This window comes from Curtobacterium luteum, assembly GCF_001475545.1.
GTDB classification, from domain to species: Bacteria; Actinomycetota; Actinomycetes; order Actinomycetales; family Microbacteriaceae; genus Curtobacterium; species Curtobacterium luteum_A.
Genome location: NZ_LDQC01000083.1, coordinates 1 through 50,336, shown reverse-complemented (window position 1 = coordinate 50,336; position 50,336 = coordinate 1). Strand labels below are relative to the sequence as shown.

Below are 50,336 nucleotides of genomic sequence, written 5' to 3'. Positions count from 1 at the left end.
GGCAGCGCGCGGCGGAGTCGGCGGGCGGCACGACGGACGAGATCACGCGGCATGCGTCCATGATCCCGCACACGGGGGCGGCAGCAGCGCCGACCGCACCGTCACGCCCGGCAGCCGCACCGTCACGCCCGGCAGCCGCACCGTCACGCCCGGCAGCCGCACCGTCACGCCCGGCAGCCGCACCGTCACGCCCGGCAGCCGCACCGTCACGCCCGGCGCCCGCACCGTCACGCCCGGCAGCTCCCTAGCGCACCGTCACGACACGGCAGCCGAGCGATCGGTCCCCTCCCGACCCGATCCCGACCGCCACGACGCAGACCTTCCGCTTCCCCGAGGCGACGACCACGGTGCTGGACACACCGTGGGACGGTCCGACGCCGTGCACCCGGTCGACGTCGGCTCGACGGCTCCCCGCCGTCGACGTCCCGATCTGTCGGCCGTCGGCGGTGATCCGGACCCGGACCGCGCGCCCGGTGTCGTCCCGGTCGAACGCCCAGCCCCGCACGGACACGCGACGATGGCTCGGCGACGAGACCGCGTCGATGCGACCGGTCGGTGCCACCGCCGCTACGCTCACGGTGCGGCACGGGTCCGACCGCCGGTCCGCACCGCTGCCGGTGTTGCGGGCGACCGCGCACACGGTGTGCTTCCCGGGTGTGGTCGGCACCACCCCCGTGAAGCCGTGCGCGCCGCCGACGCCCCACTGCGCCGCGACGTCCGCACGACGGGCGTCGGCCGTGACGGTCCGCACGGAGCGACCGTCGAGCGTCAGGGCGACGCTGAGCGCGGTGTCGGGCGCGTCACCGTCGAAGGCCCAGCCGGTCACGGCGACGCCCCCGGTGGCCGACACGGCGCGCTCGAGCGCCACGTAGGGATCGGATCGGTACGCGCGGGCCGGCTGGACCGCGGGCGCCCCGAGCTGCGCCTTCGCCACGAGCGTCCGCGCGAACGACGGGTACCACTTCCCCGCCGCAGGGCCGCCGTCACAGGTGCCGTCGCTCGCTCCCGGGGTCTTCACCCAGAGCAGGGCGTCGAGGGCGGTGCCGCCGCCGACCACCCGGGGTGCGGTGCCGAGTCCGGCTCCGGGGCCGTTGCACCACGTGCCGCGCCAGCCCTGCCCGTTGCGCGAGGTGTCGATCACGTAGTGCGAGCCGTCCGTCGCCGCGGAGAGCTTCTCCGCGTAGGCCTGCTCCTGCGCCGTCGGGTAGTAGTTCGCGACGTTCGTGGAGAAGCCGCGTGCGGAGGTCACCCCCGCCTGCCGCAGCCGGTCGGCCATCGTCGCGACCGGCACCCAGTTCGAGTTGCCGCCGTCGAGGTACGACGGCACACCGGCCGCCGTGAACGCCCCGACCGTGCGCTTGAGGATCCGGTAGCGCTGCGCGTCGAGCGAGGCGTCGCACGCCGTGTTGCTGAGCATCGCCAACGAGTCCGGTTCGACGACGACCGCGGCACGGTGTCCCCGCAGTCGTCCCGCGATCTGGTCGATCCACGCGTCGTAGGAGGCCTCGTCGAGGCCACCGGCGGAGTACCCGCCGCAGTCGCGGTCCGGGATCGCGTAGGTCACGAAGACGGGGGTCGTGCCGGCCTGCTCGGCCGCGGCGACCGCGCGGTCGACGGTGGTCGTCAGGGTCGTCCCGCGCGTCCAGTCGCCGAGCCAGATCGCGACCGGGTACCGCGCGATGGTGGCCGCCGCGGCGGCGCCGTCCGGGTCGGTCGTGCGGAGGGCGTCGGCGGCCTTCGCGGCCTCGCTGGTCGCCGAGCGGTAGGGCCCACCGGCGAAGAGAGCCGTGGCAGCCGCCGTCCGCACGGTGGGCGTCGCCGCGTCGGCGGTCGGGGCGACACCGGCGGTGGTGACGACGGTGGTGAGGACTGCGGCGGCGCCGAGGACGGCGAGGCTGCGCATACGGGCTCCCTGGGCTGCTCGGACCGGCCCCCTGGCCGGTCGGACCGGCCCCCTGGCCGGTCGGAGCGTCCATGACAACACGTGCTGCGCACATGCCGACACACGCCAGATCGGGTGCCACCCGAGCGGGTGTCCGCACTTCTGCGGACCTGCCCGGAGACGGCCTGGAGGCTCGGACGGGCCCGCCCCGAGCCTCCAGGCCGTCGGCTGGTCGCTCCGGGCGCGCGTCAGTCGTCGAAGTGCGCCGCTGCGGCGCGCGCCCGGTACACGACGTCGTCGAGGTCGTCGCCGACGACCGTGACGTGCCCGATCTTCCGGCCCGGCCGCGGTGCCTTGCCGTAGAAGTGGTACTTCGCCTCCGGGAAGGCGGCGAGCGCCCCCGGGTACCGGGCGGCGAGGTCGCCGTCGGCCGGACCACCGAGCACGTTGATCATGACCGCGGCGGGCGCGTGCATCCCCGTGGCACCGAGGGGCAGGTCGAGCACGGCACGGAGGTGCTGCTCGAACTGGCTCGTCGTCGCACCGTCGATCGTCCAGTGCCCGGTGTTGTGCGGCCGCATCGCGAGCTCGTTGATGAGGATCCGCTCATCGGCCGTCTGGAACAGCTCGACCGCGAGGACGCCGGTCACACCGAGCTCCTCGGCGATGCGCACCGCGATCTCCTCGGTCAGGTCGGCGATGCGTCCGGCGCTGTCCGACGCCGGCGCGAACACCTCGGCGCAGACACCGTCCTGCTGCACGGTCTCGACGAGCGGCCACGCGACGACCTCGCCGGAGGGGCGGCGCGCCACGGACTGGGCGAGCTCGCGGGTGAACGGGACGAGCTCCTCCACCAGGAGCGCCTGCCCGTCACCGGCCTCTGCGACGGCGATGAACCAGTCCTCGACGTCGGCCGGGTCCGCGACGACGCGGACGCCCTTGCCGTCGTAGCCGCCGCGGGCGGTCTTCACGACCGCGCGCCCGCCGTGGTCGTCGAGGAAGACGCGGAGCTCGTCCGGGTCGTGCACCGCGGCCCAGTCCGGCACCGGCAGACCGAGTTCGGAGAGGCGGCTGCGCATCGTGATCTTGTCCTGGGCGACGGCGAGCGGCTCCGGCCCCGGCTGCACCGCCACACCCGCGTCGACGAGCGCCCGGAGGACGTCCTGCGGGACGTGCTCGTGGTCGAAGGTGACGACGTCGACCTCGCGCGCGAACGCCAGGACCGTGTCGACGTCGTGGTAGTCGCCCTCGGCCGTCGCGGCGATGCCGGCCGACATGCCCGGCCCCTCGGCCAGCACCCGGATGTCGATGCCGAGCTCCAGTGCCGCGGGCACCATCATCCGTGCCAGCTGTCCCCCACCGATGACCCCGACGCGCAACGCCATGCTGTGTGTTCCTTCCGTCGCTCACACCGAACGGTCTGAGCGCCCTGTCTAGAATCGACCTCCTGGTCACCCGCTGGGTGGCCCGTGACAACTCTACGGACCCTGGAGACCCCGTGCGCCGACTCATCGCCCAGCTCGCCCGCTTCGGGGTGGTCGGCGCCGTGGGCTTCGTGGTCGACACCGCAGTGTTCAACCTCCTCCGGTTCACCGTGCTCGACCCCGCGGACGTGCACTCGGGGCCGTTCTGGGCGAAGGTCATCTCGACCACCGTCGCGATCTTCGTGAACTGGATGGGCAACCGCTACTGGACCTTCCGCGACCAACGGCGTGCCGTGGCGACGCGCGAGGGTGTCGAGTTCGTCGTCGTGTCGCTCGGCGGCATGGTGATCGCGCTCGCGACCCTCGGCGTCTCCCACTACGTCTTGGGGTACACCTCGGCGTTCGCGGACAACGTGGCGAACATCGTCGGCCTCGGGCTCGGCACGATCTTCCGCTTCTGGCTCTACAAGGTGTGGGTGTACCACCCCGAGCGGACCGCCGCGCCGGTCGCGGAGCCCGTCGCCTCCGAGGTCGCGCAATAGCATCTCGGGTGTGAACGACACCGACGCTCCCCCGGCCGTCGCACGCTGGGAGCGGGTCGCGATCGCGGTCGTCACCGCGACGTTCGGGCTCTGGCTCGTGGCGTGGGCGCTGCTCGTCCCGGTGTTCCAGGCGCCCGACGAGACCGCACACATCGACGCCTCGGTGCACCTCGCACTCGGCGACCCGTGGGTGGCGCCCGGTGACCTCCGCGTCGAACGCGCGGTGAACGCAGCAGCCGTGCAGCAGGCGACGCTGCCGTCCGACCAGTGGTCCACCGTCACCGAACTGTTGCAGGCCTACCCGGGCCCCTCGACCACGGTCAACCAGATGACCCAGCACCCGCCGACGGCCTACGCGGTCGGCGCCGCGGTCCTCCGCGCCGTGCACTACGGCGACCTGCGCTGGGACCACGCGTTCCTCGCGCTCCGGCTGACCGACGTGGCGTTCGTGACGGCGCTGCCGCTCGTCGCGTGGGCGGCGGTGCGACGGGTGACCCGGTCGCCGCGGGCCGCACTGATCGGCGCCCTCGCGGTGTTCGCATCCCCCGAGCTGGCGTCCATCGGGTCGTCGGTCTCGAACGACGCGCCCGTGCTGCTCCTGGCCGGCGTCACCGTGCTGCTCGCCACGAGGATGCTCACGGGCGATCTCCGCTGGCGGACCGCGATCGGACTCGCCGTGGCGCTCGGGGCGCTCGTCTGGGTCAAGGGCACGGGGCTCCCCGCCGTGCCGTTCGTCGCCGTCGTCGTGCTGGCCTCGGGAGCGGGCGTCCTCGGGTGGGGCGTGCGGGCGCTCCGCACCGTCGTGGTCCTGGCGGTCGCGGGCGGCATCGGTGCGTGGTGGTGGCTCCACAACGTGCTCGCGTACGGACGGGTGCAGCCGGACGGCTACGCCGCGCTGCGTCCACCGAAGGACTTCCCACCGGGCGAGCACCCCACCGTCGCGCACTTCCTCGACGTCAGCTGGGGCACCATCACCAGGACGTTCTGGGGCAGCTTCGGCAAGGGTGCACAGGTCAGCATCGGCGACCTGCTCACGGCCGTGGTCACGATCGTGGTCCTCGCCGTGGTCGTCGGGTGGGCCTACCGGCACGGGCCGCAGCTCCGGACGGCCGTGTGCCTGTCCGTCTTCCCGCTGCTCCTCGTCCTCATCCAGAACGAGACGAGCATCCACGCGTACCTCACGAAGGCGGAGGTCGCTGCCACCCAGGGGCGGTACTACTTCCCGGCGGTCGTGTGCCTGATCGTGCTGAGCGCGATCGCGTGGCGGCGGCTGGTGCCGGCAGGACGTCCCCGCACCGTCGTGGCCACCGCGCTGGCGGTCCTGCTGCCCGCCCTGGGCGTGTACGGCTTCGCGGTCGCGGCATCGTGGTTCTGGAACGCCGCGGGGTTCCCGGTCACCGGTCGGGGGGTGTTGCGGTACACGGAGGTGGGGCCCGTGCCACCCGTGGTCCTCGCGGTGGTGGTGCTGCTCGCGGGAGCCGGGCTCGTCGTGTCCGTCGTGCTGGTCACCCGGTCCGGCCGCAGCCGTCTCGTCTCCGTCCGCTGACCGACGGCGCGAGGCGCCTCAGGCCGCGGGCGCCCCGTCGTGCACGACCGCCGCGTCGTCGCCCGCTCCACCGCGGCGGAACCACGTCGGCACCGCGGCGCAGAGCAGGAACAGCCCGTCGACACCGAGGCTCCAGACCCGGGTGACGACGACGACGACGAGCGCGATCGGCACCGGCATCACGATGCTGAGCAGGAGGGCCTGCACGCCCTCGCGGACGCCCAGCCCGCCCGGAGCGAAGACCGCGAGCATGCTGATCGCCGACGCCATGCTCGCCGCGCCGATCACGAACGCCGCATCGGTGCCCTTGAGCGACGGGTACACGGCGAGGGTGATGAAGTAGTAGGCGCTGCCGGACAGGATCGCCCCGGCGACGTACAGGCCGGCGCCGCCGAGCACCGTGCCGAGCCCCGGACGGACGTCGTCGTCGAGGGGCTTCCGGCGGAGGATCCGCAGCGCGAGCCCGATGAGCCACACGAACACCTGCGGGATCAGGCAGACGACGCAGCCGACGAACGCGGCGACCATGAGCGCGATGAGCCACGGGTCGAGCTGGTGGGTGCGGGGGTCGACCAGCAGCAGGACGAGCGCGAGCGCGAGCGTCGCGGCGATCTGCAGCGCACCCTCGAGCAGGCCGCTCACCCCGAGCCGCGCCTTCGAGACGCCGTGCTTCGAGGCGAAGTAGACCTTGCCGATGATCCAGGTGGCGGCGCCGGGGATGTACCGGCCCATCCACGACTTGGCGTACACGTAGGTGAGGGTGACGCCGCTGCCCTTCAGGCCCGTGGCACCGAGCCGACGCAGCAGGTAGAACCAGATGCCGACGCCCCAGTACCGGAAGCCCAGGCTGATGAGCGTGGCGACGGCGACCCAGCCCCAGTTCCAGTCGGCCTCCGCCAGCTGCGCCCAGTCGACGCTGCGCAGGTACAGGACGAGGAAGACCGCGAGCAGCACGTAGAAGACGATCGGCACCGCCTTGCCGAGGAACCGGCGCAGGCCTGGCCGACGCTTCCCCTCGGGGGCTGCGAGGTCGGTGCTGCTGGTCTCGGACAAACGGGTCTCCTGCGGTCGGGGCTCAGGACATCGTAGTCGCCGCGCCTGTCAGCCCCCGTGCCCCTGCCTGTCCGCGGAGGTCGGTCGCCCCCGATCCGCCGCACATGTCGGGTAGCATCGCTCGGACCCGGCGCGGGGAGACAGGGCCTCGCGCCAACTCGACGAGGAGGGTGGGCGGCATGCGCGCCACCAGGAACAGGTCGATCGGCGTCGGAGCGGCCGTGGTCGTGCTCGGGGCGCTCGTCGCCGGACCGGCTCAGGCGTGGGGTGCGACCCCGGCCGGCAGCGGTCCGTCGGCCACGAGCGCGGGCTCGACGACGACCAGCAGCACCACGACGACCGCGGCGACGACGACCACGACGTCCGTCGCCGAGATGGACCGCACCGGCAACCACCAGATGGGTGCCGGGATCGCACGCCACGAGGGGCGGAGCACCGTGCAGACGGCGGTGCCCGGGGCCGCGAGCACCGACGCGACCGCGCGGGCGGCGGCGACGGGCGGACCGCCGCCCGGCAAGATCCGGGGCTTCGACATCAGCGCGTGGCAGCCGAACGTGAACTTCCGGAACGCCTACGACGCCGGCGCCCGGTTCGCGTACATCAAGGCCACCGAGGGCGTCTCGTACGTCAGTCCCGTCTACAAGCAGCACTACGAGACCGCTCGGACGCGGAAGATCATCCGCGGCGGCTACGTGTACGCGCAGCCGAGCCAGGCCAGTGGCGCGGCGACCGCCAACTTCTTCTTCAAGAACGGTGGCGGCTGGAGTCCGGACGGGTTGACGCTGCCGCCGCTGCTCGACATCGAGTACGGCAGCGCGTCGCAGGGCACCTGCTACGGCAAGAGCCTCGAGGGCATGCGCAACTGGATCAAGGACTTCTCGAACACCGTCTACGCGAAGACGGGCCGGTACCCGGCGATCTACACGACGACGGACTGGTGGAAGCGCTGCACGAACAACAGCATCCAGTTCTCGAAGAACCCGCTGTTCGTCGCGATCTACCCGGTGCACGACTTCACGAGCCCGGGTGAGCTCGGTCGGAGCTGGAGCAACTGGTCGTTCTGGCAGTGGGCGTCGAGCGGGCCGCTCCCGGGCGACCAGGACGTCTACCGCAGCACCGGGGACTGGCTGAAGAAGATGGCGACCCGGCGCGACTGACGCGCGCCGGCGTGCTGACGCACGCAGCTGACGGCCGGGAGCGCGCCCCGCTCAGCGGTGACGCGCCAGCGTCACGCGGGGCGCGCCGACCGAGCTTGCGAGGGAGGTGTGCCAGCTGGCACCGCGCCTCCAGGCCGTCGGTCGGTCGCGTCGCGACCCGGTGGTCACCGCGTGGCGGCGGTCACCTCGGCGAAGTCGGCGTCGAGCCGCGTCGCCATCCGGGACACGCCGTCGGCGAGCTGCCGGCGGACGGCGTCGCGTCGCTCGTCGAGGTCCTCGAGGAGCGCTGTGACGTCCCCGACGAAGGTCGGTTCGAGGGCCGACTCGATCGGCTTCGAGTAGGCCTGCTGGCCCATCTGCTCGAAGAACAGGCGCCCCTTGTCGACGTAGTAGAGGCACGTCGACGGCACACCGGCGATCGTCGCGACGATGGCGGAGTGCAGGCGGCTCGCGAGGAACAGGCGGCTCCGCGACATCAGGCCGGCGTACTCGGCCGGCGAGAACACGTCGGCCTCGACGACGTGCGTGCGGTCACCGTGCTGCATGAGCGCGATGACCTCGCGGGCGAAGGCGGCGTCCCCCTCGGACGCCTCCATGTGCATCGGGTAGAAGACGACGTCGGCGTCCCAGCGCTCGACCTGGCGGTCCGCGAGGTCCGCGAGCGCCTGCCGGTACGCGACGAGCCGGTCGCTGTCGACCCCCGTGCCGCGGAAGCGCTTCGGCAGGAAGCGGAACGGGATCCAGCCGCTGCGCTTGTAGTGGAACCAGCGGCGGACGCCGAAGCCGATCGAGCCCTCGAGCCGGTCGGCGGTGAGCCCGGTGGACCGTTCGAGCCGGTCGAGGACGTCGGCGTCCGGCTGCGCGACCGTGCCGACGACGGCGGGGTCGAAGGAGGAGACGACCGGGGTGCGCACGCCCCAGGCGCGGAGCTTCTCGCGGGACTCGTCGTCGCGGACGGCGAACGAACGGCAGAGGTCGACCGTCGCGCGGATGAGGCGTTTGCTGATCCCCGCGGACGTCGGGCCGATGCCCTGGAAGGCCCCGACGAGGTTCCGGTTGGCGGCGCGGACGAGCAGCATCTTGCCGAACCAGTACACGAGGCCGAGCTTGTTCGTGTAGTCCTTGAGGATCTCGCCGCCGCCCCAGAGGACGACGTCGGCACCGCGTGCGGCACGGAGCAACGCGAACAGGTCGCCGATGCCCGTGCTGTACGGCGACACCGGGAGGAACCGGATCCCGAACCAGCGCGCGTCGCGCTCGGGGTACTGCGACAGGGAGACGATCTCCGCGTCGGGCCAGCGGCGACGGACCAGTTCGACGTTCCCCGCGAGGATCGCCCGGTCGCCTCGGTTGTGGGGCGAATCGCTATTGTGGATCAGTACGCGCACGGGTCCAGAGCCTAGCGGTCCCGTCCGCCACGACCCCGAGAGGCCTCCTTGTCCCGCAGCACCCGTCCCCGCCTGCTCGTCCTCGGATCGACCTTCCCGGCCCGGCCCGACGACGGGGTGCCCGCGTTCGTGCTCGACCTCGCCCACCAGGAGGCGACCGAGTTCGACACCCTCGTGCTCACGCCCCGTGTACCGGACGGTGCTGCACGGGAGGAGATCGGCGCCGTGCACGTCCGCCGGTTCCCCTACTTCCCGAAGGCCTTCGAGGACCTCGCCGACGGCGCCATCCTCGACAACCTCAAGGAGCAGCGGACGCGGTTGGTACAGGTACCCGCCCTCGTGTTCGCGCAGTACCGCGCCGTCCGTGCCGCAGTGCGCTCCGGCCGACCGGACGTCATCCACGCGCACTGGGCGATCCCCCAGGGACTCGTCGCCACGCTCGCCGCCCCCGGGGTCCCGCTCGTCGTCACGACCCACGGCGGCGACGTCTACGCGCTGCGCGCCGCTCCCCTCGTCCGACTGAAGCGCTGGATCTTCGGTCGCGCAGCCCACGTCACGACCGTGAACTCCGAGATGCGCGACCGGCTCACCGCGTGGGGAGTGCCCGAGGACCGTTCGAGCGTGATCCCGATGGGCGTCGACCTCGGACCCGCGCGAGCCGCTCGCGAACGCACGGCGCCGCAGGAGCACCACGTGGTGGCCGTCGGTCGGCTCGTCGAGAAGAAGGGCTTCGGCAACCTGCTCGAGGCCCTCCGCGGACTCGGCGAGGACGTCCCCTGGCGGCTCACCGTCGTCGGTGACGGCCCGTACCGCGAGCAGCTCGAACAGCAGGCTGCCGGCCTCCCCGTGACCTTCACGGGTCAGCGCGGCCGCACCCAGGTGCTCGAGACGCTCGCGTCCGCCACGGTCGTCGCCGTACCGTCGATCCCGGCCGCGAACGGCGACCAGGAGGGCCTGCCCGTGACGCTCCTCGAGGCCGCGGCCGTCGGCTCCGCGATCGTCGCGAGCGACCTCCCCGGCATCCGTGACGTCGTCTCGGACGACGAGTCCGGCCTGCTGGTGCCGCCGGGTGACGTGCCCGCGCTCCGTGCGGCGCTGCACCGGGTCCTCACGGACGACGCTGCCAGCGCGCGCTACCGCGAGCGCGCCGTCGCCGCGGCCGCGGAGTTCTCCACCGAGCGGATCGGCGAGCGCTACCGCGCGGTCCTCCGCGCGGCGATGCGCTGACCGACGCTCCCGACACGACACCGGAGGCGCTGACTCGACGCTCCCGACACGACACCGGAGGCGCTGACTCGACGCTCCCGACACGACACCGACGGCCGGTGCGCACCGCGCACCGGCCGTCGGCGTTCGTGGTCGGAGCGGGCCTCGTCAGCGCCCCATGCCGCGGACCGTGAACCCGGCTGCCGTCCAGGCGTCGCGGTCGAGGCAGTTGCGGCCGTCGACCACGACCCGCTCGGCGACGAGCGAGGCGACCTCGGTCGGGTCGAGCTCGCGGAACTCGTTCCACTCGGTGAGGACGAGGACGAGCTCGGCACCGCGGAGGGCGTCCGCAGCCGTCTCGACGTAGTCGAGCTCGGGCCGGACCCGTCGTGCCGTGACGACCGCCTCGGGGTCGTACGCGGCGAGCTGCGCGCCGAGTGCCTGCAGTCGACCCGCGATGTCGAGCGACGGGGAGTCGCGGACGTCGTCGGAGTTCGGCTTGAACGCGAGCCCGAGCACGGCGACACGCTTGCCGACGACGTCACCGCCGAGGAGTTCCTGGGACAGGGACACGACGTGGTCGCGGCGACGGAGGTTGATGGCGTCGACGTCCGCGAGGAAGGCGAGCGACTCGGGCACGCCCAGTTCGGCGGCGCGGGCCTGGAACGCGCGGATGTCCTTCGGCAGGCACCCGCCACCGAAGCCGAGCCCGGCGTTCAGGAACTTGCGGCCGATGCGCGCGTCGTGGCCGATCGCGTCGGCGAGCGCGGTGACGTCGGCGCCGACGACCTCGGCGATCTCCGCCATCGCGTTGATGAAGGAGATCTTGGTGGCGAGGAACGCGTTCGCACTGACCTTGACGAGCTCCGCCGTCGGCAGGTCGACGACGAGCCGAGGGGTCCCCTCGGCGAGCGCCGTGGCGTAGACCTCGTCGAGGACGGCCGTCGCACGCTCTCCCACTTCGCCTGCAGGGACGCCGTAGACGAGCCGGTCCGGCGAGATGGTGTCCTGCACGGCGAAGCCCTCGCGCAGGAACTCGGGGTTCCAGACGAGCGTCGCGCCGGGGGCGGCCTGCTCGACCTCGGCGGCGAGCCGTGCCGCGGTGCCGACCGGGACGGTGGACTTGCCGACGACGTACTCGCCGGCGGAGAGGTACGGCGTGAGTGACGCCACCGCCGCGTCGACGTAGGTGAGGTCGGCGGCGCCGGTCGGACCCTGCGGCGTGCCGACGGCGAGGAAGTGCACGGTGGCCCCGGCGACCTCGGCCATGTCGGTGGTGAACCGGATCCGGCCGGAGGCGAGCGCCTCGGTCAGGATCTCCGGCAGTCCGGGCTCGAAGAAGGGAGCCTCGCCCGCTGCGAGTCGCTCGATCTTCGCCGGGTCGACGTCCACCGCGACGACGTCGTGCCCGAGCTTGGCCATGGAGGCGGCGTGCACGGCACCGAGGTAACCGCAGCCGATGACAGAGATACGCACGGGAAGACGGTACAGGTTCCTGCGTGTCCGTACACCGGACGCCGAGCGGACGGCACGGGCGACCGCACCGGTCAGCCGCGGACGTCCCCCCACGGCGGGCGCTCGGTGCCCCCGACGATCTCGTCCCAGTCCGGCTCGCGGTGCCGCCGCCGTGCCTCGTACGCCTCGACGAGGTCGTGCAGCACCGCGACGACGAGGTCCGCGTGCGGCACGTCCGCGAGCACCACGACCGGGTCGTCGCCGGGGAAGACCAGGACGTCCCCGGAACGGAACACCCCCTGGAGCCCGCGGCGCCGCACCGTCACGTCGTACCCCCGCGCGTGCAGCAGTTCCCGACGCGTCCGGGTGCCGAGCCCGTGCACCACCACGAGCCGACGGGTGGTGAGCACGTACCGCTGCGACATCCACCGGACGAGCGGCACGACCCCGCCGAGCACGACGAGCAGCAGCGTGACGAGTGCGACGACGACGTTGAGCCACGCGAGCTGTGCGCGGAAGACGCCGAAGCCGAAGCCCCCGGCGGCCGTCACGAGCACGACGAACACCGAGGGACGGACGAGTCGTCGCGCGTGCGGCCGGAGCCGGGCGACGACCCGTTCCGGCGGCGGCTCGGCGGTCATGCCCTCATGCATAGCGCAGGTGCGTGACGTCGCCGACCGCGACGCCCCTGGTCGCACCGTCCCGGTGCCGGATCGTGATGCGGCCGTCGTCGTCGATGCCGACGGCGTCCGCCTCCTCGGCGGTGCCGTCGGGCAGCTCCAGCCGGATGCGTCGACCGATCGTGCCGCACGCGGCGCGGACGTCGGCCCGGACCGCCTCGGCTGCCGCACCGCCCGTCGCCAGGGCGACCACCGCCTCCAGGACGGCCGCCCGGAAGTCCGCGAGGACCGCGTCGGCGAGTTCCGGTGCGGTGCCGCGGGCTCCCGCCACCGCCAGCGAGGTCGCGGTGGGCGTCGGCAGCGCGTCGGCCGGGATCGTGAGGTTCACGCCGGCACCGACGACGACGCTGCCGTCGGCCGCGACCTGGCAGAGGATGCCGCACACCTTGCGCTCGTCGACGTGCACGTCGTTCGGCCACTTCACCTCGACGACCGGCCTGGAGGCACGGCCCGGCCCCGCCCCGCCGCCCAGGCGGGCGGACACCGCGTCCCGCATCGCACGTCCCGCGACGAGCGGCAACCAGCCGCGCGAGCGGTCGTCGAGGTCGGCGCGGACGAGCAGGCTCGCCGCGAGCGTCTGCCCGGCGGGCGCCGACCAGGAGCGGTCGAGTCGGCCGCGCCCGGCGGTCTGGTCGAGGGTGGCCACCACGCTGCCGTGCGGCAGGTCAGCGGCGGCGGCGAGGAGGTCCGCGTTCGTCGAGCCGGTCGTCGCCGGCACGACGAGGGTGGCCCCGCCGGCCTCGACCTGGGAGCGGGTGACCGGGAACGACGACGCGGGTGTGGACATGCACGCAATCTACGGCCAGGAACCGTGGACGACCTCCAACCGTGGGCGTGGGGCCCGCCGGTATGGTGAGCGGGTGACTCAAGGTGACACCCCCGATCTCTCGACGACCGCCGGCCGGCTCGCCGACCTCCGCGACCGGTACCACGAAGCCGTGACCGCCGCGGGCGAGGCCGCCATCGCGAAGCAGCACGCGAAGGGCAAGGGCACCGCCCGGGAGCGCATCGAGCAGCTCCTCGACGACAACTCCTTCGTGGAGTTCGACGAGTTCGTCCGGCACCGCACCACCGCGTTCGGCATGGACGCCAAGCGGCCGTACGGCGACGCCGTCGTCACGGGTGTCGGCACGATCCACGGCCGGAGCGTCGCGGTCTACGCGCAGGACTTCACCGTCTTCGGCGGTTCGCTCGGCGAGGTCGCCGGCGAGAAGATCATCAAGGTCATGGAGCACGCGCTGAAGACCGGCGTGCCGATCATCGGCATCCTCGACTCCGGCGGCGCCCGCATCCAGGAGGGCGTGGTCGCGCTCGGCAAGTACGGCGAGATCTTCCGCCTGAACACCCAGGCGTCCGGGGTCATCCCGCAGATCTCGATCGTGATGGGTCCGGCGGCGGGCGGTGCGGTGTACTCCCCCGCCCTGACCGACTTCGTGATCATGGTCGACAAGACCAGCCACATGTTCGTCACCGGGCCGGACGTCATCAAGACCGTCACGGGCGAGGACGTCGGCTTCGAGGAGCTCGGTGGCGCGCAGACGCACAACGCGGTCTCGGGCGTCGCGCACTACCTCGCCGAGGACGAGTCCGACGCGCTCGACTACGCGCGTTCGCTCGTCGGCTTCCTCCCGGACAACAACCTCTCCGACCCGCCCGCGTACGACGTGGCGCCGGAGCTCGAGACGACCGACGCCGACCACGAGCTCGACGTCGTCATCCCCGACTCGACGAACCAGCCGTACGACGTCACGACGATCATCGAGCACGTCGTCGACGACGGCGAGTTCCTCGAGGTGCAGCCACTGTTCGCGCCCAACATCCTCATCGGCTTCGGCCGGGTCGAGGGTCGCACGGTCGGCATCATCGCGAACCAGCCGCAGGCGATGGCCGGCACGCTGAACATCGACGCCGGCGAGAAGGCTGCGCGCTTCGTCCGGTTCTGCGACGCGTTCGGGATCCCGATCCTGACGCTCGTCGACGTGCCCGGCTACCTGCCCGGCACCGACCAGGAGTGGACCGGCGTCATCCGCCGCGGCGCGAAGCTGCTGTACGCGTACGCCGAGGCCACCGTGCCGCTCGTGACCGTCATCACGCGCAAAGCGTACGGGGGCGCCTACATCGTCATGGGGTCGAAGCAGCTCGGCGCGGACATCAACCTGGCGTGGCCGACCGCCGAGATCGCGGTGATGGGCGGCCAGGGCGCCGTCAACATCCTCTACCGCTCGGAGATCAAGCGTGCGGAGGAGGCCGGCGAGGACGTCGCCGCGGTGCGCACGAAGCTCGCGAACGAGTACACCTACAACGTCGCGTCCCCGTACCTGGCGGCCGAGCGCGGGGAGCTCGACGGCATCATCCAGCCGCACGCCACGCGCGTCTCGGTGGTGAAGGCGCTGCGGGCCCTCCGCGGCAAGCGCGCCTCGCTCCCGCCCAAGAAGCACGGGAACATCCCACTGTGAACCATCCGGTCGACCCGTCCGGCACGGGAACATCACAGCCGCGCCGGGTGACGCCGGGCAAGCACGCAGCCGCCGTCCCGACCGACGCCCCCGCGGCGGTCGCGGACGTGCGGGTGGTGTCGGGCGAGCCGACCCCCGAGGAGCTCGCGGCGGTCGTCGCCGTGCTGCAACGTCAGGCCGACGAGGTCGCCGCAGCCGGTCGGGCCGAGGTCACCGCTTCGCCGCGCGCCGGCTGGGACGCCTCCACCCGCGGACTCCGCCGGCCGCTCGAGCACGGCCCCGGCGCCTGGGGTCGTTCGCTCCGCTGACCACTCCGCGCGGCGGGTCTTGTGCTGCGGGGGGAAGCGAGCGAGCATGTACCCCGGACACGGGGGCTGCGGGGCCCGTTGCAGGCTGCACTTCCCGAACGGTCTCCCCTCGTCCGGGGGACATGTTTTCTGGCAGTCGGCAGAATTGGTCGAATTTGTCCCCCATAATGACGACTGACATCCATTGTCGGAGTCGGCATCATGGTCTGTGTTCGGTGTCCTTCACAGAAGAACATCGCTGGACGGTGGCCGACTAGGGTACGACGCCACCGCCCGCTGCGAGTCAGGGCGATATTCGGGTTGTCGCTCAGACTCGGGTCGTGAACGGGCCGGTCGGACACCGACCGGCCCGTTCCCCGTTCCCGGGTGCCCGTCCGCCGCGAGCCGCCCGCGCGCCGCTGCTCCGACCCTGTTCGCGCGGCCGTGCCCCTTCCGCGCCTCCCTGCCTCCGCCGCACGTACCTGGCATTTCCGCACGTACCTGGCACTTCCGGGCGAGCCTGGCTGTCCGTTCCCGCCTGGTATGCGCGTTCCCGCTTCGCATTGCAGACGCAATGGGAAGGAACGGACGACGTCGAGCTCGATTCCGTCACTTCGCGCCGGTGACGTCGCCCACCCGCCCACGAGCGGCGCGACGCAAGACCAACCCAGCCCTCTGGGCGTCCGATGCTGACCCGGCACGGCCCTGTGGGCACAGGGCCCGCGGCCGGGACCGGCGCGCCGCGTTCGTTCCGCCTGACCTCCCTCAGACGACCACGTGCCGCGGGATCTCCATCCAGAGCGCCACCGAGTCGTCCTCGTCGCCGTCCTCGTCGTCGAGGTCCGCTCCGAGCGCGGCGGACTCGCTCGCGGCGGAGTCGAGTCGGAGACCGACGACCGTGACCGCGGTGTCCGCACCCTCGGCGACGGTCCGCACGATGACGTTGTCGGCGCCGCGCGCCTGTCGCAACGCGTCCGCGACCTGCGCGTGGATGCGTCGGATGTCGTCGGCCTCGAGGTCGTCGAGCCCGCCGTCGTCGTGCAGCTGCACGGTCGCTCCGGACCGGCGCAGGCGCATGACCTCCGCGCGCACGTCGTCGGAGAGCAGCGACCGACCGCGGATCTCGTCGCGGATCGCCTGTTCCAGGTGCAGGCACTCGTCGCGCTCGGCCTCGGACAACTCGCCGTGCGCATCGACGATCCGCTGCAGCACCGGGAGCGCCATGCGCGTCGTCTGGCTGAGTCGGAACTGGCGCTCGAACACGTGGGCGTCCTGAGCGGCCTGCCAGTCCTCGGTCTCCTGCTCGGCCCGCGTGAACTCCCGGCGGACCCGGGTCGCCCGGTTCATCGCGCTCGAGAAGACCGCGGCGATCGCGACCCAGCCGAGGCTGGCCGCCACTCCGAGCTGACCGAGCGAACCCAGCCCCGCCCACGCGACGGTGTGCACGGTCAGGAACCCGACGCCGACCCAGGCGAACGGGCCGCGACCACGGACGACGAGGACGACCATGAGCGTGCCGACGGCCGCGACCCACCACGTCGAGGCGCCCGGGCCGGAGGGGACCGCCACGACCGGCGCGGCGACGACCGGCACGACCACGGCGGTCGCGAGCGAGAAGCACGCCGCCCAGACCGGCAGGACGCGGCCGGGCGCGAACAGCGCGACCCCGGTCGCCGCCGCGTAGAGGAGCATGCAGGCGATCATCGGCGCGACGTCGTGCACGCGCGGCAAGGTCGTCGCTGCGAGGACGAGGTGGTAGAGCGAGAAGAGCGCGGCGAGGCCGATCGCGACGCCGGTGGGCAGCGAGACCTTCACGACGACTCCCCCGTCCCCGGCGCCCACGCCAGGCGGACGATGGTGCCGCCGCCCGGTTCGGAGACGACCTCGGCGGTGCCGTCGACCGCTTCGACGCGTTCGATGATCGACCGACGCACACCGAGCCGCTCGGCAGGGATCCCGGCCGGGTCGAACCCGGCCCCGTCGTCCGCGACCTCGATGTGCACACCCGCACCGCGCTGTTCGACGACGATCCAACGGTCCACGCCAGCACCGCCGGCGTGCTGCACGGAGTTCACCGCGGCCTGCAGCGCGGCGGACGCCAGCGCGTCGGCCACGACGGCGGGCAGCGGGACCGGGTCGACCCGTCGCTCCACGAGCCGGACCGGCGCGGCGAGGGCGGACACGGCGCTGCAGATGCGTGCGCGGAGGTCGACGAGGGACACCGGAGCGGCGGCGCCCGGGGTGTCGGCGGCCGCGGCCGCGAGGTGGTCGATGGCGTTCCGCGCCATCCGTGCCGCCAGGGCCTTCGCGTCGACGGTCTCCGCCCGCGCGGCCGAGAGCAGTGTGGTGAGCACGCTGTCGTGCACGATCGCGTCGACCTGCACCCGCTCGACCTCGGTCGCGTGCTCGCGGATCGCGGCCGAGTACCGCCGGACCGCCGTGGCCTGCGCCGCGTCGACCGCGGTGGCCGCCCGGCGCAGCACGACCGCGATGACGAGCACAGCGCCGCTGAGGATGGCCGTGTAGACGCCGTCGAGCAGGGCGTTCGTGACCCCGACGCCGCCGCCGGTCGGGAGCAGCCGGATGACCACGAAGACCGCCGGCGCGAGCGCCGTGTACACGGTCGCGCGCCACGGGGCGAAGCCCATCGCGGCTGCGGTCGACCCGATCGTGATGAACCACCACGGCCACGGGTGCTGGGTCGGCGGGATCGTCTCCTGGACGGTGAGCGGCCACGTGACGAGCGCCACCAGGAAGACCAGCGCACAGGCGATCTGCGCGGGCTGGGCGAGCCGTGGCAGGAACGCGGCGATCCCGACGAACGCGAACGACGCCGCGAGCGCGACGATCGTCAGCAGTCCCCACACCGGGTGCAAGTAGGGCAGCTGCGCGAGCACCAGCGGTGCGTCGACCACGCCGAGGCCCACCGCGCCCATCGCGAGGAGGATGGTGAACGCACGCTCCACCGACGCCTGTGTGATGGTCGCGCGGACGTTCCGCGACGGGTCGGCCCCGAACGGCGTCCCCCCGGCAGCGGCCGGCGCCGACGCTCCGGGCGTCATCGGCGAGCCACCGCCGGACACCCCGGCCGCACCGGACGCCCGGACGCCGCGGTCGGACCGGACGGCCCGGACGCGCCCGACGCGCCGGCGCCGGACGCCGAGCCGGACCTGAGCGTCGACCCCGCCCCGGACGCGACCGTCATCGGGGTCAGCGGCCGTCGGCGTCGGGGTCGATCCCCGAGTCGAGGCCGGGCAGGATGCCGTCCTCGACCGCGCGGCGGAGGAGGTCGACCTTGGTCGGTGCGGGTCGGCCCACCTCGACGTACTTCACGCGGATGCGGTCGAGGTACTCGCGCGCTGTCGAGTAGCCGATGCCGAGCTGCTGCGCGGCGAGCTTGAGCGGGAGGCCGGACGCGTAGAGGTGCAGGATCTCGCGTTCGCGTCGCCCGAGCTGCGCCTTCGCGAAGTCTCGGTCGGCGTCGATCGCGCTCGCCCACTCGAGGTTGTTCAGCACGTCCCCGCGGGCCACGGTCGCCACGGCGGCCATGACGGTCTTCGTCGCGGACGACTTCGGGATCACGCCGGCGGCGCCGGCGGCGAGCGCCTCACGCACGTTCGCGACGCGGTCCGCGATCGAGTGCACGAGCACGGCCGAACCGGTCCCCTGCACCCCCTTGACGTTCTCGGTCACGGTCGATCCGTCGCCGAGCGACAGGTCGAGCACGACGACGTCGACCTCGCGGTCACCGAGCTCCCGGATGTACTCGGGCACGCTCGCTGCCGTGAGGACGACCTCGAAGCCCTCGTTCTGGCACGCGGCCTGGATGCCGAGCCGCACGGACTCGTGGTCGTCGACGATCGCGACGCGGACCGGCCCGGTCTGCACGCCGCCGGTCGTCCCGGTGGTTGGTGTCGTTGCTGCTGCCACGGTGGCCTCTCGTTCCGATGCGCGGCCCGGCCCCTGAAACCGGGTCGTCATCACCGGGCAAGGATACCCAGGTCCGACCCAGGTTCGGCGCGCTGACCGCGGGACGCGCCGGTGTCAGGCGACGGGCACCAGGCGGGCGACGGCCTCCAGGTGGTGGGTGTGGGGGAAGAGGTCGAACGCACGGAGCGCCTCGAGCCGGTAGCCGAGGTCCGCGAACGTCGCGACGTCGCGGGCCAGCGCCACGGGGTCGCAGGCGACGTACACGACCTGCGCGGGCTGCAGCGCCGCGATCTGCACCGCGACCTCGCGGCCGGCGCCGGACCGCGGCGGGTCGAGGACCACGGTGCCGGCGCGGAGACGGGCGCGTTCCGGCTGCGAGGCACCGGCGGCGGTCCGGGCGAGCCAGCGGTCGACGCGGCCGGTCTCCGCGCGGGCGCCGATCCACTCGGCGAGGTTCTCCTGCGCGTGCTCGGTCGCACGCTCGGACCCCTCCACGCTGGTGAGCTTGGCGCGCGGCCCGACGAGGTCCCCGAGCGCCGCTGCGAGCAGCCCGACCCCGCCGTAGAGGTCGAGGTGCTGCCCCTCGGGGTCGAGGCGGTCCCGGTCGACGAGGTCCTGCACGGCCGCGGTCAGGACCGCCGGGGCCTGCCGGTGCACCTGCCAGAAGCCGTTGTCGTCCACGGCGAACGTGCGCTCCCCGACGGTCTCGGTGACGACCGTCGGTGACTGCGTGTCGATCACGAGCCGCGCGCCCTCGGAGTCGGAGGGCGCGAGGACGTCGATCACGGACGCGCCCGGCATCGACCCGCGGCCGAGCGGGGCACTCTCCTGCACCGCCGCGGTCGCGAGCGGCAGCGACGTCACCGGGACGACGGTGTGCGAGCGTGCGGCGAAGGGCCCAGGGGTGCCGTCCGCGTCGACGTGCAGGCGGACGCGGGTGCGCCAACCGGTGCCGTTCACCGCGTCGTCGCCGGGGACCGCCTCGACCGCGACGTCGTGCCCGAGCACCTCGGCGAGGTCGGTCCGGGCGAACCGCGCGAACGCGTCGACGAGGACGTCCTGCTTGAGCCGGCGCTGGTGCGCGAGGGCGATGTGGCCGAACTCCGCACCACCGGCACGGGCAGCGGGGTCGCGATCGAGCGCGGCCTCGGGCCAGACGTGCTCGACGCGGTGCTCGCTCGGCTGCTCCACCGAGACGGTGTCGGCGCGCCAGAAGGACTTCTTGCGGTCCTCGGTCACGCGTGCGGTGACACGTTCGCCCGGGATCGCGTCCGAGACGAACACCACGCGTCCCTCGTGCCGTGCCACCGAGATGCCGCCGTGGGCGATCCCGGTGACGTCGAGTTCGAGCAGCGTTCCGACGGATTCACCCATGGTTCGATGTTCCCATGCGTCTGTACCTCGCGAGTACCTCCCCCGCCCGCCGCGCCCTGCTCGCCCAGACCGGCATCGAGCCCGTGCTCGTGGCGCCGGGGGTCGACGAGGACGCCGCGGTCGCCGCGCACGAGGCCACCCTCGGACGGCAGCTGTCCGGGCCGGAGCTCGTCTCGCTGCTCGCGGTCGCGAAGGCCTCGGCCGTCGCGGACGCGGAGGTCGCCGGGCGCCCGGTCGACGGGTTCGTGTTCGGCGGCGACTCCGCCTTCGAGGTCGACGGCACGCTCTACGGCAAGCCCCACGACCCGGCGGTCGCGCGGGAGCGGTGGCGGCAGATGCTCGCGGTGGGCGGTGGGACGCTGTGGAGCGGGCACTGCGTGCTGGACCGCCGTGCGGACCGCACCACGGCCCTGGGGGCGACCGCGTCCGGGCCGGGAGGCGCGGGGCGGGACCGCACCGTGCCTCCCGTCCGACCGCTGCCCACCTCCCCGGCCGGTGACGGCCTGATCGGTGACGCCGCGCCCGGCGGGTCCGCGATGGTCGCCGACGGCGACCGCGTCGTCGCGGTCGACAGCGCGGTGCTGACCTTCGCCGACGACGTGTCGGACGACGAGATCGACGCGTACGTCGCGAGCGGGGAACCGCTCGAGGTCGCCGGGGCCTTCACGATCGACGGTCGGGCGGCCGCGTACATCACCCGGATCGACGGTGCGCCGTCGGCGGTCGTCGGCCTGTCGCTGCCGGTGCTGCGCTCGATGCTGCTGCGCGGGTTCGGCGCGACGTGGCACGACCTGTGGTCGATGTAGACATCCACACTTCTTCCCGCCGGTTCTTTGTGGACGCCGGTCAATTCGGGCTGCGGCAGCACGAATACGCTGACTTACCATGCCCCGTATCAGCAAGGTCCTCATCGCGAACCGCGGCGAGATCGCCGTCCGCATCATCCGCGCGGCCCGCGACGCAGGCAAGGCATCGGTCGCTGTCTACGCCGACCAGGACCGTGACGCCCTCCACGCCCGTCTCGCCGACGAGGCGTACGCGCTGAACGGCACCACGAGCGCCGAGACCTACCTCGTCATCGACAAGATCATCTCCGTCGCTCGCCGGTCCGGCGCGGACGCGGTCCACCCGGGGTACGGGTTCCTCGCGGAGAACGCCGACTTCGCCCGTGCCGTGATCGACGCCGGGCTGACCTGGATCGGACCGTCGCCGGAGTCGATCGAGCGCCTCGGTGACAAGGTCTCCGCCCGCCACGTGGCCGAGAAGGTCGGCGCACCGCTCGCACCCGGCACCATCGAGCCCGTGCAGGACGTGTCCGAGGTCTTCGACTTCGTCGACCAGGTCGGACTGCCCGTCGCGATCAAGGCGGCCTTCGGCGGCGGCGGCCGCGGGCTCAAGGTCGTGCGAGACCGTTCGTCGGTCGAGGAACTCTTCGAATCGGCCACGCGTGAGGCCATCGCAGCGTTCGGTCGCGGCGAGTGCTTCGTGGAGAAGTACCTCGACAAGCCGCGCCACGTCGAGACCCAGTGCCTCGCGGACCAGCACGGCAACGTCGTCATCGTCTCCACGCGCGACTGCTCGCTGCAGCGCCGCCACCAGAAGCTCGTGGAGGAGGCCCCCGCGCCGTACCTGACGGACGACCAGCAGGAGCGCCTCTACGAGTCGTCCAAGGCGATCCTGCGCGAGGTCGGCTACGTCGGCGCCGGCACCTGCGAGTTCCTCATCGGGGCCGACGGCACCGTGTCGTTCCTCGAGGTCAACACGCGCCTGCAGGTCGAGCACTGCGTCTCCGAGGAGGTCACGGGCATCGACCTCGTGCGCGAGCAGTTCCGCATCGCCGAGGGCGGCGTGCTCGACTACGAGGACCCTGCGCCGAAGGGCCACTCGTTCGAGTTCCGCATCAACGGCGAGGACGCCGGCCGGAACTTCTTCCCCGCGCCCGGCCCGGTGCACGCCTTCAACGCGCCGTCCGGCCCCGGCGTCCGCGTCGACTCCGGCGTCGTGTCCGGCGACGTCGTGTCCGGCTCGTTCGACTCGATGCTCGCGAAGCTGATCGTGACCGGCGCCACGCGTGCCGAGGCGCTCGAGCGGTCCCGTCGTGCCCTCGCGGAGTTCGAGGTCACCGGCCTGCCGACCGTGCTCCCGTTCCACCGCGCCGTCGTGTCGGACCCGGCCTTCGCCACGGACGACGAGACGCCCTTCAGCATCTACACGCAGTGGATCGAGTCCGACTTCGTCAACGACATCCCGGCGTGGAGCGGTGCGACCGAGGAGCTGCCCGCTCCGACGCCGCGCGACACCGTCGTGGTCGAGGTGCAGGGCAAGCGCATCGAGGTCACCATGCCGTCGATCGTCGGCGGTGGCGCTGCCGGTGCCGCCGGTCGTCGCCCCGCGGGGCCGTCCGCTCCCCCGAAGCGTCGGTCGTCCGGCGTCCGCGGCGGGCTCGCTTCGTCGGGCTCGGTGACGTCGCCCATGCAGGCGACCGTGGTGAAGGTCGCGGTCGCCGAGGGTGACACCGTGGTGAAGGGCGACCTGCTCGTCGTGCTCGAGGCCATGAAGATGGAGCAGCCCGTGCAGGCGAGCCGCGACGGAGTCGTGAAGTCGCTCAACGCCCCCGTCGGCCAGACGATCTCGTCCGGCCACGTGCTGCTCGAGCTCGCGTAGGGCGGGCGCGCTCGCGGCGCGTGCCGCGAGCCGCGAGCCGCGTTGAACCACGAAAACGACGTCGAACCAGCTCCCCGAGTCGGTTCGACGTCGTTTTCGTAGTTCGTCAGTGGTCACCACGGCAGCGTCGCCGTGATGCCCCGAGCAACAGGCAAGCCTGTTGCCGAAAGCATCGTCGGGAGTCGACCGCCGGGCATGACGTCGCGCCAGACGGGCCGCACGACGTGGCGGACGTCGGGCACCGCGCGGAGGCGGTCCTCGCGCAGCTTCTCGTCGATGACGACTTCTTCCGCCGAACGGCCGGAGCGGTGGGATGCGTCGCGGTACTTCACCAGACCGTCGAACTCCACGACGACGCCGTGGTCCGGGAACCAGAAGTCGACGCGACCGATCAATCCGGCCTGGTCGCGGAAGGCCTGTTGCTGCACGGGAGCAGGCAAGCCGAGGTCGTGCATGGCCAGGTGGGTGATGCTCTCCCCCGCGGACTCGGACAACGGTGATGCGAGCTTGAGCACGTCGCGGAGCCGACGACTCGCCCGCACGTTCGGCCGGGCGGCAGCTCGCCCGGCGAGCAGTTCCTCCGGCCAGCCGCGGCGGAGGACCGCGTCGGCCACCATGAGAGCGCGTCCACGGTCGTACCGCAGTGCGACGTCGACTGCCGTCGTGGCGGGGTCGGTGACGTCCACGCCGTCCACGGAGACGGTGTCGAGCTCGCGACCTGTCGTTGCGACCTTGTCAGCGAACCGGGTGCGCTGCGCCGTGGCCCGGCCGGGAACGAGCAGAGTGACACGGTCGGGTACCGGCCGGATCCAAGGGAGCCGATGAACGATGACCGCTGATGCATGCGACACGATGCTGCCAGGCGACCGGAGCTGGACGGCCGCGGCGCGCGCGATGTGCTGTTCCCACGTCGTCGCAGTCTCCCACTCCGCCCGGGTCACGAAGACGCCGTGGGCCACGCGGAGCAGCGCACCGCTCCGCACGTCACGCTGCTGCTTCCTCGCCGCGGCGGGATCGGGATGAGCAACGATGAGGTGCGGGACGGACATCTGGTCATCGTGCGCGCGGGTTCGCTCTGGAGCGCCGTCAGCTTCGGCCGTGTGGACGACACGCGGCTGCGATCGCATGTGCAGGAGTCGCGTCGAACCACGAGTGCGACATCGAACCAGCACCTCCTGCTGGTTCGATGTCGTTTCCGCGGATCGATGCGGTAACTGCACCATCTCCCCGCGCGCGAGGCGCGCCGGCGCTACGACACGAGGGGGCGGACGGCGGTGGCGAGGGCGTCGACGAGGCCCTGAGCCTCGGCGGACGTCCCCGCGACCGTGTCGATGTAGACCTTGACCTTCGGCTCGGTCCCGCTCGGCCGGACGATCACGCGGGCGTCGCCCTCGAGGTCGTACCGCAGGATGTCCGACGGCGGGAACCCGTCGGCCCCGTCTGCGTAGTCCGTCACCGACCGCACGGCCACCGGACCGAGCGACGACGGCGGGTCGGCCCGGAGCGCGGCCATGATCTCGCCGATGCGCGCGAGGTCGTCCACCCGTGTCGCCACCTGCCCGGACGCGAACGCGCCGAACTCGGCGGCGAAGGCCTCGAGGCGGTCGGCGATGGTCTGACCGTCGGCCGCGAGCGTCGTTGCGAGGTCCAGCAGCGCCAGGGCCGCGGAGATGCCGTCCTTGTCACGGACGACATCGGGGTCGACGAGGTACCCGAGCGCCTCCTCGTAGCCGAACACCAGGTCCGGCACGCGCGACACCCACTTGAAGCCGGTCAGCGTGTCGCGGTACCCCAGACCGTGCCGTTCCGCGACACGAGCCAGTGCGGGCGAGGACACGATGGAGGCAGCGAGCGTGCCACCCCGTCGGTCGGAGGCCGCGCGGGCAGCGGCCTGCCACCCGAGGAGCCATCCCACCTCGTTGCCGGAGAGCCGTCGGAAGGAGCCCGCACCGTCCGGGATCGCGAGCGCGAGGCGGTCGGCATCGGGGTCGTTCGCGATCACCAGGTCGGCACCAGCCGCAAGGCCGCGTGCGATCGCGAGGTCCATCGCGCCCGGTTCCTCCGGGTTCGGGAACGACACCGTCGGGAAGGCGCCGTCCGGCTGGATCTGCTCCGGGACGGTGTCCGGGACCGCGTACCCGGCCCGCTCGAACACGGCACGTGCGGTCTCCCACCCGACGCCGTGCATCGCCGTGTACACGACGGTCGGCTGGTCCGGCGCGGGGAGCGCCGGCGCAGGTACGGTGGCGGCCGTCGCGGCGACGTAGGCCTCGAGGAGGTCCGGGCCCGCCACGGTGTAGTCCGTCGCCCGGGGGAGGTCGACGATCGACCCGGCCGCGACGGCGTCGATGGCTGCGGCGATGGTCGCGTCGACCGGGGGGACGATCTGCGAGCCCTCGTCGCCCTCGCCGAGGTACACCTTGTAGCCGTTGTCACGCGGAGGGTTGTGGCTCGCGGTGACCATCACACCCGCACCGACCCCGAGGTGCCGGACGGCGAACGCCAGCACCGGGGTGGGCAGCGCGGACGGCAGCAGGGTGACGTCGAGCCCGAGCCCGCGCATGACCTCGGCGGAGTCGCGGGCGAAGACGTCGGAGTTGACGCGCCCGTCGTACCCGATGACGACGCTCCGGGACCGACCGGAGTCGATGAGGAAGCGGGCCAGTCCCGCGGCGGCCTGCGTCACCACGACACGGTTCATCCGCAACGGGCCGTACCCGAGCTCGGCGCGCAGTCCTGCGGTGCCGAACGCCAGACGACCGGCGAAACGCGCGGCGAGCTCCTGCACGGCAGGCCCGTCCCCGCTCGCCGCTGCCGCGACGGCGGCGTCGAGCTCGGCACGGGTCTCGTCGTCGGGGTCCTGCGCGGACCAGGCACGCCCGGCGGCGACGACCGCGTCGACGTCGAGCTTCACAGTGCGGATCCCTCGGCGGCCTCCGGCGACGACCCGATCGCCGCCACCACGCGGGCGAGCAGGTCGGCGATGCGCGGTTCGGCCTCGCGGCCGGCCTCGAGCACCTCGGCGTGCGACAGCGGCGTCTTCTGGATGCCCGCCGCGAGGTTCGTGATGAGCGAGAACCCGAGGACCTCCATGCCCGCCTGCCGTGCGGCGATGGCCTCGAGCGCGGTGGACATGCCCACGATGTGCCCGCCGATGGTCTTCGCCATCTGCACCTCGGCCGGGGTCTCGTAGTGCGGGCCGCGGAACTGCGTGTAGACGCCTTCGTCCAGCGAGGGGTCCACGCCGCGTGCGACGGCGCGGAGTCGTGCCGAGTAGAGATCGGTGAGGTCGACGAAGGTCGCGCCCTCGAGCGGGCTGTCGGCGGTCAGGTTGATGTGGTCGCTGATGAGGACCGGCGTGCCCGGCGTCCAGTGCTCCTTGATGCCACCGGCCCCGTTCGTGAGGATCATCACCGCGGCGCCCGTCGCCGCGGCGGTGCGGACGCTGTGCACGACGCGGCGGACGCCGTGGCCCTCGTAGTAGTGCGTCCGGGCACCGATCACGAGGGCGTGGCGACCGTCCGGCAGGGCGATGGAGCGCACCGTGCCGGAGTGTCCGGGGACGGCCGAGGCGCTGAAGCCGGGGACCTCCGACGCGGGGATCTCGGAGACCGTCTCGCCGATGATGTCGGCGGCCTTGCCCCATCCGGATCCGAGGGTCAGGGCGATGTCGTGCCGCTCGATCCCCGACTTCGACGCGATGACGTCGGCGGCGGCGCGTGCGACCTCGAACGGGTCGGCGGCGGGGTCGTTCAGCGGGTTGTCCGTGCTCATGCACCGATCCTAGGGCGCGCCGACGGCACCCCCGCAGCGCACACGCGCGACCGCACGCCCGCACGCCCGCACCACACACGCGCGACCGCACGCCCGCAGCGCACACGCGCGACCGCACCACACACGCGCGACCGCACGCCCGCACCACACACGCGCGACCGCACGCCCGCACCGCACAGCACCGCACACACGCGACCGCACCGCACGCGCGACCGCACCACCCACGCGCGGCTCAGTGCTCGCCGAGCGCCCGGTCCACCGCCGCCGTGATCTCGCCCTGGTCGAAGTGGTTCCGGATCACGATGACCTCTGCGTAGGTGTCCCCGATCGCCTCGACGAACTCCTGGCTCGTCAGGATGACGTTCGCATCCTCCGCGACGTCACGGACCGAGGCGACGTCCGCGGCCACCACGGCGGCGCTCAGCCCGAGCGACGCCAGCGCCTTCTCGGCGTTGACCTTGAGGATCCCGCTCGATCCGATGCCGGCGCCGCAGATCGTCACGATCTTCACGACGCGCCCCCCGCAGCACCGGAGGACGCGACCCCGAGGATCGCCCGGATCTCGTCCGCCGTTCCCGCAGCCTCCAACCGCGACGTCACGGTGTCGTCGTTGAAGGTGTTCGCGATCTCACCGATCGACTCCAGGTGCGTCCCGACCTCGGCGACGGCGAGCCCGAGCACGACCCGTACGGGGTCGTTGTGCGGGTGCCCGAACGCCACCGGCGACGCGAGCGTGACGAGCGCGAGGCCGTCCCGGACCACCGACGAGCCCGGTCGGGCGTGCGCGAACGCGAGCCCCGGTGAGATGACGATGTACGGGCCGTGCTCCTCGACCATCTCGATCATGGCGTCGGTGTACGGCTCGGTGGTGGCGCCGGAGGCGACGAGGGCGTCCCCGGTCAGCCGGAGTGCTTCGCGCCACGACGACGCGGTGGCGCCGAGCACGACGGCGGCGTCCGGCAGCGGTGGGAGCGGCACGTCCTAGGCCTCCTGGTGTCCTGCGGTGATGGTGGCGATGATCTCCTCGCGGTCCTCGAGCGGGAGGAACGAGCCCAGGGCGGCGTTGATCTGGAACGCGGCGAGGTCGTCGAGGTCGTAGCCGAACGTCCCGGCGAGGAGCGCGAGCTCCTTCGAGAGCGAGGTGTCGCTCATGAGGCGGTTGTCGGTGTTCACCGTCACGCGGAACCCGAGCTGGTACAGCACGTCGAACGGGTGGTCGGCGAGGCCGTCGCCCCACGCTGCGATCGCACCGGTCTGCAGGTTCGACGAGGGCGCGACCTCGAGCGGGATCTCGCGGTCGCGCACCCACGACGCGATCTCACCGAGGGACGCGAGGGTCGACCCGTCGCCGGCGTCGGACAGGGAGATGTCCTCGAAGATCCGGACGCCGTGTCCGAGGCGGAGCGCACGACCGTCGACGAGGGCCGACCGGATCGAGGCGAGCCCGTCGGCCTCGCCCGCGTGGACCGTGACCGGGAAGAGCTGCGCGGCCAGCCAGTCGAACGCGGCCCGGTGGTTCGCGGGCGGGAACCCGGCCTCGGCGCCGGCGATGTCGAAGCCGACGACGCCGCGGTCGCGGTGGCGGACGGCGAGTTCGGCGATCTCCTGCGCGCGGTCGGCGTGCCGCATCGCGGTGACGAGCTGGCCGACGCGGATCGAGCCGCCGGCGGCGTCGACGGCCTCTTCGATGCCGGCCTGCACGGCCTCCACCGTCTGGTCGAGCGTCAGCCCACCCTGCAGGTGCTGCTCGGGTGCCCAGCGGACCTCACCGTAGACGACGCCGTCGGCGACGAGGTCCTCGACGAACTCCTTGGCGACCCGGTGCAGCTGCGGAGCGGTCTGCATCACCGAGGTGGTGACGTCGAACGTCTTGAGGTACTCCACGAGCGAGCCCGAGTTGGACTGGTCGGCGAACCACTGCCCGAGCGCCGCGGGATCGGTGGTCGGCAGGTCGACACCGGCCGACGACGCGAGGTCGACGATCGTCGCCGGCCGCAGCCCCCCGTCGAGGTGGTCGTGCAGCGACACCTTGGGCAGGTCGTTGATGACCGCTCCGGCGTCGGGCAGGCGGTAGGTCGTGGCGTCGGCGCTCATGCACTCCAGGCTATCGGTGGTCACCGACCGCGCGCCGTCACCTGTGCACAACAGACGGACGGCCGGACTGGAGGCTCCCCACACGGAGCGCAGGAACGCGCGAGCAGCGACACGGGCAGGATCACCCCGCGATGCGCTCCCGCACGATCGGCCCGCGGACCGCCGCAGCGGCGTCGGACGAACCGATCGACCACGCGCCCTCGAGCGACTCGAGCGCCCGGTCGAACCGCTCCGGCTCGTCGGTGTGCAGCGTCCAGAGCGGCTGCCCGGCGGTCACGGTGTCGCCCGGCTTGACGTGCAGCTCGATGCCGGCGCCCGCCTGCACCGGGTCCTGCGCGCGCGCACGACCGGCGCCCAGACGCCACGCCGCGACGCCGAACGGCAGCGCCTCCTGCGAGTCGAGCACGCCCGAGGACGGCGCGGTGACGACGTGCTGCTCGCGAGCGACGGGGAGCGCCGCGGACGGATCGCCGCCCTGCGCCTCCACCATGCGGCGCCAGGTGTCCATCGCGCGGCCGTCGGCGAGGGCCGCGGTCGGGTCGGCGTCCGGCAGCCCGGCCAGCGTGAGCATCTCGGTCGCCAGCGCGACGGTGAGCTCGACGACGTCGGCCGGGCCGCCGCCCGCCAGCACCTCGACGGATTCTCGGACCTCGAGCGCGTTGCCGATGGTCAGCCCGAGCGGGACCTCCATGTCGGTCAGGAGCGCCGAGGTCTTCACCCCGGCGTCGTTCCCGAGGTCGACCATCGTCCGCGCGAGCTCGCGCGAGGCCTCGTACGAGGGCATGAACGCGCCGGACCCGAACTTCACGTCGAGCACGAGCGCGCCGGTGCCCTCGGCGATCTTCTTCGACATGATGCTCGACGCGATGAGCGGGATGCACTCGACGGTGCCGGTGATGTCCCGGAGTGCGTAGAGCTTCTTGTCCGCGGGGGCGAGCCCGGACCCGGCTGCGCAGATCACCGCGCCGACGTCGGACAGGATCGACAGCATGCGGTCGTTCGACAACGACGCTTGCCAGCCGGGGATCGACTCGAGCTTGTCGAGCGTCCCCCCGGTGTGGCCGAGCCCACGGCCGGACAGCTGCGGCACCGCGACGCCGAACGAGGCGACGAGCGGCGCGAGCGGGAGCGTGATCTTGTCGCCGACCCCGCCGGTGGAGTGCTTGTCGACGGTGGTCTTGCCGAGGGCGTCGAACGACATCCGCTCCCCCGAGGCGATCATCGCGAGCGTGAGGTCCTTGATCTCCCGCCGCTCCATGCCGTTCAGGAAGATCGCCATCGCGAGTGCCGCCATCTGCGGGTCCTCGACGTAGCCGCGCGTGTACGCGTCGACCAGCCAGTCGATCTCGGCGGTGGCGAGGGCACCGCCGGAGCGCTTCGTGCGGATGAGGTCGACGGTGTCGAAGGGCTCGACGGCCATGTGGATCAGTGCTCCTGCTGGTAGGTGACGAGGGTGCGGGGCCCGAAGGCGTCCGGCAGGACCTCGTCGATGGTGCGGATGCCGGAGACGGTCTCGAGGAGCATCCCCTCGGCGGAGTGCTCGAACAGCAGCTGCCGGCAGCGGCCGCACGGCATCAGGGTCGCGCCGTCGCCGTCGACGCACGTGAAGGCGACGAGCTTGCCGCCGCCGGTCATGTGCAGCTGCGAGACGAGCGAGCACTCCGCGCAGAGCGTCACACCGTACGACGCGTTCTCGACGTTGCAGCCGGAGACGACGCGGCCGTCGTCGGTGAGCGCCGCGGCCCCCACCGGGAAGGACGAGTACGGCGCGTACGCGTGCCGCATCGCGGCCGTGGCCGCGTCCCGCAGGACGCTCCAGTCGACGTCGGCGGACGGGGCGCCGGCCTGGAGGCCCGTGGCGGCGTCCGCCCCGTCGGCCGGGGTGACCGCCTGGTCGCCGGAGGGGTTCGTGTCGGTCATGTGCCGTGCCTCCAGTCCGTCAGCTCTTGATGTAGGGCTTGCCGGCCGCGGCGGGGCCGCGCACCTGCCCGACCAGGCCGGCGACCGCGAGGATCGTGACCACGTACGGCAACATGAGCAGGAACTCGCTCGGGACGGGCGACCCCTGCACGACGCTCAGTGCGTTCTGCAGGTTCGACGCGAAGCCGAACAGCAGGGCCGCGAGGGTCGCGCGGATCGGGTCCCAGCGGCCGAAGATGACGGCGGCGAGGGCGATGTAGCCGGCGCCGGCGGTCATGTCCTTCGTGAAGCCGCCCACGGCGTCGAGCGTGAAGTAGGCACCGCCGAGGCCGGCGATGGCTCCGGCGAGCGACACGTTCCAGAACCGGGTGCGGTTCACGTTGATGCCGACCGTGTCCGCTGCCTGCGGGTGCTCCCCGACCGAGCGGAGGCGGAGGCCCCAGCGGGTCTTGAACAGGCAGAACGTGACGACCGCCACCGCGACGTACGCCAGGTACACCACGACGGTCTGCTCGAAGAAGATCGGGCCGATGATCGGGATCTGGTGCAGCAGCGGGATCTCGAGCTTCGGGAACCGCAGACCCACGTTGAGCGTCGACTCGTTCGGCGACAGCACCTGCGAGTACAGGAATCCGGTCAGGCCGGAGACGAACGCGTTGATGACGACGCCGACGATGACCTGGTCGACGAGGTACTTGATGCTGAACGCCGCGAGGATGAACGACACCAGGACGCCCGCGACGACCGCGCCGACGAGGCCCGCCCAGGGCGTACCCGTGACGGACGCGACGAGGGCCGAGGTGAACGCGCCGGCGAGGAACTGGCCCTCGATCGCGATGTTGACGACGCCGACCCGCTCGGAGATGACGCCGCCGAGGGCACCGAACACGAGCGGGACGCTGAGTCCGAGCGCGCCGACCAGCATGCCCGGGATCGTGATCGAGTCACCCGCGACCGCCCAGGCGAGGAAGCCCACGACGAACACGATCGCGAACAGCGCGGTCACCCAGAGGCGGACCCGACGGTTCGCGCGCGTCTCGACGACCGCGTAGACGGTGGCCAGCGCGAGGAGCACGATGACGACGATCCCGGTCGCCGTGGACGGCAGCGGCAGGTTCGGCAGGGCGAAGAAGTCACCCGTGGACGACAGGCGGAAGGTCGCCGTGCCCGGCCGGTGCGCGAGGCCGAAGAGCAGCAACGCGATCACGGTGAACACGCCGTACCCGATCGCGGTCTTCCAGCTGCGGGTGGTCTCGAGGTCGCGGCCCTGGGCGGGCAGTGCGGGGACCGCGGTGGGGGTCATGGTGCTCACGCGGCGACCGCCTTCTTGCTCTGCTTGGTGCGGGTTCGGCGGCGGGCGCCCGGCTGCGGGATCCGGAAGATCGCGCGGACGAGCGGCGGGGCCGCGATGAACAGGACGATGAGGGCCTGGATGACCCCGACGATGTCGATCGGGATGCCGTTCGCGGCCTGCATCGCGTAGCCGCCGTTCTTCAGCACGCCGAAGAGGATCGCGGCCCAGAACACGCCCCACGGCTTCGAACGCCCGAGGAGCGCGACCGTGATGGCGTCGAAGCCGATGCCGGCGTCGATGTTCGAGGTGAAGCCGCTCGTCACCGCGCCCTGCACCTGGTACGCACCCGCGATGCCGACGAGGGCACCCGAGATGAGCATGACCCAGATGGTCAGCGACGGGACACTCATGCCGGCGACCCGGGCGGCACGGGGGTTCTCGCCGATCGTGCGGAACCGGAAGCCGAGCGACGACTTGTTCAGCAGCCACCACACCACGACGACGGCGATGATCGCCACGACGAACCCGAGGTCGATGCCGTACCGCGGGCCGAACAGCTGCGGCAGCACCGAGCTGTCCTTCATGGCGGGCGAGATCGGGTTCGGGCTGCCGTTCGCCTGCAGCAGCCCCGGCGTGCGCAGCATGTAGCTGACGAGGTAGAGCCCGACGTAGTTGAGCATGATCGTGAGGACGACCTCGTTGGCGCCGGTGCGGGCCTTGAGGAGGCCGACGATCCCGCCCCAGACCGCACCGCCCACGATGCCGGCGATGATCGTCAGCGGGATGTGCACGATCGCGGGGAGGTCGAACGAGAACCCGACCCAGCCGGCCGCCGCGGCGCCCATGAGGATCTGCCCCTGGCCGCCGATGTTGAACAGGCCGGCGCGGAACGAGACCGCGATGCCGAGGCCGGCGGCGACGAGCGGCACGGCGTAGTCGAGCGACCGCGTGATAGGGACGATCGCCTGCGCGAAGGAGCTCGCCCCGAAGTTGACGACCGAGCCCTGGAACAGCGAGGCGTAGGCTCCGCCGACCGAGGAGCCGATCGCCTGGAACGTGTCCGACGGCCGGGCGAAGAAGTACCCGGCGGCCGCACGGACGTTCTCGTCCGTGACGGCGATGAGGACGCCGCACGCCACGAGGGCGAGCACGACGGCGAGGACGGTGACGAGCACCGACCCGTTGACGATGCCCTGGAGCGCGGTGCTCCACCGGTCGCCGCCGGCGCGACGCTCGGAGTCGGCCGCCGAGTCCGTCATGAGGTGGGGCGTCGCAGCCTCCTCCTGCAGACGGTCGTCGGTGACCGGGGTCTGCTCGGGCTGCGTGCTGCTCGCGCTGGTGTCGGGCTGCGTGCTGCTCGCGCTGGTGTCGGGCTGCGTGCTGCGCGCGCTGTTCTCGGGTGGCGTGGTGCTCACGCTGCCAGCTCCGTTCCTTCGGGCAGTTCGCCTGCCATCATGAGGCCGAGGACGTCTCGGGGGGTGTCCGCGGGGACGATGCCGACGATCGCGCCGCGGTACATCACGGCGATGCGGTCGGCGAGCGCCACGACCTCGTCGAGCTCCGTGGAGACGACGATGACCGGGACACCGGTGTCGCGCGTGGCGACGATGCGCTTGTGCACGAACTCGATCGAGCCGACGTCGATGCCGCGCGTGGGCTGCGCCGCCACGAACAGTCGGAGCTCGCGGCTGAGTTCGCGCGCGAGGACGATCTTCTGCTGGTTGCCGCCGGAGAGCCGACCGGCCGCGGTGGTGCGGGACGGCGTCCGGATGTCGAACTCGGCGATCTTCTCGTCGGCGAAGGCGTCACGCTCTGCGCTGCGGATCGTGCCGGCCCGGACGAACTCGGTGTGGTCGGCGCGGTCGAGCATGAGGTTCTCGGCGATGGTGAACTCGCCGACGAGCCCGTCCTCCTTGCGGTCCTCGGGCACGAAGCCGACGCCCGCGTCGAGGATCTGCTTCACGGTGCGGCCGGTGATCTCGGCGCCGTCGAGCGTCACGTGCCCGGCGTGCACCGGCTCGAGGCCGAGGAGCGCCTCGGTGAGCTCGGTCTGCCCGTTGCCCTGGACCCCTGCGATCGCGAGGATCTCGCCGCGGCGGACGGTGAAGGACACGTCGTCGACGAGCACGACACCCGACGGATCGGTGACCGTCAGGTGGTCGACGACCAGGGCGTCCTCGCCACCGTCCGCCGGCGTCTTGTCGACGACGAGCGAGACGGCACGTCCGACCATGAGGGCGGCGAGCTCGTTGTTCGTCGCGGTGGGCGAGGCCTCGCCGACGACCCTGCCGAGCCGGATGACGGTGATGCGGTCGGCGACCTCGCGCACCTCGCGGAGCTTGTGCGTGATGAACACGATCGCGGTGCCGGCCGCGCGGAGCTGGCGCATGATGGCCATCAGCTCGTCGGTCTCCTGCGGGGTGAGCACGGCGGTCGGCTCGTCGAACACGAGCACCTTCGCATCACGGGACAGCGCCTTGATGATCTCGACGCGCTGCTGCACGCCGACGGGGAGGTCCTCGACCTTGGCGTCCGGGTCGACGTCGAAGCCGAACCGGTCGGAGATCTCCTTGACCCGGGCCCGGGCACCGGCGAGGTCGAGGCGACCGCCGAGGGTGGTCTGCTCCTGACCGAGCATGACGTTCTCGGCGACGGTGAAGACGGGGACGAGCATGAAGTGCTGGTGCACCATGCCGATGCCGGCGCGCATGGCGTCGCCGGGGCCGTCGAAGTCCTGGACGACGTCGTCCAGGAGGATGTCGCCCTCGTCGGCCTGGTAGAGGCCGTACAGGACGTTCATCAGGGTGGACTTGCCGGCGCCGTTCTCACCGAGGAGGCAGTGGACCTCTCCCGGCTCGACGGTGAGCGAGATGTGGTCGTTGGCGACCAGCGATCCGAACCGCTTGGTGATGCCGCGGAGTTCGAGCTTCATGTCTGTGCTGCGCAGTTCCTCGTGTCGGGGCACGGGAATGCGGGCGAGGGATTCCTCCCCCGCCCGCATCCGTGGTGTTACTTGACGGTCGCTTCGGTCTTGACCGTGATCGAGCCGTCGATGATGCCGGACTTGATCTTGTCGAGCTCGCCCTCGAGGCCGCTGTCGACCTTGGAGGCGTAGTCGTGGAACGGGGCGATGCCGACGCCCTCGTTCTTCAGCGTGCCGACGTACGGCGTGTTCGAGTAGTCGCCCTTTGCGGCCTGCTCGACGACGTCGCGGGTCGCGGGACGCATGCCCTTCTCGACGGACGTGAACGCGATGTCCTTGTAGCGGGGGTCGGCCTCGTAGAGGTCGCTGTCCGCACCGATCAGGACGGAGCCGTTGTTCGCGTCCTTGATGGCCTCGGCCGCCGACTGGTAGATCGGGCCACCGACGGGCAGGATGACGTCGGCGTCCTGGTCGAGGAGCGTCTGCGCGACGGCCTTGGCCTGGGTGCCGGCCTCGAAGCCACCGGTGAAGGAGCCCTTCTGGCTGTCGACGTCCCAGCCGACGACCTTGACGTCCTTCTTCTTCTGCTCGTTGTAGTACTTCACGCCGTCCGCGAAGCCGTCCATGAAGATGGTGACGGTCGGGATCTGCATGCCGCCGAAGGTGCCGACGACGCCGGACTTCGAGTACGACGCGGCCGCGTAGCCGGCGAGGAACGCCGCCTGCGAGGTGTCGAAGGTGATGGGCTTGACGTTCTTCGCCTTGATCGAGTTGTCGTCGATGATCGCGAAGTCGGTGTCGGGGTTCGCAGCGGCCTGCTTCTTCGTGGCGTCGGCGAGGTTGAAGCCGACGGTGACGATGAGCTTGCAGTTCTGGTTGATCAGCTGCTCGATGTTCGAGTCGTAGACCGTCGAGTCCTTCGACTCGGCGGACTTGTAGGTCGCGCCGAGTTCCTTGGCTGCGTCCTGCAGGCCCTCGTAGCCGAGCTGGTTGAAGGACTTGTCGTCGAAGCCGCCGGAGTCGGAGACCATGCAGGGACGGAAGTCGGTCTTCTTGGCCGAGGCATTGTCGGACGGGGCGGCGGAGCAGCCGGCGAGGACGGCGACGGTGCCGACGAGTGCGAGGCCGCTGAGCGCGATCTTTCGGGTGCGGGATGACACTTGGGTGATTCCTCCGGGGGCGTTGGCCCGGAGCTGTGGTTCCGGGCGATCGTGGCGACAGTACACGACAGTCCGACCGGTACAGAACCCCCTGCTGACGGGCTCGCGATCGGTTACGGGATCGCGATCAGGCGGAAACGTGCCCGTAACGCGACGCCAGTGTTCACGTGCCGTCAAACGCTTTTCGTGATGGAGCGCTACAGGACGTCGCCGCGGCCGCTGATCTTCAGTGCGTCCACCACACCCTTGACCCGCTGGGCGTTCGCGCTGGTGGTCACGAGGAGGGCGTCGGGGGTGTCCACGACGACGATGTCCTCGACCCCGATGAGCGAGATCAGCCGCTGGCTGTGCGACACCACGATGCCGCTCGACGAGTCCGCCAGGATGCGGGCGCCGTCCCCGAGCACGGCGAGGTTGTTCGCCCGTCCGCCCGACTGCAGCTTCGCGAGCGACGCGAAGTCGCCGACGTCGTCCCAGTCGAAGTCCCCGGGCACGACGGCCATCCGACCGGCGGCCGCGGCGGGTTCCGCCACGGTGTAGTCGATCGCGATCTTCTCGAGCCCCGGCCACACGGCGTCGACGACCGCGCCACGCGACGACGTGTCCCAGGCGTCGGCGAGCTCCTCGATGCCGGCGAGCAGGTCGGGCTTCGTCCGGCCGATCTCGGCGAGCAGCACGTCCGCACGTGCGATGAACATGCCGGCGTTCCAGAGGTACGTGCCCTGCTCGAGGTAGGAGCGGGCGGTGTCGAGGTCGGGCTTCTCGACGAACGACCGCACCGCGTGTGCGGTCGGGGCGCCGTCGATCCCGATGGTGTCGCCGTGGGCGTGGATGTAGCCGAACCCGATCGCCGGCTCGGTCGGCGTGATGCCGATGGTCGTGACGTACCCGGCTCGAGCCGCGGCGACGGCCTCGCGAACCGAGCGTCGGAACCCGCGGGCGTCCCCGATCACGTGGTCGGCGGCGAACGACCCGACGACGACGTCGGGCTCGCGACGGCGCAGGATCGCCGCGGCGAGACCGATCGCAGCGGTGGAGTCCTTCGGCTCGCTCTCGAGCACGACGTTGTGGTCCGCGACACCGGGCAGCTGCGACTCGACCGCGGCACGGTGCGCGCGCCCGGTGACGACCATGATCCGCTGGTCGCCGGCGAGCGGCGCCAGTCGGTCCCACGTCTGCCGCAGCAGCGACGTCCCGGACCCGGTCAGGTCGTGCAGGAACTTCGGCGCGTCCGCACGCGACAGGGGCCAGAGCCGCGAGCCGATGCCGCCGGCGGGGATGATCGCGTAGAAGTCGCTGAGCTCGTCGGTCACCCGCTCACCGTACCGGTCCGCCGCGGCGGTCCCTGGGCGACGACCGCACGTTTCCCGCATGCGCGCTCCCGCAACACGGCACGACCTGTTCACCCCCGCCGTGCCCATCGTTCACGCGGCCCCCACCGCCCCGTCACGGCGCACCCGGAGCATGGGTCGCACCATGAGCGCACGCAGCGTGGAGCGCGGCACGTCCCAACGGACCGTCGCCGTCGTGACCGAGAGCTTCCTGCCCACCCTCAACGGCGTGACCACGAGCGTCATCGCGGTGCTCGACCACCTGCGGCTCCGCGGCCACAGGGCGGTCGTCATCGCGCCGGACACCCCGGGCATCGCGCAGCTCCGACCGAAGGACCACGTCGAGCGGTTCAACGGCTACGACGTGCACCGCGTGCCCGCGGTCGCCTACCGCCAGTTCCCGGTCGCCCTCCCCCACCCGGTCCTCGACACGATCCTCGCCGCCTCCGGCGCCGACGTGCTCCACGCCGCGAGTCCGTTCCTGCTGGGCGGGCGCGCCATCACGGCGGCCGGGAGGCTCGGCATCCCCTCCGTCGCCGTCTTCCAGACCGACGTGGTCGGGTTCGCCCGCCGCAACGGCCTGACCGCGACCGTCCCGCTGGTGCGGAGGATCCTCGGGCGGATCCACGAGGGGGCGTCGTTGACGCTCGCCCCGTCGAGCGCCACCGCGGCGATGCTCGCCGAGGACGGCGTCCCTCGCGTCGCGCGGTGGGGCCGCGGCGTCGACACCGCGCTGTTCCACCCCGGACGCCGCGACGCGGCGCACGTCCGCGCGCTTCGGCGGCGGCTCGCCCCGGGTGGGGAGACGATCGTGGGGTACGTGGGGCGGCTCGCACCGGAGAAGGAGGTCGAGCGGCTCGCCGAGCTCGGCGGGATCCCGGGCATCCGGGTAGTGGTGGCGGGAGGGGGTCCCTCCCGGCCGCTGCTGGAGCGTCGCCTCCGGCACCTCGACGTGCACTTCACCGGGCCGCTGCGGGGCGACGTGCTGGCCGACGCCTACGCGGCTCTCGACGTCTTCGTCCACACCGGGCCCGCCGAGACCTTCGGGCAGACCCTGCAGGAGGCGCACGCGACGGGTCTGCCGGTCGTCGCACCCGCGTCCGGCGGGCCGGTCGACCTCGTCGCTCCCGGACTCGACGGCGACCTGTACGACCCCGACGAGCCCCAGGGGCTCCGCCGGGCGGTGCTCCGGCTCCACCACGACCGTGCGCTCGCGGCCCGGATGGGATCGGCCGGGCGGCTCCGCGTCGAGGGGACGACGTGGGAGGCCGTCGGCGACCAACTGCTCGCGCACCACGACACGGCGCGGACGATCGGGGCGCCGCCGGCGGCGGCGCGGGCGGTCCGGGCACGTTGGCACGAGAACGTCAGTGCGCGAGCATAGGATGGGGGTGTTCCACAGAACACCAACGGCAACGGCTCGCCGATCGGCGGGCCCGTCCTACGGGAGGACTCGCTCATGGCCGAGCAGACCGCAGGGGGGACGGCAACCGCTGAACCCCGCGTGACGATCGAGGCGCCCCGCGCCTCTCGCACGCCGCAAGGCACCCTGTACCGGGCTTCGACCGGGATGTGGTCGTGGGTGCTCCACCGCATCACCGGCGTCGCGATCTACTTCTTCCTGCTCGTGCACATCCTCGACACGGCACTCGTGCGGGTCTCCCCCGAGGCCTACAACGCGGTGATCGGCCAGTACAAGACGCCGATCATGAACCTGGGCGAGATCGCCCTCGTCATGGCGATCGTGTTCCACGCGTTCAACGGGCTGCGCATCATCCTGGTGGACTTCTGGTCGAAGGGGCCGAAGTACCAGCGCGCGATGTTCTGGATCGTCCTCGTCCTCTGGGCGATCGCGATCGCGGGCTTCCTGCCGCGCCAGCTGATGAACCTCGTCGCGGACTTCCAGTAGGAGCACCAGATGACCACGCAGACCATCGAACCGCCCCGCAGCGCACAGGCTGCCCGCCGGACCACCAACTGGGAGAAGTGGGGCTGGATCTACATGCGCGCGTCGGGCGTCCTGCTCGTCGTGCTGATCTTCGGCCACCTCTTCGTGAACATGGTGGCGGGCGAGGGCGTCAAGCAGATCGACTTCGCGTTCGTCGCCGGCAAGTGGGCGAACCCCTTCTGGCAGGTGTGGGACTCGCTGATGCTGGTCCTCGCACTGGTGCACGGCTCGAACGGCATGCGGACGATCGTCAACGACTACGTCTCGAAGCCGGGCATCCGGAAGACGCTCCTCGTCGCGATGCTCATCGCGTGCGTCGCGCTGATCGTCCTCGGCCTGCTCGTGTGCTGGACGTTCGACCCGTGCCCCGCCGGCGCCGCTGCCGCGGACCTGCCGTCGTTCTGCCCGGCCCGCTAGCAGCTCCGAACGCCCGCTCCACCCCTGAACGAAAGACCCCCGTGCCTGCAAACACCCCGTCAGACATCACCGTGCACCACCACCAGTTCGACATCGTCATCATCGGCGCGGGCGGCGCTGGCATGCGCGCTGCCATCGAGGCCGGTCCGAAGGCGAAGACGGCCGTGATCTCGAAGCTCTACCCGACGCGTTCGCACACCGGTGCGGCGCAGGGCGGCATGGCGGCGGCCCTCGCGAACGTCGAAGAGGACTCGTGGGAGTGGCACACGTTCGACACGATCAAGGGCGGCGACTACCTCGTCGACCAGGACGCCGCCGAGATCCTCGCGAAGGAGGCCATCGACGCCGTCATCGACCTCGAGAACATGGGCCTGCCGTTCAACCGCACGCCCGAGGGCAAGATCGACCAGCGGCGCTTCGGCGGCCACACGCGCGACCACGGCAAGTCCCCCGTGCGCCGGGCCTGCTACGCGGCGGACCGCACGGGGCACATGATCCTGCAGACGCTCTTCCAGAACTGCGTGAAGCTCGGCGTGAACTTCTTCAACGAGTTCTACGCGCTGGACCTCATCATGGTCGACGTCACGGGCGACGACGGCGTCACCCGCAAGCAGCCCGCCGGCGTCGTGGCGTTCGAGCTCGCGACCGGTGAGCTGCACGTCTTCCACGCCAAGGCGATGATCTTTGCCACCGGTGGCTTCGGCAAGATGTTCAAGACGACGTCGAACGCGCACACGCTCACGGGCGACGGCGTCGGCATCGTCTGGCGCACCGGACTCCCCCTCGAGGACATGGAGTTCTTCCAGTTCCACCCGACCGGGCTGGCCGGCCTCGGCATCCTCCTGACCGAGGGCGCCCGCGGTGAGGGGGCGATCCTCCGCAACGCCTCGGGCGAGCGCTTCATGGAGCGGTACGCCCCGACCATCAAGGACCTCGCACCACGCGACATCGTCGCCCGGTGCATGGTGCAGGAGGTCGCCGAGGGCCGTGGCGCCGGTCCGAACAAGGACTACGTGCTCCTCGACTGCACGCACCTCGGGGCGGAGGTCCTCGAGACCAAGCTGCCGGACATCACCGAGTTCGCCCGGACCTACCTCGGTGTCGACCCGGTCGTCGAGCCGGTGCCGGTCATGCCGACCGCGCACTACGCGATGGGCGGCATCCCGACCAACGTCAAGGCCGAGGTCCTGTACGACAACACCACGGTCGTGCCCGGGCTCTACGCCGCCGGCGAGTGCGCCTGCGTGTCCGTGCACGGCTCGAACCGCCTCGGCACGAACTCGCTGCTCGACATCAACGTGTTCGGCAAGCGCTCGGGCAACAACGCGGCGGAGTACGTGCAGACCGCCGAGTTCCTGCCCCTTCCGGAGCACCCCGAGCGGGGCGTGAAGGACATGCTCGACCAGCTCCGCGCGTCGACCGGCACCGAGCGCGTGGCGGCGCTCCGCAAGGAACTCCAGGAGGAGATGGACCGGAACGCGCAGGTGTTCCGGACCGACGAGTCGCTCGCGAAGGTCACCGAGACGATCCACGAGCTCCGGAACCGGTTCCTGCAGGTCTCCGTGCAGGACAAGGGCAAGCGGTTCAACACCGACCTGCTCGAGGCCGTCGAGCTCGGCTTCCTGCTCGACCTGGCCGAGGTCGTCGTCTACTCCGCCCGCAACCGCAAGGAGAGCCGCGGCGGCCACATGCGCGACGACTACCCGAAGCGCGACGACGAGAACTACATGCAGCACACCATGGCGTACCTGACGGGCGACCCGCACTCGTCACTCGCCGACGACCACATCACGCTCGACTGGAAGCCCGTCGTGGTGACGCGCTACGAGCCGATGGAGAGGAAGTACTGATGACCGACACCCTGGTCTCCGACGCCCCCCGCACCAAGACCGTGCAGGACGCCCCTCCCGGATCGTTCCCCGTCACGATCATCGTCCGCCGGTTCGACCCGGACGTCGACGACGAGCCGCGCTGGCAGGACTTCGACGTGATGATGCTGCCCACCGACCGCATCCTCGACGCACTGCACCAGATCAAGTGGGAGCAGGACGGTTCGCTCACGTTCCGCCGCTCCTGCGCGCACGGCGTCTGCGGCTCGGACGCGATGCGCATCAACGGTCGCAACCGTCTGGCGTGCAAGACCCTCATCAAGGACCTCGACGTCTCGAAGCCGATCTACGTCGAGGCCATCAAGGGGCTGCCGCTCGAGAAGGACCTCGTGGTCGACATGGAGCCGTTCTTCGCGTCCTACCGCGAGGTGCAGCCCTTCCTCCAGGCATCCTCCGCCCCCGAGAAGGGCAAGGAACGCGTGCAGTCCGTCGCGGACCGCGCCCGCTTCGACGACACCACGAAGTGCATCCTCTGCGCCGCGTGCACGTCGTCGTGCCCGGTGTTCTGGACGGACGGGCAGTACTTCGGCCCGGCGGCGATCGTCAACGCGCACCGCTTCATCTTCGACTCGCGCGACGACGCGGCCGACGTGCGTCTCGACATCCTCAACGACAAGGAGGGCGTCTGGCGCTGCCGCACGACCTTCAACTGCACCGACGCGTGCCCGCGCGGCATCCAGGTCACGAAGGCGATCTCGGAGGTCAAGCAGGCGATCATGCGGGGGAAGGCATAGGTCGCACCCGGTAGGCTCGCGCCCATGACGTTCGCGGAGACCCGCCCCATCCTCGACCAGCTCGGCTACACCGTCCGGTACGTGCAACTCCCCGGGGAGACCCTGCACGAACCGCCGGTCGAGGGGGCGCTCCGCATCACCCAGGTGGGTGCCGCCGAGTACGCGCTCGAGGTCGTCGACTACGGCACCGCACGCCGACTGGCGACCGCGAACGGCGAGGAGGACGCGGTCGAGATGCTCCGGCGCTTCCTCAACCGGCCGTTCCCCGCGCCGCGCGACATCCCGCGGCACGAGCTCGACGGGCTCCGCGACCGTGCGGCCTCGACGTACCCGCAGCTCGCGCAGCAGGTGTCACAGGCCGGCGAACGGGGGCTGACCATCCAGATCCCGGCCGGCGTGCCCGTCGACCGCGTCGGCGGACCGGACGGGTACCTCCTGCACCCGCTCGACACCCCGCTCCCCCAGCGCTCGTTGCCGCCGCACGTGGCGTCGGCACCGGAGACCCACCGCTACGTCGTGGAGCGGCCGTTCCTCGTGACGGTGCGGTTCGTCCAGCCGTGGTTCGACCAGCCCGGCGGTGCGATGCGCTTCGAGACGGCCGACCCGTCGGTCACCGTGCGCGACCTCGTCGTCGACGGCTCGCTCGCTCGCGTCCGCGTGGTCTGACGCCGCCCGACCGGGACCGCCTGAACCGCGCCCGCACGACGCGCCCGCGCCGCGTCCACCACGCCCGCCGCGTCCACACGAGCAACGCCCGTCCGAACCACGCGTCTTCGCGGTTCGGACGGGCTTCGCTTGTGCGCCGCCGAGCGGCGCCGCATCTGCGCGCCGCCGAGCGGAACCGGATCCGTGCACGGCTGGTCGGCAGCGATCGCTCGGACCCGACGTCCGTGCCGGCGCCACAACCGCGCCGCAGACGCGAACGGCCCTCCCGGGCGTCCGGGAGGGCCGTTCGTCGTCGAGGCGGAGGGTCGCTCAGCCCCGCTGGGGCTGGTCGAACCGCGCGCCCTCGGGCTTCGAGGGGAGCAGGTAGAGGACGAGCAGGATGATGCCGCCGACGAACGGGATGAGGCCGAGGAAGAAGAACGGACCAGCGAAGTTCGCGTCGTGCAGTCGGCGCCAGGCGAGGGCGATGTTCGGCACGATCGTCGCGAGACCCCAGAGCCCGAGCAGGATCCCGCCGATGACGAACAGTGCCGACGGGGAGGTCATCACCGCGCTGGTCGAGTAGCCCGTCGAGACGGTCCGGTACTCGGACGTCGCCGCACCGATCCCGTAGATGGCGTACAGGACGGCGAACACGATGACGTTCGCCAGGTACCACCACCAGAACTCGCTCCGGCTCGCACGCCCGTCGAACCGGACGTACTTCTTGAAGAACCGCTTCACCGCGTTCGGGAACGAGATGCCGTACCAGGGCGCCCAGAGCGGCGGCTCGCCGTTCGGACCGGTCGGCGCAGGCTGCCCGTACTGCTGCTGCCCGTACTGCTGCTGCCCGTACTGCGGTTGGCCGTACTGCGGTTGGCCGTACTGCGGCTGCTGTCCGTACGGCTGCTGCTGGCCGTACGGCTGCTGCTGGCCGTGCGGGTCCTGGCCGTTCGGGTTCTGCGGCGGGTACTGGTCGCTCATGTTCGAATCCCCCTGCTGACTCGCGGTTCGAGATCGGGCTGCCCTGACACCTCGCCGGGGCGCTGCCGAGTCAACCAGACGCAGCGCGCGCGCGTCCGGTGTGTGACGCCCCCGATCAGGGGACGAGCGCGAGCTTCCCGCCCGGGTGCTGCGACTCGAGCAGTTCGGCGGCGGCCTTCGCCTCCGCGAGCGGGAACGTCCGTGCGACCGGCACGACGAGCTGCCCGTCGCCCGCGAGGTCGATGAGCCGCTGCCGCACCGAGTCCCGGAACGCCTTGCTCTCCGGCTGCGCGCCGCCGACCGCGCGGATGCCGTCGGCCTCGGCGCGGCCGAACGCCGCGATCGTCACGATGCGGGAACGGTCCGCGACGAGCGCGAGCGACACGTCGACCGCCTCGTCGGTGCCGACGCAGTCGAGCGCCACGGTGACGCCGTCACCCGTCCCGTCGCCGACGAGCGCGCGGACGCGGTCCTCCAGCCCGTCGCCGTAGGCGATCCACTCCCCGCCGAAGTCCGCGACGACGTCGGCGTTGCGCTCCGAGGCGGTCCCGATGACCCGTGCCCCGAGCAGGTGGAGCTGCTGGAGGAGGCTGACCCCCACGGCCCCCGCAGCGCCGTGCACGAGGACGGTGTCGTCGCCGGAGGCCCGGGTGACGCGGAGCATGTCGGCCGCGGTGGTCCCGGCGAGGAGGAGGTTCGCGGCCTCGGGGAAGCCGAGCGTCGCTGGTTTGGTGAACACGTCGCGTGCGGGCACGGTCAGTTCCTCGGTCCACCCGCCCTCGACACGGAACGCGAGGACCTCGTCGCCGACGGCTCCCCCGCCCGAGGCGATCTCCGTGTCGGGGCCGATCGCGCTGATGGTGCCGGCGACCTCGTAGCCGACCGCGATCGGCAGGTCGGACGGGTCGCCCTGCCGTGTGTGCTTCGTGTCCGCCGGGTTCATGCCCGCGGCGCGCACCGCGATGGTGACCTCGCCGGGGCCCGGCGCGGGCACCTCGGTGTCGGTGAACTCGAGGACCTCGCTGCCGCCGAACCGCGGTGCCACCCAGTGCTTCGTCATGCGCACGACGCTACGCGCCGCGCCCGCGAGGGGACCCGGCCGTGCGTCGCACCCGCTGACGGACTGGAGGCACGGTGCCAGCCGGCACCGTGCCTCCAGTCGGACGACGCGAGCGTCGTCAGGCGCGGGCCTGGCGCACCCGGTCCGCGAACGCAGCGTGCAGCGGGTGCTGCTCGTCGAGCCCGGTGATCTCCGAGGCGACCTCGCCGTCGGTCTTGTCCGACCGCAGCAGATCCTGGAGCTGGACGCTCTGCTCGTCGTCGGCGACGTCGAAGCGGAGTGCCGCACCCATGGCGTCGAGCAGGGCGGTCGGTTCGGTGCCGTCCTCGGCGAGGGCCGCGGCCGGCGAGACGAACCGCTCGTCGCGGGAGAGCTTCCGCAGCGGCTGTCGGCCGACCCGCGTGACGGTGTCGGGCAGGTGCGGGTTCTCGAACCGGGCGATGATCGCCTCGACGTAGGCGCGGTGGACCTCGGGGTCGAGCTCGTGGCGACGGACGAGCAGTTCGCTCGTCTCGGCGAGGACGGACTCGAGTTCGGACCGCACCGCCGGGATCGCGATGGCGTCGGCGATCTTGTCCGCCCCCGCGACGTACCCGTGGTACGCGACCGTCGCGTGGCCGGTGTTGACCGTGAAGAGCTTCCGCTCGATCGACGCGGCGAGTCCGTCCACGTAGTGCGCACCCGGGATGTCGGGCTCGGACCCGTTGAACGGGGTCCGGTCGATGGCCCACTCGTAGTAGGTCTCCACGGTGACGTCGAGTCCGGCGCCCTCCGGCTGCGCGGGGACGATGCGGTCGACCGCGGTGTTCGCGAAGACCACCTTGGCGAGCGCCTGGTCGCGGGTCTCGGCGGGCAGCGCCTCGACGATGAACTCGCGGAGCCGGTCGGTGGCGTTGATGGCGTTCTCGCACGCCATGACGGCGAGCGGCGGTGCTCCGGCGTCGCGCTGCTGCAGACCGGCGGCGATGACCGGCGCGATGAACTTCAGCACGTTCGGGCCGACGGCGCAGGTGACGACGTCCGCGGCGGCGACCTCGGCGATGACGCCCTGCTCGTCCTGCGCGCTGTTCAGCGCGCGGAACCCGGTGACCTCGTGGTCCTTCGCGTCCTGCCCGACCTCGTGCACGGTGTACGAGTCGGCCGCTGCGAGGGCGTCGATGAGCGGGGCCGCGACGTCGGCGAAGACGACCTCGTACCCGGCCTCGTGCAGGAGCAGGCCGACGAAGCCGCGGCCGATGTTGCCCGCGCCGAAGTGGACGGCGGTGCGGTCGCTCACTCGTTGACCTCGCCGAGGATCGACAGGATCGCGGCGGTGTCCGGCGCGTCGGTCAGCTTCTGGACCTCGTCCTCGTCGGAGAACACGATCGCGATCTTCGAGAGGATGTCGAGGTGCTCGTTGTTGACGCCGGCGATGCCGACGACGAAGCGCACGGGGTTGCCGTCCCAGTCGATCGGGGTGGCGTAGCGGATGAACGACAGGGCCGACGACTTGATGGCGTCCTTCGCGTCGTTCGTACCGTGCGGGATGGCGAGGAAGTTGCCCATGTACGTCGAGACGCTCTTCTCGCGCTCGAGCATCGCCGGGTAGTAGTCCGCGGTGACCGCGCCCGCAGCCTCGAGGATCTCGGCAGCCTCCTTCATCGCCTCCGACTTGGTCGGGGCGGTGTCCTCGGTGTGGATCCGGATCTGGCTCTCCTGCAGGACGGGCATCGGGGTTCTCCTTGCTTCGTGACGTGACGTCGTGGACGTGTGGAGGGGACGAGCCGTGGCCCGTCCCCTCCGATACTGCACTTGGTTACTGGTTCTTGAGCTGTTCGACGACCTCGTCGTACTGCGGCGCGTTCATGAAGTTGCCGACGGACACGTGCTGTGCCCCCGGGTTCTTCTGCCGAGCACGGTCGGTGAGCTCCTCCTGCGTGATGATGAGGTCCTCGGTGCCGTCGAGGTTCGCGATCGCCTTGTTGACGACCGTGACCCCTTCGATGCCCGCCTTCTTCACCTTGTTGCGCAGGACGCTCGCGCCCATCGCGCTCGAGCCCATGCCGGCGTCGCAGGCGAACACGACGTTCTCGACGCGCGTGGCGGTCGCGGTGGTCGCCGAGCCGACGCCACCGAGGGAGGCCTCCGCCTCCTCCTCGTTCGCCGGGCTGTTGTTGCCGAGCAGACCGGAGGTCGCGGCGTTGACGTCGCGGCCCTTGTTGGCCTGCAGCTTCGCCATCGCGGCGCTCATGTCGCCGGCGTTGCCCGCGGCGAGGTCACGCTTGCGTGTGGCGAGCAGGAAGAACGACGCGACCGCGAAGGACACACCGGCCGAGAGGATGACCGAGAGGATCACGCCGAGGAAGCTGTCGCGCGGCGTGTTGCCGAGCACGGCGATGATCGAACCCGGTGACGCGGGAGCGGTCAGGCCCGAGTTGAAGATGACGTTCGTCAGGACGCCGGTGCCACCGCCGAGGATGACCGCGAGGAACAGGACGGGCTTCTGCAGCACGTACGGGAAGTAGATCTCGTGGATGCCGCCGAAGAACTGGATGATGATCGCGCCGGGAGCGGTCGAGCGAGCGATGCCGACACCGAAGAAGGTGAAGGCGAGCAGGATGCCGAGACCCGGGCCGGGGTTCGCCTCGAGCAGGAACAGGATGCTCTTGCCGGACTCCTTGACCTGGTCGACGCCGAGCTGGTCGAGCACGCCGTGGTTGATGGCGTTGTTGAGGAAGAACACCTTCGCGGGCTCGATGAAGATGCTGGCGAGCGGCAGCAGCGAGTGCTGGATGAGGAACTCCACGGCGACGCCGAGGCCGTCCGCGATCGCGGTGAAGACCTTCGACAGCCAGAAGAAGCCGGCCATGAACAACCCGAAGCCGAGGATGCCGGCGGAGTAGTTGTTCACGAGCATCTCGAAGCCGGGGCGGATCTTGCCGTCCCAGAGGCGGTCCATCTGCTTGACCAGGTACGCGCCGAGCGGGCCGCAGATCATGGCGCCCAGGATCATCGTCGTGCCGGAGCCGAGGATGACACCCATCGCGAAGATCGAACCGACCACGGCACCGCGGGTCTCGTAGACCATGCGGCCGCCCTGGATCGCGATCGCGAGCGGGATGAGGTAGGTCAGGATCGGGCCGACGACGCCGACGACGCTGCCGTCACGGGATCCGCCGAGCGCGGCGACCGGGGTCCAGCCGTCCGGGATGAAGAAGGCGGTGATGATGCCCCACGCGATGAAGATCGCGATGTTGGGCATCACCATGCCGGAGAGGAAGGTGCCGAACTTCTGCACGGCGACGCGTGCGCCGCCCCGCGACTTCGCGGGAGCGTCGGGCGCTGCAACGGACGACGTTGTCATGTGCCTGGCTTTCTGTGATGGGTGCTGCAGTGGTGGAGGGGTGGGGGTGCTGCTGTGCTGCGGTGGTGCTGCTGGCTCAGACGGCGTGCGCGGCGGCCGCGGCGGACTTGGCGGCCGCTGCGGTCGACGCGGCGAGTGCCGCCTTCGCCATCTCGCGGGCCTGGTCGAGCGTGTGCTTGCCGAGTTCGGCGCGCACGTCGGCGAGGGCCGCGGGGGTCATGGACAGGGTGGTGGCGCCCAGGCCGACGAGGACGACGGCGAGGAGCGGGTCGGCCGCGGCCTCGCCGCAGATGCCCACGGCCTTGCCCGCGTCGGCGCCGGCCGCACCGAGCTGTGCGACGAGCCGCAGGACGGCGGGGTGCCACGGGTCCTGGTAGGACGCGACGGTGCCGAGCATGCGGTCGGCGGCCATCGTGTACTGGGTCAGGTCGTTCGTGCCGATCGACACGAAGTCGGCGGAGGTGAAGACCTGCTCGGCCATGAGTGCGAGCGAGGGCACCTCGGCCATGACACCGGCGGTGCGGATGCCGAGCTCGCGGGCGAGGGTCACGAAGTACTCGGTCTCCTCGGCGTCGGCCACCATCGGGGCCATGACCCAGAGGTCCGCCTCGGTCTCGGCGTCGGCCTGCGCGAGCGCGGTGAGCTGGTCGCGGAGGACCTCCTCGTGGTTCCGCAGCGCGCGCAGTCCGCGACGGCCGAGTGCCGGGTTCTCCTCGTCCTTGTCGGTGAGGAAGGGCAGCGGCTTGTCGGCGCCGGCGTCGAGCGCGCGGACGACGACCTTCTTGCCGGGGAAGGCCTCGAGCAGGCGCTTGTAGGACTCCTGCTGCTCGGCGACGGTCGGGGCCTTCGGCGAGTCGAGGAAGAGGAACTCGGTGCGGAAGAGCCCCACGCCCTCCGCACCGAGAGCGACGGCGCCCGCGGCGTCGGCAGGGCTGCCGAGGTTCGCGAGCAGGGGCACGGTGTGGCCATCGGCCAGGGCACCGGCGGTGAGGGGGGCCTCGGCGGCGGCGAGGCGGTCGGCGATCCGCTGCTCCACCTCGGCGACGAGCTCGGCGGACGGCTCGGTGACGACCGTGCCGGCGGCGGCGTCGACGACGACCTCGGTACCGTCGGCGAGCTGGTCGGCACCCGTGACGCCGACGATCGCGGTGATGCCCTTGGCCCGGGCGAGGATCGCGGTGTGCGAGGTCGGACCGCCGTCGCGCGTGACGAGGGCGAGCACCTTGTCGAGGTCGAGGAGTGCGGTGTCGGCCGGGGCGAGGTCGCGGGCGACGAGCACGAAGGGGGTGTCCGACTCGGGGACACCGGGGGCCGGCACGCCACGGAGCTTGGCGATGATGCGCTGCGCGACGTCGTCGAGGTCCGCCGCACGCTCCCCCATGTACCCGCCCATCTGGACGAGGAGGTCGCGGAACTGACCGAAGGCCTCGAAGACCGCACGCTCGGCGTTGGTGCCGCCGTCGATGCGGGCGTGCACGTCGTCGAGGAGCGTCGGGTCCTGCGCCATGAGCGCCTGGGCCTCGAGCACGGCCTGGGCGTCGCCGCCGGCGAGCTGTCCGCGCTTGTTGAGGTCCTCGGCCACCGCGGCGAGCGCCCCGGCGACGGCCTGCTTCGCGTCGTCCGCCGAACCGACCAGCGCGTCCTGCGACGGTGCGCCGAGCGGGTCCGCCATCCGGAGGACCGGTCCGTGGGCGACGCCACGGCCGACGCCGGTGCCGAGCAGTTCGGACATTCGAGACTCCTTCATCTCACGCGCGGTGCGGTGGGGTGGTGCGG

45 protein-coding genes are annotated in these 50,336 nt (G+C 71.8%); 14 read left to right on the top strand and 31 right to left on the bottom strand.

The annotated features are described in order from the left end of the window. Positions 1–42: 42 nt before the first annotated feature. From NS184_RS14055 to NS184_RS14045, 3 genes are all read right to left on the bottom strand, one after another. A complete protein-coding gene (locus NS184_RS14055) occupies positions 43–231 on the bottom strand; it encodes a hypothetical protein (RefSeq protein WP_058726729.1) in 189 nt (62 codons plus the stop codon). Between the two features lie 13 nt (positions 232–244). Continuing rightward, entirely contained in the window at positions 245–1,903 is a 1,659-nt protein-coding gene (locus tag NS184_RS14050; RefSeq protein ID WP_058726728.1) for a glycoside hydrolase family 6 protein, read from the bottom strand. A 227-nt stretch (positions 1,904–2,130) separates the two neighbouring features. Continuing rightward, complete coding sequence (locus NS184_RS14045) at positions 2,131–3,267, bottom strand: 5-(carboxyamino)imidazole ribonucleotide synthase (protein ID WP_058726727.1); 1,137 nt, start codon at positions 3,265–3,267, stop codon at positions 2,131–2,133. 113 nt (positions 3,268–3,380) lie between these two features. On the opposite strand from NS184_RS14045, the gene NS184_RS14040 reads away from it, so the two are divergent. Together NS184_RS14040 and NS184_RS14035 are read left to right on the top strand one after the other, a co-directional pair. Next, a complete protein-coding gene (locus tag NS184_RS14040) occupies positions 3,381–3,848 on the top strand; it encodes a GtrA family protein (protein WP_058726726.1) in 468 nt (155 codons plus the stop codon). 10 nt (positions 3,849–3,858) lie between these two features. Further along, positions 3,859–5,394 carry a DUF2142 domain-containing protein gene (locus NS184_RS14035; RefSeq protein ID WP_058726725.1) on the top strand — a complete coding sequence of 512 codons (1,536 nt, stop codon included), beginning with the start codon at positions 3,859–3,861 and terminating at the stop codon, positions 5,392–5,394. A gap of 18 nt (positions 5,395–5,412) precedes the next feature. Here NS184_RS14035 and NS184_RS14030 read toward each other — a convergent pair whose 3' ends face one another. Further along, positions 5,413–6,447, bottom strand: coding sequence for a lysylphosphatidylglycerol synthase domain-containing protein (locus NS184_RS14030; protein WP_058726724.1), 1,035 nt, complete (start codon positions 6,445–6,447; stop codon positions 5,413–5,415). A gap of 179 nt (positions 6,448–6,626) precedes the next feature. Between NS184_RS14030 and NS184_RS14025 the strand changes: the two genes are divergently transcribed. Beyond that, positions 6,627–7,604, top strand: a complete 978-nt coding sequence (locus NS184_RS14025) for a GH25 family lysozyme (protein ID WP_152998232.1) — start codon at positions 6,627–6,629, stop codon at positions 7,602–7,604. A gap of 164 nt (positions 7,605–7,768) precedes the next feature. Here the strand turns inward: NS184_RS14025 and NS184_RS17970 are convergent, their stop codons facing one another. Continuing rightward, positions 7,769–8,992 (bottom strand): polysaccharide pyruvyl transferase family protein, encoded by a 1,224-nt coding sequence (locus NS184_RS17970; protein ID WP_058726722.1) that lies wholly within the window; start codon positions 8,990–8,992, stop codon positions 7,769–7,771. Positions 8,993–9,040: 48 nt separating this feature from the next. Between NS184_RS17970 and NS184_RS17965 the strand changes: the two genes are divergently transcribed. After that, positions 9,041–10,219, top strand: a complete 1,179-nt coding sequence (locus NS184_RS17965) for a glycosyltransferase (protein WP_058726721.1) — start codon at positions 9,041–9,043, stop codon at positions 10,217–10,219. Positions 10,220–10,366: 147 nt separating this feature from the next. Here the strand turns inward: NS184_RS17965 and NS184_RS14010 are convergent, their stop codons facing one another. The 3 genes from NS184_RS14010 to NS184_RS14000 all read right to left on the bottom strand — a co-directional run bounded on the left by NS184_RS14010 (position 10,367) and on the right by NS184_RS14000 (position 13,120). Next, the gene (locus NS184_RS14010; protein WP_058726720.1) at positions 10,367–11,674 is read right to left on the bottom strand and encodes a UDP-glucose dehydrogenase family protein; all 1,308 of its coding nucleotides are present in this window, start codon (positions 11,672–11,674) and stop codon (positions 10,367–10,369) included. A 71-nt stretch (positions 11,675–11,745) separates the two neighbouring features. Continuing rightward, positions 11,746–12,294 (bottom strand): PH domain-containing protein, encoded by a 549-nt coding sequence (locus NS184_RS14005; RefSeq protein WP_058726719.1) that lies wholly within the window; start codon positions 12,292–12,294, stop codon positions 11,746–11,748. A gap of 4 nt (positions 12,295–12,298) precedes the next feature. Beyond that, entirely contained in the window at positions 12,299–13,120 is an 822-nt protein-coding gene (locus tag NS184_RS14000; RefSeq protein WP_058726718.1) for a biotin--[acetyl-CoA-carboxylase] ligase, read from the bottom strand. A 73-nt stretch (positions 13,121–13,193) separates the two neighbouring features. Between NS184_RS14000 and NS184_RS13995 the strand changes: the two genes are divergently transcribed. Together NS184_RS13995 and NS184_RS17510 are read left to right on the top strand one after the other, a co-directional pair. Beyond that, a complete protein-coding gene (locus NS184_RS13995) occupies positions 13,194–14,789 on the top strand; it encodes an acyl-CoA carboxylase subunit beta (RefSeq protein ID WP_058726717.1) in 1,596 nt (531 codons plus the stop codon). Then, complete coding sequence (locus NS184_RS17510; protein WP_083513719.1) at positions 14,786–15,097, top strand: acyl-CoA carboxylase subunit epsilon; 312 nt, start codon at positions 14,786–14,788, stop codon at positions 15,095–15,097. Before NS184_RS13995 ends, NS184_RS17510 begins: the two co-directional genes overlap by 4 nt. 744 nt (positions 15,098–15,841) lie before the next feature. On the opposite strand, the gene NS184_RS13985 is transcribed toward NS184_RS17510, so the two are convergent. The 4 genes from NS184_RS13985 to NS184_RS13965 all read right to left on the bottom strand — a co-directional run bounded on the left by NS184_RS13985 (position 15,842) and on the right by NS184_RS13965 (position 20,380). Continuing rightward, a complete protein-coding gene (locus NS184_RS13985; RefSeq protein WP_242863067.1) occupies positions 15,842–16,918 on the bottom strand; it encodes a hypothetical protein in 1,077 nt (358 codons plus the stop codon). Continuing rightward, positions 16,888–18,138, bottom strand: coding sequence for a sensor histidine kinase (locus tag NS184_RS13980; RefSeq protein WP_152998229.1), 1,251 nt, complete (start codon positions 18,136–18,138; stop codon positions 16,888–16,890). The genes NS184_RS13985 and NS184_RS13980 overlap by 31 nt, the downstream gene beginning before the upstream one ends. A gap of 148 nt (positions 18,139–18,286) precedes the next feature. After that, on the bottom strand, positions 18,287–19,006 hold the full coding sequence (locus NS184_RS13970) for a response regulator transcription factor (RefSeq protein WP_193750482.1): 720 nt from the start codon (positions 19,004–19,006) through the stop codon (positions 18,287–18,289). Between the two features lie 114 nt (positions 19,007–19,120). Continuing rightward, entirely contained in the window at positions 19,121–20,380 is a 1,260-nt protein-coding gene (locus tag NS184_RS13965) for a class I SAM-dependent RNA methyltransferase (protein WP_058726713.1), read from the bottom strand. A gap of 14 nt (positions 20,381–20,394) precedes the next feature. Between NS184_RS13965 and NS184_RS13960 the strand changes: the two genes are divergently transcribed. Then, positions 20,395–21,186 (top strand): Maf family protein, encoded by a 792-nt coding sequence (locus NS184_RS13960; protein ID WP_058726712.1) that lies wholly within the window; start codon positions 20,395–20,397, stop codon positions 21,184–21,186. 79 nt (positions 21,187–21,265) lie between these two features. Continuing rightward, positions 21,266–23,044 (top strand): acetyl/propionyl/methylcrotonyl-CoA carboxylase subunit alpha, encoded by a 1,779-nt coding sequence (locus NS184_RS13955; RefSeq protein WP_058726711.1) that lies wholly within the window; start codon positions 21,266–21,268, stop codon positions 23,042–23,044. Between the two features lie 113 nt (positions 23,045–23,157). Here NS184_RS13955 and NS184_RS13950 read toward each other — a convergent pair whose 3' ends face one another. From NS184_RS13950 to NS184_RS13890, 13 genes are all read right to left on the bottom strand, one after another. Further along, a complete protein-coding gene (locus tag NS184_RS13950) occupies positions 23,158–24,093 on the bottom strand; it encodes a hypothetical protein (RefSeq protein WP_058726710.1) in 936 nt (311 codons plus the stop codon). Positions 24,094–24,293: 200 nt separating this feature from the next. Then, entirely contained in the window at positions 24,294–25,958 is a 1,665-nt protein-coding gene (locus NS184_RS13945) for a phospho-sugar mutase (protein WP_058726709.1), read from the bottom strand. After that, positions 25,955–26,818 carry a purine-nucleoside phosphorylase gene (locus NS184_RS13940; RefSeq protein WP_058726708.1) on the bottom strand — a complete coding sequence of 288 codons (864 nt, stop codon included), beginning with the start codon at positions 26,816–26,818 and terminating at the stop codon, positions 25,955–25,957. Before NS184_RS13940 ends, NS184_RS13945 begins: the two co-directional genes overlap by 4 nt. 232 nt (positions 26,819–27,050) lie before the next feature. Further along, a complete protein-coding gene (locus NS184_RS13935; protein ID WP_058726707.1) occupies positions 27,051–27,329 on the bottom strand; it encodes a PTS sugar transporter subunit IIB in 279 nt (92 codons plus the stop codon). Beyond that, complete coding sequence (locus NS184_RS13930) at positions 27,326–27,796, bottom strand: PTS sugar transporter subunit IIA (protein WP_058726706.1); 471 nt, start codon at positions 27,794–27,796, stop codon at positions 27,326–27,328. Before NS184_RS13930 ends, NS184_RS13935 begins: the two co-directional genes overlap by 4 nt. 3 nt (positions 27,797–27,799) lie before the next feature. Further along, positions 27,800–28,912 (bottom strand): adenosine deaminase, encoded by a 1,113-nt coding sequence (locus NS184_RS13925; protein WP_058726705.1) that lies wholly within the window; start codon positions 28,910–28,912, stop codon positions 27,800–27,802. A gap of 121 nt (positions 28,913–29,033) precedes the next feature. Next, positions 29,034–30,332: a thymidine phosphorylase gene (locus NS184_RS13920; RefSeq protein WP_058726704.1), complete on the bottom strand. Its 1,299-nt coding sequence runs from the start codon at positions 30,330–30,332 to the stop codon at positions 29,034–29,036. Positions 30,333–30,337: 5 nt separating this feature from the next. Beyond that, positions 30,338–30,832 (bottom strand): cytidine deaminase, encoded by a 495-nt coding sequence (locus NS184_RS13915; protein ID WP_083513717.1) that lies wholly within the window; start codon positions 30,830–30,832, stop codon positions 30,338–30,340. Positions 30,833–30,851: 19 nt separating this feature from the next. Beyond that, positions 30,852–32,144 carry an ABC transporter permease gene (locus NS184_RS13910; RefSeq protein ID WP_430733547.1) on the bottom strand — a complete coding sequence of 431 codons (1,293 nt, stop codon included), beginning with the start codon at positions 32,142–32,144 and terminating at the stop codon, positions 30,852–30,854. Continuing rightward, the gene (locus tag NS184_RS13905; protein ID WP_430733546.1) at positions 32,141–33,541 is read right to left on the bottom strand and encodes an ABC transporter permease; all 1,401 of its coding nucleotides are present in this window, start codon (positions 33,539–33,541) and stop codon (positions 32,141–32,143) included. Before NS184_RS13905 ends, NS184_RS13910 begins: the two co-directional genes overlap by 4 nt. After that, on the bottom strand, positions 33,538–35,058 hold the full coding sequence (locus NS184_RS13900) for an ABC transporter ATP-binding protein (RefSeq protein WP_058726703.1): 1,521 nt from the start codon (positions 35,056–35,058) through the stop codon (positions 33,538–33,540). The genes NS184_RS13905 and NS184_RS13900 overlap by 4 nt, the downstream gene beginning before the upstream one ends. Positions 35,059–35,135: 77 nt before the next feature. Continuing rightward, complete coding sequence (locus NS184_RS13895) at positions 35,136–36,209, bottom strand: BMP family lipoprotein (RefSeq protein WP_058726702.1); 1,074 nt, start codon at positions 36,207–36,209, stop codon at positions 35,136–35,138. Positions 36,210–36,406: 197 nt separating this feature from the next. Continuing rightward, positions 36,407–37,522, bottom strand: coding sequence for a mannose-1-phosphate guanylyltransferase (locus NS184_RS13890; RefSeq protein ID WP_058726701.1), 1,116 nt, complete (start codon positions 37,520–37,522; stop codon positions 36,407–36,409). Between the two features lie 163 nt (positions 37,523–37,685). Here NS184_RS13890 and NS184_RS13885 point away from each other — a divergent pair, with 163 nt between their 5' ends. The 6 genes from NS184_RS13885 (at position 37,686) to NS184_RS13860 (ending at position 43,194) form a co-directional block, all read left to right on the top strand. Continuing rightward, positions 37,686–38,924, top strand: a complete 1,239-nt coding sequence (locus NS184_RS13885; RefSeq protein ID WP_242863066.1) for a glycosyltransferase family 4 protein — start codon at positions 37,686–37,688, stop codon at positions 38,922–38,924. Between the two features lie 75 nt (positions 38,925–38,999). Then, positions 39,000–39,449 carry a succinate dehydrogenase, cytochrome b556 subunit gene (gene sdhC / locus NS184_RS13880; protein ID WP_083513716.1) on the top strand — a complete coding sequence of 150 codons (450 nt, stop codon included), beginning with the start codon at positions 39,000–39,002 and terminating at the stop codon, positions 39,447–39,449. 9 nt (positions 39,450–39,458) lie between these two features. Next, positions 39,459–39,905, top strand: coding sequence for a succinate dehydrogenase, hydrophobic membrane anchor protein (gene sdhD, locus NS184_RS13875; protein WP_058726699.1), 447 nt, complete (start codon positions 39,459–39,461; stop codon positions 39,903–39,905). Positions 39,906–39,946: 41 nt separating this feature from the next. Beyond that, positions 39,947–41,755 (top strand): succinate dehydrogenase flavoprotein subunit, encoded by a 1,809-nt coding sequence (gene sdhA, locus NS184_RS13870; RefSeq protein ID WP_058726698.1) that lies wholly within the window; start codon positions 39,947–39,949, stop codon positions 41,753–41,755. After that, positions 41,755–42,528, top strand: coding sequence for a succinate dehydrogenase iron-sulfur subunit (locus NS184_RS13865; protein ID WP_058726697.1), 774 nt, complete (start codon positions 41,755–41,757; stop codon positions 42,526–42,528). Before sdhA ends, NS184_RS13865 begins: the two co-directional genes overlap by 1 nt. Before the next feature lie 24 nt (positions 42,529–42,552). Beyond that, on the top strand, positions 42,553–43,194 hold the full coding sequence (locus tag NS184_RS13860; protein WP_058726696.1) for a TNT domain-containing protein: 642 nt from the start codon (positions 42,553–42,555) through the stop codon (positions 43,192–43,194). 309 nt (positions 43,195–43,503) lie between these two features. Here NS184_RS13860 and NS184_RS13855 read toward each other — a convergent pair whose 3' ends face one another. From NS184_RS13855 to ptsP, 6 genes are all read right to left on the bottom strand, one after another. Next, positions 43,504–44,157, bottom strand: a complete 654-nt coding sequence (locus NS184_RS13855; protein WP_083513715.1) for a DUF805 domain-containing protein — start codon at positions 44,155–44,157, stop codon at positions 43,504–43,506. Positions 44,158–44,272: 115 nt separating this feature from the next. Then, positions 44,273–45,217, bottom strand: a complete 945-nt coding sequence (locus NS184_RS13850; protein WP_058726695.1) for an NADP-dependent oxidoreductase — start codon at positions 45,215–45,217, stop codon at positions 44,273–44,275. Positions 45,218–45,335: 118 nt separating this feature from the next. After that, positions 45,336–46,493, bottom strand: coding sequence for a mannitol-1-phosphate 5-dehydrogenase (locus tag NS184_RS13845; protein WP_058726694.1), 1,158 nt, complete (start codon positions 46,491–46,493; stop codon positions 45,336–45,338). After that, positions 46,490–46,927: a PTS sugar transporter subunit IIA gene (locus tag NS184_RS13840; RefSeq protein ID WP_022907882.1), complete on the bottom strand. Its 438-nt coding sequence runs from the start codon at positions 46,925–46,927 to the stop codon at positions 46,490–46,492. The genes NS184_RS13845 and NS184_RS13840 overlap by 4 nt, the downstream gene beginning before the upstream one ends. Before the next feature lie 85 nt (positions 46,928–47,012). Further along, positions 47,013–48,560, bottom strand: coding sequence for a PTS mannitol transporter subunit IICB (locus tag NS184_RS13835; protein ID WP_058726693.1), 1,548 nt, complete (start codon positions 48,558–48,560; stop codon positions 47,013–47,015). A 76-nt stretch (positions 48,561–48,636) separates the two neighbouring features. Then, on the bottom strand, positions 48,637–50,292 hold the full coding sequence (gene ptsP, locus NS184_RS13830; RefSeq protein WP_083513714.1) for a phosphoenolpyruvate--protein phosphotransferase: 1,656 nt from the start codon (positions 50,290–50,292) through the stop codon (positions 48,637–48,639). Positions 50,293–50,336: the final 44 nt, after the last annotated feature.

Excerpts from the sequence above, each read along its gene's own strand:
- NS184_RS13855 (WP_083513715.1), bottom strand. The coding sequence starts at position 44,157 with ATGAGCGACCAGTACCCGCCGCAGAACCCGAACGGCCAGGACCCGCAC.
- NS184_RS13840 (WP_022907882.1), bottom strand. The coding sequence starts at position 46,927 with ATGCCCGTCCTGCAGGAGAGCCAGATCCGGATCCACACCGAGGACACC.
- NS184_RS13860 (WP_058726696.1), top strand. The coding sequence starts at position 42,553 with ATGACGTTCGCGGAGACCCGCCCCATCCTCGACCAGCTCGGCTACACC.
- NS184_RS13885 (WP_242863066.1), top strand. The coding sequence starts at position 37,686 with ATGAGCGCACGCAGCGTGGAGCGCGGCACGTCCCAACGGACCGTCGCC.
- NS184_RS13920 (WP_058726704.1), bottom strand. The coding sequence starts at position 30,332 with ATGGCCGTCGAGCCCTTCGACACCGTCGACCTCATCCGCACGAAGCGC.
- NS184_RS13915 (WP_083513717.1), bottom strand. The coding sequence starts at position 30,832 with ATGACCGACACGAACCCCTCCGGCGACCAGGCGGTCACCCCGGCCGAC.
- NS184_RS13925 (WP_058726705.1), bottom strand. The coding sequence starts at position 28,912 with ATGAGCGCCGACGCCACGACCTACCGCCTGCCCGACGCCGGAGCGGTC.
- sdhC (WP_083513716.1), top strand. The coding sequence starts at position 39,000 with ATGGCCGAGCAGACCGCAGGGGGGACGGCAACCGCTGAACCCCGCGTG.
- NS184_RS13950 (WP_058726710.1), bottom strand. The coding sequence starts at position 24,093 with ATGTCCGTCCCGCACCTCATCGTTGCTCATCCCGATCCCGCCGCGGCG.
- NS184_RS13960 (WP_058726712.1), top strand. The coding sequence starts at position 20,395 with ATGCGTCTGTACCTCGCGAGTACCTCCCCCGCCCGCCGCGCCCTGCTC.
- NS184_RS14050 (WP_058726728.1), bottom strand. The coding sequence starts at position 1,903 with ATGCGCAGCCTCGCCGTCCTCGGCGCCGCCGCAGTCCTCACCACCGTC.
- sdhD (WP_058726699.1), top strand. The coding sequence starts at position 39,459 with ATGACCACGCAGACCATCGAACCGCCCCGCAGCGCACAGGCTGCCCGC.
- NS184_RS13865 (WP_058726697.1), top strand. The coding sequence starts at position 41,755 with ATGACCGACACCCTGGTCTCCGACGCCCCCCGCACCAAGACCGTGCAG.
- NS184_RS13850 (WP_058726695.1), bottom strand. The coding sequence starts at position 45,217 with ATGACGAAGCACTGGGTGGCACCGCGGTTCGGCGGCAGCGAGGTCCTC.
- NS184_RS13900 (WP_058726703.1), bottom strand. The coding sequence starts at position 35,058 with ATGAAGCTCGAACTCCGCGGCATCACCAAGCGGTTCGGATCGCTGGTC.
- NS184_RS13940 (WP_058726708.1), bottom strand. The coding sequence starts at position 26,818 with ATGAGCACGGACAACCCGCTGAACGACCCCGCCGCCGACCCGTTCGAG.
- NS184_RS14000 (WP_058726718.1), bottom strand. The coding sequence starts at position 13,120 with ATGTCCACACCCGCGTCGTCGTTCCCGGTCACCCGCTCCCAGGTCGAG.
- NS184_RS14025 (WP_152998232.1), top strand. The coding sequence starts at position 6,627 with ATGCGCGCCACCAGGAACAGGTCGATCGGCGTCGGAGCGGCCGTGGTC.
- ptsP (WP_083513714.1), bottom strand. The coding sequence starts at position 50,292 with ATGTCCGAACTGCTCGGCACCGGCGTCGGCCGTGGCGTCGCCCACGGA.
- NS184_RS14045 (WP_058726727.1), bottom strand. The coding sequence starts at position 3,267 with ATGGCGTTGCGCGTCGGGGTCATCGGTGGGGGACAGCTGGCACGGATG.
- NS184_RS13955 (WP_058726711.1), top strand. The coding sequence starts at position 21,266 with ATGCCCCGTATCAGCAAGGTCCTCATCGCGAACCGCGGCGAGATCGCC.
- NS184_RS13965 (WP_058726713.1), bottom strand. The coding sequence starts at position 20,380 with ATGGGTGAATCCGTCGGAACGCTGCTCGAACTCGACGTCACCGGGATC.
- NS184_RS13980 (WP_152998229.1), bottom strand. The coding sequence starts at position 18,138 with ATGACGCCCGGAGCGTCGGCGCCGGCCGCTGCCGGGGGGACGCCGTTC.
- NS184_RS13835 (WP_058726693.1), bottom strand. The coding sequence starts at position 48,560 with ATGACAACGTCGTCCGTTGCAGCGCCCGACGCTCCCGCGAAGTCGCGG.
- NS184_RS14005 (WP_058726719.1), bottom strand. The coding sequence starts at position 12,294 with ATGACCGCCGAGCCGCCGCCGGAACGGGTCGTCGCCCGGCTCCGGCCG.